Here is a 57,671-nt window from a genome sequence, read left to right as displayed (position 1 = left end):
GGTGGCGGGACATGACCTTTGGCGGCAGCGTTTGAGCGACTACGTCCCGCCCCGCGCACTGCACCTGCAGCAGCCGTTGCCGGTGGTCGGGCTGACGGCGCGGGCGCTGGTGGACGTGGCTCCGGCGCGGCGCATCGCAGGATTGCAGACGATGGTGGTGGCAGTCCTGTGCCTGGGCTTTGGCGCATTGCTGTGGGTTCTGGCACTGCGGCGGCGGGCCCTGACGGCGGCCAACGCGGCGCTGGAGGGGCGCGTTCGGGCTCGCACGGCGGAACTGGAGGCAGCCAATGGCGCGCTGCGCCAAGAGGTCATGGAGCGCGAGGAGGCGGAAGCCGCGCTGCGGCGGGCGCAGGTGGATCTTGTGCAGGCGGGAAAGCTGTCAGCGCTGGGGCAAATGTCAGCGGGGATCAGCCATGAACTGAACCAGCCGCTCATGGCGATCCGGCAATTCGCGGAGAATGGCGGCGCCTTTATCGAACGCGGACGGCCGGACAGGGCTGGGGAAAACCTCGCCCGGATCGCGGCACTTGCCACGCGGGCGGCGCGTATCATCCGCAACCTGCGCGCGTTTGCAAATGGCGAGAGCGAACCCATGGGGCGGGTGGATCTGGGCGCGGTGCTGGAGCAGGCGGTGGAACTGACCGAGGTCCGGCTGGCGGCGGAGGGCGTGGCGCTGGACTGCGCGACCGTGACGGGGGTCGCGGTGCGCGGCGGAGAGGTCCGGCTGGGGCAGGTTTTCGTCAACCTGATCAACAATGCGGCGGACGCCATGGCGGAGCACCCCGAGAAGCGCATCGCCATCACGGTCGAGGCGGGCGCGCGCGTGGTGGTCCGGGTGCGCGATACCGGACCGGGGATCTCCGATCCGGAAAAGGTCTTTGAACCGTTCTATTCCACCAAGGAGGTGGGCGGGGGCATGGGACTGGGGCTGTCGATCTCCTACGGTCTGGTGCAGAGCTTTGGCGGCAATATCCGGGGCGCGAACGTGTCGGGCGGCGCGGAATTCGCAGTAGAGCTGGAGCGCTGGTCCGAAGAGGTGGCGGCGTGAGACGGTCGTCTATAGGGCCACGCTGTGGTTGGGGCCGGGCCTTGCCCGGACGCGTCTTTGCTCGTCGACGGGGCTCAGGGGGACACCTAATGAATGTATGGGGCTTCGGCCTCTGCTGTCGGCTCACCGCAGCGCTGATTTAAAAACGAGGAAGCAGGGGCCTTGGCACCGTGATCGAGAGGCTGACATGACGCGGCGGGTTTTGCTGGTGGACGATGATGCGGCGGTGCGCGAGGCGCTGGGGCAGACGCTTGAACTGCACGCCTTCGAGCCGGTGACGGCGGGTTCCTTTGTGCAGGCGAAGGACCTGATCGGTCCGGAGTTCGAGGGGGTCATCGTTTCGGATATCCGGATGCCGGGACGCGACGGGTTCCATCTTCTGGATTACGCGCGGCGCCGGGATGCGGAGCTGCCGGTGATCCTGCTGACCGGAGAGGGTGACGTGCCAATGGCGGTGCGGGCCATGTCGCAAGGGGCCTTCGGGTTTCTGGAAAAACCCTGCGGCCAGGCGGAACTGACGGCGGTGCTCGAACGGGCGCTGACGGCGCGGCGGATGGTGCTGGAGAACCGCGCCTTCAGAGCGATGATGGAGGCGCAGGCGCGTGCGGGCGATCCGGCGGCACGGCTGATCTTTGGCCGCTCGCAGCAGGCGGAGGGGCTTCGCGCGCAGGTGCGCGTGGCAGGGCGCGCAGGTACCGAGGCACTGGTGATGGGGCCACCGGGCAGCGGGATTTCCAAGGTCGCGGAGGTGATACACCTGTGTTCCGCAGGGTCCAAGGGGCCGTTCGTGAAGCGCGCCGCAGACGGGCTGACGCGGCAGGCGCTGGACGAGGCATGGGCGATGGCACAGGGCGGGGCGCTGTTCCTCGATGAGGTGGGCGTGCTGCCGGTGGACACGCAGGTGGCACTCTCGGATGCGCTGGAACGCGGTGGCGCGCGCCTGATCGCGGGCACGACGCAGGATCTGGGGCAGGCCGTTGCGGCGGGCCGGCTTTCGGCCGATCTGTTCTACCGGCTGGAGGTGTGTCAGGCACGCATCCCTTCGCTGGCGCAGCGCCCGGAGGATATCCCCGAGCTGTTCGGGCACTACGTGGCACAGGCGGCAGAGCAGGCGGGCATCAGGGCGCCCGAGGTGACACCTGAGCACGCTGCCGGGCTGATGGCGCAGGACTGGCCAGGCAACACGCGGTCGCTGATGTCGGCCGCGATGCGCTTTGTCCTCGGGATGCCCGAAGCGCTGTCTCAAACACGCGACCTTGGCCTGTCGGAGCAAATGGCGCAGGTGGAGCGGTCCCTGCTTGCCGCGGCTCTCGGGCGGCATAACGGGCGCGCGGCAGAAGCGGCCAAGGCACTGAAACTGCCCCGCAAGACAATGTACGACAAACTCGCTCGATACGGGTTGAGGCCGGAGGCGTTCAGGCGGACCAGAGGCGGCAGGCCTTCGGTGGAGCGGACGAATCGTGGCTGAGAATTGTGCGGATTTCCGCACTGTTTCCGCAAGCACACGTGCGAAATCCCGCACAGAACCGGAAGCAAGACACGGATCGCCTACCGTCAATCTATGCTAATTTGTTGTAAACACATGAAACTATCCCGTCATCCTAAATGCCGCAACCACAGCCTTGCGCTGTTTTCCGCTCACGGCACAGTTTCGGCCATCCGGTGCCCTGAGGAGGGGCGCCGCGGACGAATGACTTCCCGGGAGGATACCAATGAAGAAACTTCTCATGACCGCCGCTGCGGCAGCTATTGTCGCGACCGGTGCCACCACCGCGCAGGCGCAGTGCGACGAAGGTGAAATGGTCATCAAGTTCAGCCATGTCACCAACACCGACCGCCACCCGAAGGGCATCGCGGCAACCCTTCTGGCCGAGCGCGTCAACGAAGAGATGAACGGCAAGGCCTGCATGGAGGTCTATCCGAACTCCACGCTTTATGATGATGACAAGGTGCTGGAAGCGATGCTCCAGGGCGATGTGCAACTGGCCGCGCCTTCGCTGTCGAAGTTCGAGCAGTTCACCAAGGGTTTCCGCATCTTCGATCTGCCCTTCATGTTCAAGAACATCGACGCCGTCGATGCCTTCCAGAACTCCGAAACCGGGCAGGCGATGAAGGAATCCATGGTGCGCCGCGGCCTGCTGGGTCTCGCGTTCTGGCATAACGGCGTGACACAGATCTCGGCCAACAAGCCGCTGATTTCTCCCGATGACGCCAAGGGCCTGAAGTTCCGCGTTCAGCCTTCCGAGGTGCTCAAGGCGAACATGGAATCGCTGGGTGCAAGCCCGCAGCCGATGGCCTTTTCCGAAGTCTATGGCGCGCTGCAGACCGGCGTGGTGGATGGGCAGGAAAACACCTGGTCGAACATCTACGGCCAGAAGTTCTTTGAGGTCCAGGACGGCATCACCGAGACCAACCACGGCGTGATCGACTACCTCCTGGTGACAAATGTCGACTGGTGGGAAGGTCTGGATGAGGACGTGCGCAACCAGCTTTCGACCATCATCAACGAGGTGACCGAGGCGCGCAACTCCGAGTCCTTCAAGGTCAACGAGGAAGCCAAGCAGGCGATCATCGACGCCGGTGGCGAAGTACGCCAGCTTAGCGCGGAACAGCGTCAGGCCTGGGTCGACGCGATGAAGCCGGTCTGGGAAACCTTCCTCGACGATGTCGGTCAGGAGAACATCGACGCAGCGCAGGAATTCAACGCGCTGAACTGATGCCTGCGTGACTGGGGTTCCGGCGGCGGCGCGTGTCGCCGCTGGATTTTCGGGGGCTTCGCCCCCCATTGCTTTGTGAAAGCACCACCCCCGGGGTATTTTCGTCAACTTGAAGGCCGGAGAGCCGAGCGTGACGGAAAGACGGGGAATTTTCCATCACACCGGAGGGGGACATGACCGTTCAAACCGTCTCGGATTCCATGCTCGGCAAGTTCGTCAATGAGCTGGAAGAGAGCTTCATCGCCCTGATCCTCGGGCTGATGACGATCATCACATTCATCAACGTGATCCTGCGTTACGGCTTCAATACGGGGCTGATCTGGGGCCTGGAGGTCACCTCCTTCCTCTTTGCATGGCTGGTTTTGTTCGGCGTGAGTTACGCGGTGAAGACCACCGCGAACCTTGGCGTCGACGCATTGACCAACCTGCTGTCGCCCGGCGCACGGCGCGCCTGCGCGCTGTTTGCGGGGGCAGTCTGCATCGTTTATGGCGCGCTGCTGCTGAAGGGCGCATGGGACTACTGGGCGAACTTCGCCAATCTGCCGCAGACAACAGGCCGCTGGTTTCCCACCGGATTCGAGGAGATGAAGCGCACGTCCTACCGTGGCTGGTACGAGATGGTCGACACGCCCATGCCGGACTGGATGCGCTTCATGGAGCCGGTGATGAACGACGGCGAGCACTACGAAAAGATCCCGCGTTTCCTGCCGTATTTCATCCTGCCCTTCGGGGCGGCGCTGCTGCTGGTGCGCTTCGTGCAGGCCACCGTTCGCGTATGGAGAGGGCGGTCCGAGAGTCTGATCGTCTCCCACGAAGCCGAAGACGCGGTCGAAGACGTCGCGCATCTGAACAGGGACTGAAGGCATGGACGTCGTACTTCTATTCGTGATGATCATCGGGCTGATGCTGGTCGGGGTGCCGATCGCAGTGTCGCTGGGGATTTCGTCCATCATCTACCTGCTGGTGCTGTCGGATACCTCGCTGGCCTCCGTGGCGCAGACCTTCTATGGCGGCATGGCCTCGCATTACACGCTGCTGGCGATCCCCTTCTTCATCCTCGCGTCGAGCTTCATGTCGACGGGGGGGGTGGCGGCCCGGATTATCCGGTTTGCCATTGCCTGCGTCGGGCATTTGCCGGGCGGGCTGGCCATCGCGGGGGTCTTTGCCTGCATGTTGTTCGCGGCGTTGTCGGGGTCCTCGCCTGCCACGGTTGTGGCGATCGGCTCCATCGTGATCGCGGGCATGCGGCAGGTGGGCTATTCCAAGGACTTCGCAGCCGGGGTCATCGCAAACGCGGGCACGCTGGGCATTCTGATCCCGCCGTCCATCGTGATGGTGGTCTATGCTTCCGCCACGGACGTGTCGGTGGGTCGGATGTTCATGGCGGGCGTCATTCCGGGCCTCATGGCCGGCCTGATGCTGATGACGACGATTTATATCATCGCCCGTGTCCGCGACTTGCCCAAGGGCGAATGGAAGGGCTGGGGCGAGGTATTTGAGTCCGCCGGTGACGCGATCTGGGGGTTGGGGCTGATCGCAATCATCCTCGGCGGCATATACGGCGGTGTCTTCACGCCCACCGAGGCCGCCGCAGTGGCTGCGATCTATGCCTTCCTGATCGCGAACTTCGTCTACCGGGACATGGGGCCGCTACGCCGCGCGGACGGGCATCATCTGGCGCTCTGGGAAAAGCCCGTCGCGCTGGTGACGTCCTTCTTCCACCGCGACACGAAAATGACGCTTCTGGAGGCAGGCAAACTGACGGTGACGCTGATGTTCATCATCGCCAACGCGCTGATCCTGAAGCACGTCCTGACCGACGAACAGGTGCCGCAGAAGATCGCGGCAGCGATGCTGGACGCGGGCTTCGGGCCGGTAATGTTCCTCGTGATCGTCAACGTGATTCTGCTGATCGGCGGCCAGTTCATGGAACCGTCGGGCCTGCTTGTGATCGTCGCGCCACTGGTCTTTCCGATTGCGCTGCAGCTGGGGATCGATCCGATCCACCTCGGTATCATCATGGTGGTCAATATGGAGATCGGGATGATCACGCCGCCAGTGGGTCTGAATCTCTTCGTGACCTCGGGCGTGGCGGGGATGCCAATGATGCGGGTGGTTCGGGCAGCCCTGCCGTTCCTGGGCGTACTCTTCATCTTCCTGATCCTGGTGACCTACGTTCCGATCCTGTCGACGGTGCTGCCGGACCGGGTGATGGGGCCCCAGATCAACTGTTCGGGTGTGCCGCCTTCGAACCCGCTCGAGGCCGCATTCTGCGCCGCCCGGGCGGAGTGATGTCCCACGCTGGGACATAAAGGGAATCGTTGAATATCAATGGCTTGAAGGGGGCGTGTTTGCGCCCCCTTTACTTGTTGAGGGGGCAATGCGGGATTGGACGCGAGCGCCAACAGCGCCTTGACACGCGAACGGTGGTGGGTTGGAAACAGTGCCGACGCCCTGCCGTAAATGGCAAGTTGATGCGCAATCGGTCCACAACGGACCTTCACCAGGAAGGCCGATCCTGCTCGCAACTTCCCCGAAGCAGCCTTTTTATGGCACCATGCAGCATCGTCCAGCGGAACGACGTCCGCAGTGCGGACCTTCCCGCGTTCGCTGCACGAGGCGCATGTGGCCGGTCGCGTGACGGCTAGGCGCAGAAGGGACCGTTTCCGGACGATCGCGTCGGCGACCATGACGCCCGCCACCACATGCAGGTGGCAACTTTCTTCCGCATAATCCCGTCGCACATAGTAACGTGAACCTCCGATTTCGGAAGCGTGCTGACCTGCTTCCCTTGGAGTCCGCGTTCTTCAGCTCGCCCTGTTCAGGGTCTGGTCCTCTGCTGACCGTTGGTGCCACTCCCAAGGGGTGAGCCCGTCGAGGCTCGTGTGGGGGCGATGGTGCTCGTAATCGTCACGCCAGGCCGCAATCAACGCCCGGGCGTGGCGCAGGTTGGCGAAGAGGTGTTCGTTGAGGCACTCGTCACGGAGGCGTCCATTCAAGCTCTCGACGAAGCCGTTCTGCATGGGCTTTCCTGGAGCGATGTAGTGCCACTCGACCTTTCGGTCTTCCTGCCAGCGCAGGATGGCATTCGACGTCGGTTCCGGGCCGTTGTCCGCTGTCCGGCAGGGCATCGCGCAGCGATGTCCCGAGAGGGGCTGACGACCATGCAGGGATAACCACGCACGCGGGCGATGTTACCGAGCTCAGCCAAGCGCGGCAAAATCAGCGCCTTCGACCGACTTCTTCAACACAACCGGCCTTCCGCTTCGCGTGCCGCGACCGGGAAGCAGTCTTTTGCCGCGCTGATGTCTGGGGCAGGTAATCCGCCTGGCGGGATGGGGAAAGGGCGGCCCGGGGTGGGGCCGCCCTTGGTGATTGGTCGGGGGAGAAAATCGGGTCAGCCGTTGGCTTCGCGGATCTTTTCGGCGGCGTCCTTGTTGTAGGACACGCCGTTCTGGTCGAAGAGCTGGTCGAGTTCGCCGGACAGGGTCATTTCGGTAATGATGTCGCAGCCGCCGACGAATTCGCCTTTGACGTACAGCTGCGGGATGGTCGGCCACTCGGAGTAATCCTTGATCCCCTGGCGGATTTCCTCGTCGCTCAGCACGTTCACATCGGCGTAGTCGACGCCCATGTAATTCAGCACGCCCGCGACGCGCTGGGAAAAGCCGCACTGCGGCATCTGCTTGGTGCCCTTCATGTAGAGCACGACGTCGTTGGATTTCACGATTTCGTCGATGCGGGTCTTTGCGTCGGTCATGTCAGTCTCCGGGTTCGGGGGCGGGGCCCCTTTTGGGCTTTGGGCGCGCGCGGTGCGGGCCGGTCGGGTCGGGCGCCGGGGGCTTCGGCGCGTCAGTCGTCAGGGTCGGATCCGTGCGGACCTGTCTGGGCCCCGGTTTGCTTCGGGTCAGCCCGGGGTCAGTCGGGCGCCTTGGTGGTCAGCGCCAACGCGTGAAGTTCGGCGGTGGAGCCGTCCATCTTCCCCTTCAGCGCGGCATAGACGGCGCGTTGTTGCTGGACACGGTTGAGACCGCGAAAGCTTTCGTCGATGACCATGGCGGACATGTGCACGCCATCGTCGCCCGCCACGGAGATCGTGGCATCTGGGAAGGACTGGCGCAGGAGGTCTTCGAGTTCCTGGGCATGGATCGGCATGGGCGTGGTCCCTGTGTCGGTGTGTTTGACTGCTTTTGTAAGAATTAATGCCCCGGAGGCCGGGGTGCAAGGTGGCGGAGGGCCTGTGGCGCCGCTTGACGGCTGATGGTTCCGTGGCTGGCCTGCAGAAGCGGATGCGTGATTCGCGCGGCATGCGAGAGGCACCGTCCCTCGCGCCCATGGCGGTATTTTCGGACCGGAGACGCAGGGGCGCGAATCCGGGGCGGCTGTGTTCCAGTTTCTGTTTCAGGCGTCTCAGGCGGCGAGGTCGATCCAGACGGGGACATGGTCGGAGGGTTTCGTCATGGCGCGGACGTCCTTTTCGATCCAGCAGTCCTGCAGCAGGTCGGCCGCTTGAGGCGACAGCAGGAAGTGGTCGATGCGGATGCCGTTGTTCCGCTCCCAGCTGTTGGCCTGATAGTCCCAGAACGAGTAGTGACCGGGGCCTTGGGTGCAGGCGCGGAAGGCTTCGGTGAAGCCTTCATTCAGGACGCGGCGGAAGGCGGCCCGGGTTTGCGGGAGGTAGAGGGCGTCGCCCTCCCAGGCTTTGGGGTTGGCCGCGTCCTCGGCCTGCGGAATCACGTTGTAGTCGCCCGCCATGAGCGCGGGCATTTCCTCCGCCAGCAGCGCCTTTGCGCGGGTATGCAGGCGCTCCATCCAGGCGAGTTTGTAGTCGTACTTCGGGCCAGGCGCGGGGTTGCCATTGGGCAGGTAGAGGCCGCAGAGGCGGACGGCGGTGTGATCGCCGATCACCGTCGCCTCGATCCAGCGGGCCTGTTCGTCGCTGTCATCACCCGGCAGGCCGCGCGACACGTCCTCCAGCGGCAGTTTCGAGAGGATGGCGACGCCGTTGAAGCCCTTCTGGCCATGGGTCTCGACCCTGTAGCCGCGATCCTCGAAGGGCTCGCTCGGGAAAGCCTCGTCCACCGACTTGATCTCCTGGCAGAGGACCACATCGGGCTGGGCGCTGTCGAGCCAGGACAGGAGGGTTTCGATGCGCGCCTTGACGCCATTGATATTGAAGGTGGCGATCTTCATGCGGGTCTCCTGTCTGTCGCGCGGTCAGGGAGACCGCGTTTCGCCGCAGGGGTCAAGGGGCGTTCGGGAGCAGTTACCGGAGCGGCGCTCAGATCGAAAAAGAGGTGCCGCAGCCGCAAGACGAGGTGGCGTTCGGGTTCTCGATGGTGAAGCGCGCGCCGATGAGTTCGTCGGCGAAGTCGATGGTGGCGCCCGCGAGGAAGGGCAGGGAGACCGGGTCGACCACGACCTTTTCCGGCCCGTCCGCAATAACGAGATCGTCGGTGGCGGGATCGTCGAGCCGGATGTCGTACTGGAAGCCCGAGCAGCCGCCGCCCTCGACGGCCACGCGCAGGGCCTTGCCCTGTTCGCTGGCGCCGATTTCGGACAGGCGTTCGAAGGCGCGGGGGGTGACGGTGGGCGGCAGGTTCATGGTGGCTCTCCTTGTCCGACCCTTTATCTAGGAAATTGCGGGCGCCGCGGCAAGCGGGGGGCGGTGGCTTGGTTGTTTTGTTCAGGCTTCGCCGGTATGGAACGCGCGACGAAACGGCTATTTTATCCAGAGGGGGCGAGCAATGAGCGCGCCATATGCATGCGATCCGGAGCAGTCGCGCGGACGGCTCCATCCGGAGGAAGAGAGCGCGCACCGCTCCTGCTACCAGAGGGACCGCGACAGGATCATCCATTCCAGCGCCTTCCGGCGGCTGAAACACAAGACGCAGGTCTTTGTGGAGCATGAGGGCGATTTCTACCGTACCCGGCTGACCCATTCCATCGAGGTGGCGCAGGTGGCGCGGACGATTTCCGGCGCGCTGGGGCTGAACGGCGATCTGGCGGAGGCGGTGGCTCTGGCGCATGATCTTGGGCATACGCCCTTTGGCCACACCGGGGAGGATGCGCTGGACGCGCTGATGGCGCCTTTTGGCGGCTTTGATCACAACGCGCAGACGCTGCGGATCGTCACCACGCTGGAGCGGCATTACGCGGAATTCGACGGGCTGAACCTGACGTGGGACACGCTGGAGGGCATCGCGAAGCATAACGGCCCCCTCGTGGCGCCACTTGGGGACGATACCGCCACGACGGGCGTGATTCCCTATGCGCTGTCGGAATACAACAAGGTTCACGACCTTGAGTTGCACACCCATGCCAGCGCAGAAGCGCAGGCAGCAGCGCTTTCGGATGATATTGCCTACAATAACCATGACTTGCACGATGGTCTTCGTGCGGGCCTCTTCACCGAAGGGGAGATCGCGCCCCTGCCGATCATCGGAGAGGCCTATGCGCAGGTCGACCGGCTTTACCCCGATACCGACCCATACCGGCGGCGGCACGAGGCGCTCCGGCGGGTCTTTGGCGTCATGGTGGCGGATCTGCTAGAGACTTCCGGCGCAATCCTGCGCGACAGCGGCGCGGCCACGGCGCAGGACGTGCGGGAGCTGGGCTATCCGGTGATCCGCTTTTCCGACGACATGTTCGGCAGGCTCAAGGAGATCCGGCAGTTCCTGTTCACGCGGATGTACCGAGCGGAGAAGGTGATGGCGGTGCGCGCGCGGGTCACGGAGGCGCTGGAAGAGCTGTTTCCGATCTATCTGAACGATCCCTCGCTTCTGCCGCAACGCTGGCAGGGTGACGTGGCCCGCGCCGAGGGCAAGGCCGCGCTGGCGCGGCTGGTGGCGGATTACATCGCGGGCATGACGGATCGCTACGCGCTGCAGGCGCACGCGCGGCTGACCGGGCGCGACGTTCTGGCGGGGCTGGAGGATGCCGGCTTGTATCAGCGATGATTTAACAATGGGTTACGCATCAAAGATGATGTGTTTCCTTAAGGATTTGTGTCGGGGTGCAGCGAATGGTGGCTCAGTCGCGGTACGGACAGGATCGCGAAGAGGCGGAAGTGTGAACCGGCGGGATTGCGCAAAACGCGCGCGTCGGCTTCACTTCCGCGCAAACGCCTTAAGTCAGGCGAAACGGCATGGAGAGCGGAGATGGCGGTAGCGGAAACCACGGCAGGGGTACTGGACCCCGTGCTGGCCTTTGCGCTCGTGGGGGCGCTTGGCGTGGGCGGGCAGTGGCTGGCGTGGCGGATGCGGTTGCCCGCGATCGTGCTGATGCTGGCGGCGGGCCTGATCGTGGGGCCGGTTCTGGGTCTGCTGGACCCGGCGGCGCAGTTCGGCGACATGCTGTCGCCCATGATCGCCATCGCCGTGGCGATCATCCTGTTTGAAGGTGGCCTGACTCTCGACCTGCATTCGTTGCGGGACGCGGCGGCCGGGGTGCGTCGGCTGGTTGTCATCGGCGCACCGCTGGGCTGGTTCGCTTCGGCCTGCGCGCTGCATTTCGTGGCAGGGCTGTCGTGGCCGTCCTCGGCGGTGTTCGGCGGCATCATGATCGTCACCGGCCCGACCGTGATCGCGCCGCTCCTGCGCCAGGCCAAGCTGGCGCGACGCCCGGCGGCGCTGCTGCAATGGGAGGCCATCGTGAACGATCCCGTGGGCGCGCTGGCGGCGGTGCTGGCCTTCGAGGTGGTTGTCGTGCTGGAAACGGCGACCGGCGCGGGCCATGCGGTCTGGACGCTGGTCCTGGGCATCACGGCGGCCTCGGTGCTGGGATTGGCGGCGGGCTGGGGGTTGGCCAAGGCCTTTACCCGTGCCTGGGTTCCAGAGTACATGAAGGTTCCCGTGTTATTCGTTGTTTTGCTTGCAGTATTCGCTTTGGCGGATTCTGTTTTGCACGAAAGCGGGCTGCTGGCCGTGACCTTGATGGGGCTTTGGATCGCCAATGCCAACCTGCCGAGTTTCACCGAACTTTACCGGTTCAAGGAACATGCGACGGTGCTGCTGGTGTCGGGCGTGTTCATCCTGCTGGCGGCGGGCATGTCGTTCGAGCGCCTGATGGTGCTGGACTGGCGGGCGTTGGCCTTTGTCGTGGTGGTGATCGCCGTGGCGCGGCCATTGCCGGTGCTGATCGCGCTGGCCTTTACCAACGTGCCGATGAAAGAGCGCCTGCTGGTCGCCCTGACCGGCCCGCGCGGCGTGGTTCTGGTGGCGGTCGCGGGGCTGTTCGGGGAGCGGCTGGCGGGTCTGGGAATTTCCGACGGCGAGAAGATCGCGCCGCTGGCCTTTGTACTGGTGGTGGCGACGGTGGTGCTGCACGGTTTCACCCTGACGCCCTTTGCCCGCGCGCTGGGTCTGTCGGCCGGGGAGAAACCCGGCGTGCTGATCGTGGGAGCCTCCGGCTGGTCCGTGGCGCTGGCCAAGGGGTTCGAGAAGATGGGCCTGCCGGTGATCATCGCGGATACCAACCACGGGCGGCTGCGGCAGGCGCGCGAGGCCGGGGTGCCGGTGTTTTCCGGCGATATCCTGTCGGAAGTGGCGGAGGAACGCGTGGAGTTGATGGCCTTCGAGAAGATCATCGCCGCCTCCGGGAACGACGCCTACAATACTCTGGTGGCCACCGACCTCGGGCCGGAGTTCGGGCGCGACAACGTCTACCAGCTGAAGCGGGTAAAGCAGACGGCCACGCGCCACGCGCTGCCCGCGACGCTGGGCGGGCGGGCGCTGGCGCTGGAGCAGACCTTCATGGAAGCCAACGCGCAGATCGCGGGCGAGGCGGAGTTCCGGGTTTCGACACTGTCCGAAGAATGGACGCTGAAGGACTGGCGGGCCATGTTGAGCGACGCTGTGGCGCTGGCGGAACTGACGCCGGGCGGGCGATTGCGCATCCTTGGTCCGAAGGATGAGGTGAACGGCAAGCCGGGGGCGAAGATCCTGTCGATCGGCGCGGTCCGCCCGGAACGCAAGGGTGGCGAGGAGGCGAAGGAAGCCAAGGAGGCGAAGGCCAGGGTTTCCGGCGAGGGGAGCGCGGCACCGGTCTGAACGCGCTGACCGGAGCGGACAGGTGAAAGCCAGTACAGGCCAGAGCAGATCGTAGCCGGTCCCAGGTTAGCCCCAAGCTGGCCCACGACTGGCCCACGACTGGCCCGAGGCTGGCCCGAGGCCGGTTGAATCCGCGCGCGGGCGTGGTAGAGGAGGCGGCAATTCAGGAGTCTGACCGATGAACCTCTTTGCCGATATTCGTGCCGTTGTCCTCGATGCCATTGCCGCGCTGACCCGCGAGGGCGTGCTGCCCGAGGGGCTGAACACGGATGCCGTGACCACCGAGCCGCCGCGCGATCCGCTGCACGGCGACATGGCTACCAACGCCGCGATGGTGCTGGCGAAGCCCGCGGGAAAGAAACCGCGCGACATCGCGGAGGCTCTGGCGGCAAAGCTGGTGGCGGACAGTCGCGTGGCGAGCGCCGAAGTTGCCGGTCCGGGATTCCTGAACCTGCGGCTGGAGGTGTCGGTCTGGCAGAGCGTGCCGGGCGCCATCCTCAAGGCGGGCACCGCCTACGGGCGGTCGGACATGGGGACGGGGTCCAAGGTAAACGTCGAATACGTGTCCGCGAACCCGACGGGACCGATGCACGTGGGCCACGCGCGCGGCGCCATCGTGGGCGATGCCATGGCTTCGCTGCTGGCCTACGCGGGCTACGATGTAACCCGCGAATATTACATCAACGACGGCGGCGCGCAGGTCGACGTTCTGGCACGGTCGGTGTTCAACCGCTACCTTGAGGCGCACGACCTGACGGTGGACTGGCCCGAAGGGTCCTATCCTGGCGATTACCTCGTGCCGGTGGGCGAGGCGCTGAAGGCCAAGGTCGGCGATATCTGGCTGGAGGCCGAGGAAGACGTCTGGCTGGAGCCGGTGCGCGAGTTCGCCATCGCCGCCATGATGGACCTGATCCGCGACGACCTCGCGGCGCTAAACGTGCACATGGACGTGTTCTTTTCGGAGAAATCGCTCTATGGCACGGGAAAGATCGAGGCCGCCATCGACAGCCTGAAAGCCATGGGGCTGGTCTATCGGGGTATTCTGCCCAAGCCCAAGGGCAAGGCGGACGAGGACTGGGAGGAGCGCGAGCAGTGGCTCTTCAAGTCCACCGAATTCGGCGATGACGAAGACCGCCCGGTGATGAAGGCGGACGGGTCCTGGGCCTATTTCGCCCCCGACATCGCGTATCACTACGACAAGGTGCAGCGCGGGTTCGACCTGCTGATCAACATCTTTGGCGCCGATCACGGCGGTTACGTGAAGCGGCTGAAGGCGGTGGTGAAGGCGCTGTCGAACGACCGCGTGCCCTTGGACATCAAGCTGATCCAGCTGGTGAAGCTGTTCAAGAACGGCGCGCCCTTCAAGATGTCGAAGCGCGCGGGCACCTTCATCACGCTGCGCGATCTGGTCGACGAGGTCGGGGCCGATGTGGCGCGGTTCCACATGCTGACGCGGAAATCCGATGCGGCGCTGGACTTCGATTTCGACAAGGTGGTCGAGCAGTCGAAGGAAAACCCGGTGTTCTACGTGCAATACGCACATGCGCGGATCTCGTCCGCGATGCGGAAGGCGCGGGAGGCGGGGTTCGACATTTCCGACGCCGCTCTGGCGGGTGTGGATCTGTCCGGGGTTGTCCATGCCTCTGAATTGTCGCTGGTGGGCAAGCTGGCGGAATGGCCGCGTCTGGTGGAGATCGCCGCACGTACGCACGAACCACACCGCATCGCCACCTACCTGAGCGAGCTGGCGGCCATGCTGCACGGGCTGTGGAATGCGGGGAAGGAGCACCCCGAACTGCGTTTCCTGCAAGACACAGAGGCCGCGACGCAGCCAAAAATCGCGCTTGCCCATGCCACGGCAGTTGTGATTTCCGCAGGCCTTGGTATTCTTGGCGTGACACCGGTGGAAGAGATGCGCTGACAAGGCGCGCCTGCCGGGTCTTCGATGCGCGCGCAGCCTGACTGGCGGGAACCGGTTTCCGGGCCGGTTCAAGTTTCCGGCGGCGCCACAGGAACGACGAGCAGACCATCCCGAGGGCAATGCACCCGAGGGAGGAAGACGAGGCAGACATGGCGGATTACACCCTTGGGGGGCACTATGCCCCCGAGTCCCACCGCGTGGGCAAACCCGTTTCGATGGTGAACCTTGCGGGCGCCGCAGCCTCGCTGGCGCTGATCGTGGGCGTTGGAGTCTGGGGCTACGGCGTCATGGCGCGCGACGTGAGCGGTGTGCCGGTGGTGCAGGCGGTGGCGGGACCGATGCGGATCGCCCCGGCCGATCCGGGCGGCACGCTGGCTGACCATCAGGGGCTGGCGGTGAACACCGTGGCGGGCACCGGGCTTGCCGAAGGACCGGCGCAGCAACTGCTGCTGGCCCCGGTTCCGGCCGGGCTCGCGGCGGAAGACGTGGCACCGGAGGCCATGGTGCGCGTCGACGTGGAGGCGGAGGCCGCCGCAGCCGCTGCCGCCGAAGAACGCGCCAAGCAGCACGGGCTGGACCTGTTCCCCGAGGAGGCCGAAGATCCCATTCAGGCGCTGGCGGCACAGATCACCGCCGGAACCGACCCCCTGACGCCGCTGAGCGATATAGAGGATGTGACATCTTCCGGATCCGATCTGGACGAAGACGATTTCGCGTCCGCTGCCCCGCATGTGGTGCATGCCGGTCCGGGACTGGCGCGGTCCTTGCGGCCACGCATCCGGCCCGGCGGTTTGCAGGTTGCGAGCGTAGGCCCGGTGGACGCGGCTGTGATCGCCGCCGCCGCGGAGACGCCCACGCGCGAGATCAACCCGGACACGCTGCCTGCGGGCACGAGGCTGGTGCAGATCGGCGCCTTTGACAGCACCGAAACCGCGCGGTCGGAATGGGCCCGGCTGGAGGGCCGCTTTGGCGAATTCCTCGATGGCAAGGGCCGCGTGATCCAAAAGGCGCAGTCCGGCGGGCGGACCTTTTACCGGCTGCGGGCCGAGGGGTTCACCGATCTCGCGGATGCGCGGCGATTCTGCGCGGCCTTCGTGGCCGAGAAGGTGGACTGCATCCCGGTGGTCTCGAAGTGAGCCGGTTCGGCGCGGCCATCCTTGGGTGCGCGGGGGAGAGGCTGACGGCAGAGGAAAAGTCGCTGTATGCAGAGATGAAGCCGTTCGGGTTCATCCTGTTTGCGCGCAATCTCGCGGATGCGGACCAGATCCGCGCGCTGTGTGACGAATTGCGCTCGGCGGCAGGATTCGAAGCGCCGGTTTTCATCGATCAGGAAGGCGGGCGGGTGCAAAGGCTGCGGCCGCCGCTGGCGCGGGACTTCGCGCCGCCGCTGGCAGAGGCCGATACGGGCGCGCGGGCGTTCTGGCTGCGGGCGCGGATCATTGCGCATGAGTTGCGCGGCCTCGGGATCGACGGCAACTGCATTCCGACGCTGGATGTGGCACGCGATCAGACGCACGCCATCCTGCGCAACCGCTGCTATGGCACGGATGTGGCGACGGTGGTGGCCAATGGCCGCGCCGTGGCGGAGGGGCTGCTGGCGGGCGGCGTGCTGCCGGTGATGAAGCACATGCCGGGGCATGGGCTGGGGACGCTCGACAGTCACAAGGATCTGCCGCGCGTGGCTGCGGAGCCGGAGGCGCTGCGCGCGGTGGATTTCGCGCCCTTCGCAGCGCTCTCGGACCTGCCGCTGGCGATGACGGCGCACCTTGTGTTCGAGGCGATCGACCCGCGCCCGGCCACGGTGTCGGAACGCATGGTGCGGCTGATCCGCGAGGAGATCGGTTTCGGTGGGCTGCTGATGACCGACGACATCAGCATGGAGGCGCTTTCGGGCACCGTGGCGGACCGGGGCCGCGCGGCGCTGGCGGCGGGCTGTGATGTTGTGCTGCACTGCAATGGCGACCTGCCCGAAATGCGCGCGCTGGCGGAGGTCTGCCGTACAATGGAGCCTGCGGCGCAGACCCGCGCAGAGGCGGCGCTGGCGGCGCGGCGGACCCCCGATGCGGTTGACATCGACGCGCTGAACGCAGAATTTGACGCCTTGATCGCCTGACAGGCTGTATCCGGGACCGCTTTTCATGGCCGATGACGAACCAGAACTGCCGCTTTCCGTGGCCGACCGTGTCGCGGCAGAGGCGCTGGTGGTCGACGTCGAGGGTTTCGAGGGGCCACTGGACCTGCTGCTGAACATGGCGCGCACGCAGAAGGTGGACCTGCGGCAGATCAGCGTGCTGGAACTGGCGCGCCAGTACCTGAGCTTTGTCGAAAAGGCGAAAGCGCTGCGGATCGAGCTGGCCGCCGATTACCTCGTGATGGCGGCCTGGCTGGCGTTCCTGAAGTCGCGCCTGCTGCTGCCGCCCGACCCGACAGAAGAAGGCCCGTCTGGCGAGGATCTGGCGGCGCACCTGGCGTTTCAGCTGGAGCGGTTGCAGGCCATGCGGGAGGCCGCCGCGCGGCTGATGGCGCGGGATCGCCTGGGCAAGGATTTCTTCGCCCGCGGCATCCCCGAAGGAATGGAGCGCGTGCGCAAGGTGGTCTACACCGCAACGCTTCTGGACCTCATGCAGGGGTACGCGCGCATCCGGACGAAGGACGAATTCCGCCCCTTCGTCATGGACCGCGACAAGGTATTTACCATGGAACAGGCACTGGAGCGGATGCGCGGCATGATCGGCTTTGCCGGGTCGTGGACGGATATCTCTTCGTACATGCCGGAGGGCTGGACAGAGGATCCGGTGATGTGGCGGTCGGCCACGGCGGCGACCTTTGCTGCCTCGCTGCAACTGGCCAAGGAGGGGCGGCTGGAAATGCGGCAGGCGGCGACCTTTGCCCCCATCGAACTGCGCCAGAAGAAGGACGCGGGGCAGGGCGCTGGACAGACCTCGGGAGGGGTCCTGAGGGTGGCGCCCGAAGCCCCCCGGAGAGAGGGACAGGACTGATGCAGGAACCCGAGGAACCGGCGGAACAGACGCAGGTTGCGGATTCGCCCGGACCGCGCGACCGGCGCCCGATGGACAGCCTCTTTGCTGCGCCGCCCATGGTGGAACAGGAACGCATGGTCGAGGCCATCCTTTTTGCCAGTGCGGAGCCGGTAACGATAAAGGAACTGGGCGAGCGGATGCCGCATGGATGCGACCCGGCCGAGGCGCTGGCGCATTTGCGCAAGCGCTACGAGGGACGCGGGGTGCAGGTGGTACGTGTGGGTGACGCCTGGGCCTTTCGCACCGCGGGCGATCTTGGCTACCTCATGCAACGCGAGACGGTGGAGGTGCGCAAACTCAGCCGCGCCGCCGTGGAGACACTGGCGATCATCGCCTACCATCAGCCGGTGACCCGCGCCGAGATCGAGGAAATCCGCGGCGTCGCCGTGTCGCGCGGCACGGTGGATCAGCTGATCGAAATGGATTGGATCCGCTTCGGGCGGCGGCGGATGACGCCCGGACGGCCGGTGACTTTTGTGGTGACGCAGAATTTCCTCGACCACTTCGGGCTGGAATCGGCCCGTGACCTGCCGGGGCTGGCCGAACTGCGGGCGGCCGGACTGCTGGACAACCGCCCCTCGCCCATCGGGGGGCCGAACGAGGAGGACGATGCCGACGCACTGGAAGCCGGCGAGGGTCAATCGGAACTGTTCGAGGATTGACGACAGATTTTCGGCGCGGGGCAATTGTCGGACGCGTCATTGCCGAGAGGTCGGAAGGGGGCTCTGCCCCCACCGCTCCTGCGGAGCGAGGCGCCGAAGGCATTTGTTACCAGGCAGGAACATGGGCGGCGGCGAAACTGGGGATGCGCACGGCATGCGGATGCGAAAAGGCCCCGCGCGGGGCGGGGCCTTTGTGGATTTGGTCAGGGAGCCTTAACGCACCACGTAGACGATGCGGCGAGTCTCGGGATTGATGACAACCGGTTCATCGTTGACGTAAACGTAGGCATACTCGCTGTCCGGAACCGTATAGGTTTCCACGCCGTCCGGAATGCCGGCACCGACGACGACTTCGCCGTTCAGGTAGACAGGTTCGACCGGGTTCTGCGTGATGTAGGTCACGGTTTCCTCTGTCGGCGCAGCGGCGGCGCCAGCGCCCGCACCCAGGATCGCGCCTGCGGCGATAGCGGCCGGGCCACCGACAAGAAGCGAGGCGGCGGCAGCACCAAAGGTCGCACCGGCGGCGGCATCAGCCCCGTTGTTGTCCTCTTCCTTGACGACCTTCACCTCCATCTGTTCGGCGTTCTGGTAGATCACCTTCGGTTCCGGCATGGTGGTATTGAGCAGGTAAGGGCTGTAGGCCCAGCCTTCGTTGCCCTCGAAGCTGACCTTGCACCAGTCGGTGGTGGTGCAGCTGTCGACCGTCACGGCGGCGTCCTGCGGCATCACGGCGACAATGTCGGCCTTCGGACCCGGGCCGGAGCGCAGGTTCAGTTCCGTGGTCGTCTGGGCCTCCAGTGCCATCAGCGGCGCGGCGGAAACGGCAGTGAGCGCGGTCGCGAGTGTGAGCTTCTTCAGCATGTGGTGTCCTTCCATCTTCCTGTGAGCGGCGCGGGTGGCGCCGTCTCGATGGGTGTACAACGGAGCAGAGCCGTAAGCCGTTCCTTTGCAAAGGAAAAAACTCGTGCCGCGGTGGCGTGAGAACGCTTGTGTGTTGGTGTTTCCGGCGGGGAATTGCCGGTTCCGAGGGGGGCAGTGGCGGCAGGCACCGGTTGGTTCGCGTCAGGCACGAAAGTGTTTCGAAAGTTTCAGCCCCTGGCCCTGGTAGTTGGAGGCGATGCCCTGACCGTAAAGCTGTTTGGGGACCTCGGACATGCGTTCATAGACGAGGCGCCCGACGGTCTGGCCGTGTTCCAGCACAAAGGGGGCCTCGTGGCAGCGCACTTCCAGCACGCCGCGCGCGCCCGCGCCGCCCGCCGCCACATGGCCAAAGCCGGGATCGAAGAAACCCGCGTAATGCACCCGGAACTCGCCCACCATGGCAAGGTAGGGGGCCATCTCGGCCGCGTAGGCGGGCGGGATGTGGACCGCCTCGCGGCTGACGAGGATGTAGAATGCGCCCGGGTCGAGGATCAGCCTCCGTTTGTCGGTCCGCAGCGGTTCCCAGTAGTCGGCGGGGTCGTAAAAGCCGATGCGGTCGAGGTCGATCACGCCGGTATGCGGTTTCGCCCGGTAGCCGACGATGCCCTGCGCGCCGGTTTCGAGGTCGACGGAAAAGCCCAGCCCCTGATCGATCACCGCCGCCCCGCCGTTGACGAGGCTGACCGCGTCGTGCAGGCGGCGCAGTTCGGCGTCGGACAGAACGGCCTGCCCGTGGCGGAAGCGGATCTGGTTCAGTCGCATCCCCGGCTTCACGAGGACGGAAAAGCTGCGCGGACAGATTTCGGCATAAAGCGGGCCGGTGTAGCCTGGCGCGATGCGGTCGAACTCCGTCCCGCCGTCAGTGATCACGCGGGTGAGCAGGTCGAGCCGCCCGGTGGAGCTTTTGGCGTTGGCGATGGCGGTGATGTCGGCGGGCAGGGTGAGCCGTTCCATCAGCGGTACGAGGTAGACACAGCCCTTTTCCAGCACGGCGCCCGGGGTGAGGTCGACCCGGTGCATCTCGAATTCTGCAAGGCGGTCGGCGATAGTGCGGCCCGCGCCCGCGAGGAAGGAGGCCCGCACGCGGTAGGCGGTGGTGCCAAGGCGGAGGTCGAGGCTGGCGGGCTGCACCTGGCCTTCGGCAAAGGCCATGTCGGCGACGAGCGCGCCGGAGGCAATCAGGGCTTCGATCTGCTGGCTGGCCAATACGCCGGTCATGGGGTCCTCCTTGGGGTCGGACCCTTATTAACGGCCAGCCGGCCAGAGGGAAGGGGCAAAGCGCCCCACATGCCAAAGGGACCCCTCATGATGCCGGATTGGCGGAGGGATCCCTTTGAAATGGCGGGGTATTTTGGTCGGGCTAGCAGGACTCGAACCTGCGACCTTCCGTCCCCCAGACGGACGCGCTACCAGGCTGCGCCATAGCCCGACTTGTTGGGCGTTCTTACTCTATCTGGCGGCGCGCGCAACCCCTTTTGGCTGGAAAATCGCGTGCTTTCCGCCGGGTGCACCGGGTGGGCGCCAGGGTCAGAACGGGTCGCCGGTCAGCCGCTGCAGGCGGGCGCGCAGGGCCGGGAACTGGCGGGCGATGGCCTCCGCGGCCTCGGGCGAGAGCGCGGGGACGCGGGCGGCGTAACCCAGAAGGCCGGGGGCGACTTCGTCCGGGCCCGCGTCCTCCGGTCGGCCGAAGTCCTGCAGGCTCAGGCCCCGCGCGCCGGGCGGCGACGCTTTGGGCGGCCTGTTGCTGGCCGGAGTTGGCGCCGGTTCCGGGATCGGGTCGAGGTCGGCCATAAGCGGCGCCCCGGAGGCCAGAGCCGCGATATCCTCGGACGCGGAATCGTAGGCAAGGGCCTGGGCATCTTCGTCGCCTGCCCCTTCGGGGAGGCTATCGGAATCGGGTACTTCGCCAGCGGGTGCTTCGGCCTCGTGATCGGCCTCGGCGAAGGGTTCGGTGTCAAAGGCCGCTGCGGGATCTTCGGAGATAAGCCTGTCGCTCGGGGTTTCGGCGGAGGGATCGGGTAGGGGGGCCTCGCTCCAAGCCGCGTCGGACTGGTCCGGCTGAGGTCCGTCGGTAGCTGTGGGGTCCCCCCACAATTCTCCGGCGACCTCCGGCAGGGGATCCGTATCCATGATCGCCGCGGGGCCTTCGGAGAGGGAAGCGTCGCGCCATTCCTCGTCCGGAGTTTCCGGCAGGGGTGCGTCCTTGAAGTCAGCTACGGGTTCCTTTGCCCGTGCCTCTTCGGAGGTTTCCGCCTGGGTGTCGTCGTCGGAAACTGGCGCAGGTGGTTCCTCGGCTCCGATCGCGGCCTCAACCGGCGCGGGCGCGTCGGGTTCCGTGTCGATGTCGGGAAGGGGCGGAAGGTCTGGCTGGGCCTCCGGCCATTCGGTTTCGGTTGCTTCCGGCAGCATGTCGAGCGGCTCGAGCCCTGCGACGTCCAGGTTTTCGGGGTTCGCGCCCGGATCGGACAGGCTTTGCTCTACCGGATCCAATTCGGGAAGGTCCGGCTCGGCAAGGGCGTCGAGGGGCTCGCGTTCGGTTGCGTCCGGTGTTGCGTCCGGTGTTGCGTCTGGGGTCGAGAGTGCGGGCGCGAGATCCTCGGCGAGATCGAAGGCAAAGCCGCCCTGTTCCGTGTCCTCCACCTCGGGCGATTCGGTCTGTGACCCTTCGTCGGGATCGATCGGCGGAAGGGGTGCGAGCGGTGGCGCCTCCGTCGGCGCGGGCTGCAGGTCGGGTATGGGCGCATCTTGGATGTGGTCGGGCGAACCAATTTCCGAAGACTCGCTGACGAAATCACCAAGGGCGTCGGGGGCGGCCTCTTCGGGGAAAACATCCGCCTCCGGTTCGGGTGTCTCTTCTGCCTCCGCGACATCAGCCACGCCTTGCGGCTCTTCTGGCTCCTCCGGCACGGAGGCGCGGGGCCCATCTGGTTCGGGGGCAGGATCAGGGTCGGGGGCAACGTCTGGGTGCGCGCCCTTCGGAGGAGCGCGGAATGCGATGACCTCGCCGGGGGTGCTGTCCACCTCTGTAAAGGGCGCATCCTCGATCAACTCCCCCTCTTCGGGGCCATCGACGGAAGGCGACAACGTGGCGACATAGCGCACGCCCTGTTCGCGCAGGACTTTCTGCACGCCCTTGATGGTCAGCCCATCTTCATGGAGCAACTTCTTGATACCGCCCAACAATTCCATGTCGGCAGGGCGGTAGTAGCGGCGCCCGCCTGCACGTTTCACCGGCTTCACCTGGGTGAACTTACTCTCCCAGAAGCGCAGCACATGCGCGGGTGTCTCCAGCCATTCCGAGACTTCGGAGATGGTGCGGAAGGCGTCGGGCGATTTGGACATGCCTTACCGGGTCAGCTTTTGTTGCCCGCGGCAACGCGGTCTTTCATCAGGTGCGACGGGCGGAAGGTCAGCACGCGGCGCGGCTGGATCGGCACCTCTTCGCCGGTCTTCGGATTGCGGCCCACCCGCGCGGCTTTCTCCCGGACGGAGAAGGTCCCGAAGGACGAAATCTTTACCTGTTCACCTTCAACCAGCGCATCGGACATGTGCTGGAGCACAGCCTCCACCAACTCGGCGCTTTCATTGCGTGACAGTCCGACCTCGCGGAAAACCGCTTCGCTCAAGTCCATACGCGTCAGGGTTTTGTCCCCCATAGCCTTTTCCCTCCCGGCAGCCTGGCGGCAGCTTATGCGCGTGCCAATTCCCAAGTCAATATCAATGGGTTGGATCGAGGACCTTAACAAAGGGTGACGCTGCGCCTGCATTCTGAACATGCGATGGCCGATCCGGCTGTGCTATGGAAAGGCATATCAGAAACGCATGTTTTTGGCGCCGCTCCTCGGCCCTACCAGCGGATGACCACCGCTCCCCATGCGAGGCCGCCACCGATGGCTTCGGTTACCACCACGTCGCCCCGTTTGATCTGGCCGCGGGCCTTGCCGACGGACAGCGCAAGCGGGATCGAGGCAGCAGAGGTATTCCCGTGGTCCTGCACCGTGGTGACGACGTTGTCCATCGACAGGCCGAGTTTCTTTGCGGTGCCCGCGATGATGCGGATATTGGCCTGATGCGGCACGATCCAGTCGAGTTGTTCGGCGGTCATGCCGATCTTCGCCATGGCGGACGTGGCGGTGGAGGCGAGTTTTTCCACCGCGTGGCGAAAGACTTCCTTGCCCTCCATCCTCAGGTACCCGGACTGCCCGGTGGAGGTGCCGCCGTCGACATAGAGGATGTCGCGGAAGCGGCCGTCGGAATGCAGGTCGGTCGACAGGATACCGCGGTCGGCATTGGTGCCGTCGCCCTCCGACGCTTCGAGGATCAGCGCGCCCGCGCCGTCACCGAACAATACGCAGGTCCCACGGTCGGTCCAGTCCATGATCCGCGAGAAGGTTTCGGCACCGATGACCATGACGCGTTTCGCCTGGCCGGAGATGATCAGCGCGTTGGCATTGGCCAGCGCATAGATGAAGCCGGCGCAGACCGCCTGCACGTCAAAGGCGAAGCCGCCGGTCATCCCCAGTTCCGCCTGCACCATGGTTGCGGCGGAGGGGAAGGTCAGGTCGGCGGTCGAGGTTGCCAGCACGATCGCGTCGAGGTCGTCTGCGACAATGCCCGCATCCGCCAGCGCGGCGCGCGCGGCCCGGGTGGCGAGGTCGGATGTCGTCTGCCCGGGGGCGGCGAAATGGCGGCGCTCGATGCCGGAGCGGGAGCGGATCCAGTCGTCGGAAGTCTCCAGGCGGATGGTCTCGGGCGCGACGCCCTGCAGGCCTTCGGCGAATTCCGCGTTCTCGATGATGCGTTCGGGGAGGTAGTGGCCAACTCCGATAACGGTGGCGCGTGGTGTCATGTGTTCAAGCGTCCTTCTGCCCGGCGGCATCCTGCTGCGACGCGGCGGCAGACGCAACACCCTGAGCGTCCGTTTTTTGGGCGTCCGGTTTCTGGAAGTCGGTTTTTTGGGCGCCAGACTGAGTGCCAGATTGAGTGACGGAGGTTTCTTGCGTGTCCGGGTTGTCCAGGCTGCTGGCCACCCGCGCGGCAAGCCGTTCGCCGAATCCAGACTGTGCCAGCTGGAAGGCGAGCTTTACCGCCGCCGATACGCCGGTGGCATCCGCCGAGCCATGCGATTTCACCACGATGCCGTTCAGCCCGAGAAAGACGCCGCCGTTCACCCGGCGCGGGTCGATACGCTTTTTCAGGCGGGTGAGCGAGGTCAGCGCCAGCACCGACGCGATACGGGAGAGCGGCGAATAGGCGAAGGCCTCCTTCAGGAGATCGCCGATCAGCGAGGCGGTGCCCTCGCCGGTCTTCAGCGCGACGTTGCCGGTAAATCCGTCGGTGACGATCACGTCGCAGCGCTTGCCGGGGATATCGCCGCCTTCGACGAAGCCGATGAAATCGTAGTTCGATTGTCCGGCATGGGCGCGGATCAGATCGTGCGCTTCTTTCAGCTCGGCGCGGCCTTTGTGTTCCTCTGTGCCGACGTTCAGCAGGCCGACGCGGGGCCGTTCGAGATGCAGGCCGTTACGCGCATAGGACGCGCCCATCAGCGCGTATTGCAGAAGGTCGCGGGCATCGGCGCGGATATCGGCACCGACGTCGAGCATGACGTTGAAGCCCTGCGGATTGCGGGAAGGCCAGAGAATCGCAATGGCGGGGCGGTTGACGCCCGGCAGCTTGCGCAGGCGTATCATCGACAGCGCCATCAGCGCGCCGGTGTTGCCGCAGGACACAGCCACAGTGGCCGCGCCCTCGCGCACGGATTCCAGCGCTGACCACATCGACGTGCCCTTGCCGTTGCGCATCACCTGGGACGGCTTGTCCTCCATAGACACCACGCCCGGAGCGTCGTGCAGGGTAACACGGCCATCGAGTTCGCGACGCTTCTCCACCATGGGACGAAGCTCGGCTTCGGGGCCATGCAGGAGAAAGGCGATCTCGGGGTTCTTCTCGGCAGAATCGGCAATGCCGGCAACCACGGTCGCCGGCCCACGGTCGCCGCCCATGGCGTCGACCGAAATCACCACGCGGGACGCGGCCATGTCCTTTTGGTCCTTCCGGGAGGTCATGCCGCGGAGCCCCGCACGTCAGCGATTATGCTGCGTCTTCGTCCAGATCGACGTCGTTGGCCTGAGCCACGACTTCACGCTCTGCGTAGTGGCCGCAGGACGGGCACACGTGGTGCGGGCGCTTCAGCTCACCGCAGTTGCCACACTCGTTCGGGTTCGCCGCGGTCAGTGCGTCGTGGGCGCGACGGTTGTTGCGGCGCGACTTCGAAACCTTGTTCTGTTGGACAGCCATGTCTCAACCTTTCTCGAATTGCAGGGTGAAGCCTGCCTGTGTTTCTTTTGGCGGGGTCCGGCGGGCGTCTGTCGACGGTCCCGACACCGGCGTTCCGGCCCATGTTCATGAGCGCGCGAACATACGCAGCACGTGCCGAATGGCAAGTGGAATCTCAGCTTTCCCCGTCGCCCTTCTCCATTTTTTCCTTCAGCGCCGCAAGCCCTGCGAACGGACGGACGTCGTCATCGGTCATCGGCGCCACGCCGTCGGCGGCGAATTGCGCATCATCCAGCGCCACGCCTTCCTTGCGGGGATAGGCGGGCAGGGCGAGCGCCAGTTCCTCGTGCATCAGCGTCTGAAGGTCAATCACCTCACCCAGCGGTTCGAGGCTGTCGTCCTCGGGCACCTCGATCTCGGAGCCTTCCTCCGGTTCGGCCAGCTGGCTGGCGGGGACGTAGCGGCGAATGATGGGCGCATCGATGCGGGTGGTTACCGGCTCGAGCGTGACGATGCAGGACTGCACCACGGTGGCACCGAGCTTTGCGGTCAGTTCCCAGGCGTTGCGGCCACGCGGCACGATCCGGCCCTCGAAACGCAGTTTCTTGACCGCTTCGATATCGAGACCGGCCGCGAGGTCGGCCCGGGCTTGGGCGTCTGGCTCCAGCAGAAAGGGCGTCTCGCCGCTCTGCCGGAGGGCAGAGACGCGCAGGCGGGTCTCGGCTGTGGGGCGCGGGGCGTCGTGCTGGGGCATGTTGGCAGGGTTTCCTGATCTTGCTTGCGTGGGTAAACTTCTCTAAGCGGGATACGAGCCAGAGCTCGCCAAGACAAGAGGGGCCGGAAAATGCGCACCATCGGGACAGTACTAAAAGTAGGTGTGGTTGCGGTCGCACTGATGGGTGTGACGGGCTGCGCGGCGAAGTACCGTACGCATGGCTACCTCCCGCCCGAAGAGGACCTGCAGCAGATCACACCCGGCGTGGACAGCCGCGCCACGGTAGAGGACGTGATCGGCGTGCCCAACGCCACCGGCGTGCTGGACAATTCCGGCTATTACTACATCGAGTCGGAAGTGCGCAGTTTCGCATGGCAGCGGCCGAAGGTCACCGACCGTCACATCGTGGCGATCACCTTCGACGAGGCGGGCGTGGTCGACAATATCGTGACCTACGGGCTGGAGGATGGCCGCGTCGTGCCGCTGACGCGCCGCGTGACGAAGACCTCCGACGGCGATATCGGCTTTGTCCGCAAGCTCTTCGGCAATATCGGCGGCATCAACCTTGGTGACGTGCTGGGCAGCACCTGACGCGTCTCGTACGGGCGGTGTCATGAGACCTTTGGACAGCGATGGCGTCCCGGCGGGGCGCTATGCCGTGCGGCTGGCCTGCGGCGAGGCCGACATGGCTCGGGCGCAGGCGTTGCGCGGTACGGTGTTTGGGCGGGGTGACGCGGATAGCGATGCGTTCGACCCGGAGTTTGCCCACGTACTGGTCGAAGAGCGGGCCAGCGGAGCGCTTGTTTGCTGCTACCGGATGAAGGTGACGCTGCCGGAGCGCCTTCGCCACGGTTATGCCGCCCGGTACTACGATCTCTCCGCGCTGGAGAGCTACGGCCGCCCCATGCTGGAAATGGGGCGGTTCTGCCTGCATCCCGACTGGCACGATCCCGATATCCTGCGTCTGGCGTGGGCGGTGATGACCGTGGTTGTCGATGCGCGGGGAATCGGGTTGCTCTTTGGGTGTTCCAGCTTCGCCGGCACCGATCCGGCAGCTTATGCCGGGGCCTTCGCGCTGCTTGCGACACGGGCACGCGCGCCCATGCGCTGGCGACCGGGGGAATGCGCGGCGGAGGTCTTTCGGTTTGGCACGCTGCAGGGCGCGCCGGTGCCCGAACTGGCGCAGGTGCCGCCCCTGCTGAGAACCTATCTCGCCATGGGCGGGTGGGTCAGCGATCATGCGGTGATCGACCGCGAGATGGGGACGCTGCACGTCCTGACCGGCGTCGAGGTCGCGACGATTCCACAGTCGCGGCAAAGGCTGCTGCGCGCGGCAGCTGCGCGGCTGCCGGATCGCGCGGCGCTGGTGCCGGAAAAGGACGGCTGACCCGGAAGACGCCCGGAAGAAGCCCGGAAGAACCCAGAAAGAAGACCGGCGGCATCCTTGCGGCAGGTGTCATTTCCCCGATTGACGCTGTCCGGGGGATCGCATAGATCAGGGTTCCAAGCGGCGGGTATGATGTAATGGTAGCCTGTCAGCTTCCCAAGCTGAACGCGCGGGTTCGATTCCCGCTACCCGCTCCAACTTGAACCGAAGCGTCGAGACTGCCGTAATTGAATTATATATAGCGTCTGTTGCTCGGCGGAAAACTATATAGATGACATCCTTTAACGGCAAAATATCCGGATCTTTCTCGACGCCTCTGGGGTGATAAACGGGACAAATCCAAGAAGATCCGCTCCTCGCAGACGCAGCCATCTTCCTTGGCATGGTCGAGAAATGAGGCGATGGCTCGTGGCCTTGGCGGCACGCCAGGCCACCGGGAAAGGCTTCGGTTTTATGAATTCGAAGAGCGGTCGCGCGCGTTCAGCATGTAGCTGACCTTCTGGACGACCTGACCCTGAACACCTTCGAGGACACGCTCGACGCAAACGGGATCAGCCCGGATCAGGTCATCAAGGTGGCGGCATGATCGAAATCGACATCAGCCTGCGCAGCGGCCTTTACGCAATGGCTTCCGAATGCTCGGAGATCTGGTTCGAGGGCGACATACTCGCTCGCCACAGCCCGAACGTCTTGCAGGTGCTCGCCACTCGATCCGACCTTGCCGAGGCAGGCCTGCGCGAGCGGGTGATCTCCTTGATGGGCAACACACCTGGCCTGGCCGACCCGATCCAGGACGCCGCGGCCACGACCAGCGTCTTCTGGCGGCGGCTCAGCGTGCTGAAGTCAGGCACCGTCCAGTCGAGTCGAACCAGACGTGATAGGCTCTCGACGAAGCCGGTCGTCTGTCGCAGCGCCATGCCAAACAGGACTTTCAACGTCAGGCACGTCTGGATGGCGGCATCACTGTAGATCTGCTGGCGGCCACGCCTGCCTCTCGGCACGGCACCCCAGCTCATCTCGGGGTCGAACCAACCTCTCGGGACATTCCTTCGGAATGCCCTGCCGGTCAGGGGATCGTCAGCGAGCCCCGGCGCATGAGCGCCTCGTTAGAGGCTGGCCAGTTCCTGGTCTTGTAGGCCGGTGGTGTTGGTCTGCTCATGCATCCCAGCTACCATGCTGGATTCACGAGATGAATCCCTCAAGGGGTTTGTGCAACAGAGCCGCGTGCACCCGCGGACACTCGGCCGCGTCACCGGGGCAAGTCCTATGAAGATGTCGGGAGTGTCAGCCCTCGTCCTTTTCCATCAGCTCCAGCCATTCCTCCTCCGAGGCGGAGAGCTTCTGCTGCCGCTCTACGAGCGCCTCCGTCGCCTTCTGGAACTTCAGCGGCTCCTTCGAGAACAGATCGGGTGCCGCGAGGAACTCCTCCAGCTTGGCGATCTCCGCGTTCAGCCGGTCGATTTCGGCGGGCAGGGCATCGAGTCGGTGCTTTTCGGTGAACGATAGCGCATCGGCCTTCTGCGGAGGCGTACCGGCGGGCTTCGCTGTGCCGCCAGTTCTATCCGAGGTTTTGCCAGAGTCTTTTCCAGAGTCTTTCTTGGATCTGGACGAGGGCTTTGTGCCGCCCTCGGCCTCGGCCTTCTGCGACCGGTAGTCCGACCAGCCCCCGGCATAGACCACGGCGCGCCCGCCGCCTTCCATCGCTACGGTGGTCGTCGCCACCCGGTCGAGAAAGTCACGGTCGTGGGAGATCAGCAGCACCGTACCGTCGTAGTCGTCGAGCAGTTCCTGAAGCAGGTCGAGCGTTTCCACGTCGAGGTCGTTGGTCGGTTCGTCCAGCACCAGAAGGTTCGATTCCCGCGCCATGATGCGGGCCAGGAGCAGCCGGGCTTTTTCCCCGCCCGATAAGGCGCGCACGGGAGCGCGGGCCTGCCGTTCGTCGAACAGGAACTCCTTCAGGTAGCCCACGACATGCTTTGGCTGGCCGCGTACCATGACCTGATCGGAGTGGCCGGATACGCGCATGTCCTTGTCGTTGGTCAGCGCGTCCCAGAGGGTCGCGTCGGGGTCGAGCTGCGCGCGCGTCTGATCGAAGATGGCGGGCACGAGGTTGGTGCCCAGCTTTACGCTGCCCTCGTCGGGGGCGATTTCCCCCATCAGGATTCGGATCAGGGTCGTCTTGCCGACGCCGTTGGGTCCGACAAAGGCGACGCGGTCGCCACGCTGCACCAACAGGTCCAGCCCCTTCACGATGGGCTTGTCCGCAAAGGCATGCGACAAGCCCTGCGCGTCGATGACCTTCTTGCCGGACTTCGGGCCGGAAGCCAGCTCCATCGCGGCAGCACCCTGCCGCCGGATCTGGCCCGCGCGTTCGGACCGCAGGTCCTGCAGGCGTCGCACCCGGCCCTGATTGCGCTTGCGGCGGGCGGAGATGCCCTCGACCGCCCAGCGGCCCTCGGACTTGATCTTGCGGTCCAGCTTGTGCCGGGCCATGTCCTCGTCTTCCCAGATCTTGTCGCGCCAGGCCTCGAAGCCCCTGAAGCCGATCTCCTGTCGCCGCACGGCGCCCCGGTCGATCCAGAGCGTGGCGCGGGTCAGTTCCTCCAGGAAACGGCGGTCGTGCGAAATGAGCACAAAAGCGGTGCGGGTGGATTTGAGTTCATCCTCGAGCCACTGGATTGCCTCGATATCGAGGTGGTTGGTTGGCTCGTCCAGCAGCATCAGGTCGGGGTCGGCGGCCATCAGTTTCGCCAGCGCGGCGCGGCGGCGTTCGCCACCAGACGCCGTGGCCACGGGACGCGCCGGATCGAATTTCAGACCTTCGGCGGCGCGTTCGACGCGGTACATCTCGGCCTCCGCCAGCCCGGCGGCGGCAAAATCGCCCAGCGTTTCATAGCCCGAAAGGTCGGGGTCCTGCTCCATATAGCCCACGGAGGTGCCGGTGGGCACGATGCGGTCGCCCCGGTCGGGTTCCACGAGGCCCGCCATGACCTTCATCAGGGTCGATTTGCCAGAGCCGTTGCGTCCAACCAGCGCCACCCGGTCGCCGGGCTGGACGTTGAGCGAAAGCGCGTCAAAGACGGGCTCACCCCCAAAGGTGAGTGAGATATCGGAGAGTTGGAGAAGAGGTGCTGCCATGACTGCCAGCTATGGGGCGGCGCGCGCGGCGTCAAGCGGTGTCGACGCCGCGCGCATCTGTCAGGGTGTCATTCGGGCCGATCAGCGGCGGCGGCGCCGACGGCCGCCACCGTCCTCGCCCTGGGTGTTGAAGGACACCGCCGGCAGGGTGACGTGGGTCAGGAGGTTGGGGAACGGGTCGGAGGCATGCGGGATCGCGTTGGCGGCGACGAAATGCTCCTGAAAGCGCGGCTCGATGGCGGTTTCGACCTTGGTGATCTCTTTTACCGTGGCCTCGATCTCGCGCCGGGCTGTCAGCGAGCAGAGCGCGATGCGGGCGCCGTGGCCAGCGGCGTTGCCCGCGCTGGTGACTTTTTCCAGCGGTACGTCCGGGATCATCCCCAGCACCATGGCGTGCAGCGGCGAGATATGCGCGCCGAAGGCCCCGGCGAGCGTCACCCGTGCCACCGTATCGACGCCGCGGGTGTCCATCAGCAGCCGCGCCCCGGCATAAAGCGCTGATTTCGCCAGCTGGATGGCGCGGATGTCGCCTTGGGTCACGGTGATGCGCGATCCCCCTTTGGCGCTTGCGTCGAGAATGACGTATTCATGCGTGCGGCCCATGGGAACGCAGCGCGGTGTGCCGGTCTGTTCGGCGGACCCGATCAGGCCGGAGGGATCGAGCAGCCCCGCAAGGCGCATTTCCGCCACTGCCTCGATGATACCGGAGCCGCAGATGCCGGTGACGCCGGTGGCCGCCGTGCGTTCGGCAAAGCCGGGCGCGTCGGACCAGAGGTCGCAGCCGATGACGCGGAAGCGGGGCTCCTTCGTCTCGGGGTCTATGCGGATGGCCTCGATGGCGCCGGGGGCGGCGCGCTGGCCGCTGCTGATCTGCGCGCCTTCGAAGGCGGGTCCGGTGGGCGAGGAGCAGGCTAGCGTGCGGGTGGTGTCGCCGAGCAGGATCTCGGCGTTGGTGCCGACGTCAACGATCAGCGTGAGCTCTTCGGCGCGGCCCGGCTGTTCCGACAGCGCCACGGCGGCGGCGTCGGCGCCCACGTGACCCGCGATGCAGGGCAGCACGTAGACCTGCGCGCAGGCGGGCAGGGCAGAGAGCCCCAGATCCCGCGCATCGAGGTTCAGCGCGTCCGAGGTCGCCAGCGCAAAGGGCGCCTGTCCCAGTTCCACCGGGTCGATGCCCAGCAGGAGGTGGTGCATCACCGGGTTGCAGACGAACACCGTCTCCAGCACCAGGGACGGGTCCACGCCGCTCTCCTTGCAAATATCGAGCGCCAGCGCGTCGATGGCTTCGCGCACGGCGCGGGTCATCTCCACCTCGCCGCCGGGGTTCATCATGGCGTAGGAGACGCGGGACATTAGGTCCTCGCCGAAACGGATTTGCGGGTTCATGATGCCCGCCGATGCCTTTACCGCGCCGGTGTCGAGGTCGGTCAGATGCGCCGCGATGGTGGTGGAACCGAGGTCGATGGCCAGCCCGAAAAGCCCGCTTTCGTGCAGCCCGGGCCAGAGCGCGACGATTTGCGGCACGGCCTCGGCGGCGGGCTTGTGCAGGGCGACGGTGACTTTCCAGTCACCTTTGCGGAGGACTTTCTGGAGGCCGGGCAGAAGCGCGGGAGCAAGGCTGACCTGCGGGATGTCCCATTGGTCGCGCAGGGCGTTGCCAAGCCGCTGCAGGTCCCCGGTGGGATCGAGCATGTCGGGTTCCGCGACCTCGACATAGTAAAGACGGGTCGCCGGGTCCATGGTGATGGGGCGGTCGGATGCCGCCTTGCGCACCACCTGCCGGTGCACCTGGCTTTCGGGCGGCACGTCGATCACCACATCGGATTGCACGCAGGCCTGACAGCCTAGCCGCCGCCCCGGTTTCAGCCCCCGGATACGGTCATAGCGGTCCTCCACGGCGTTGCGATCGCCTACGGCATCTGCCGCCACCGTCACCCCGTGTTTGGGAAAATCGCCATAGGCGGGCTGAACCTGACATTTGGAACAGATGCCGCGCCCGCCGCACACGGAATCGAGATCGACGCCAAGCTGGCGTGCCGCCGTCAGCACAGGCGTGCCCACGGGAAAACGGCCGCGTTTGCCGGAGGGGGTGAAAATGACGAGGGGGTCTTGCGACATTACGGGGCTCCTGCGGATTCGCCGGGACCATAGCGCCTGAGACGGGGAGGAAAAGGCGGCTTCGCGGCAGGATACGGATGATTAGCGGCGTGCGGACAGGGAAGGTGTGGGCGGCACGGTAGGCATGGGGCGCAGGAAAGGCGTGACAGGCCGGAGCGGCGACCGTCGGAGGGCCGCGAGGTATGGAAAGGGCGCCGTACTCCCCGGCACGGCGCCCCTTCATGCAATCGATGCGATCAGTCTGGACGACAGCGCGCGATCAAGGCTTGATGTAGGTGTAGCCCATCTGTTGCAGCCGCGACAGTTCCGCCACGCCGGAGGGAACGATGTCGTCTTCCCACACGTCGTAGAGGTCATCGGAATAGTTGATGTTGCGGCCCTTAAGGGTGTTGTTGCAAACCTCGAAGGCGACCTTCTGGCTTTTCAGAGACCCGATGGAAGTCTGCAGTGTCTGATCTTCCTTGGCGTGCGCCACGAGGTCGACGCCGCTTCCGTGCATCACGACCTTGATCTCGACGTTCTCGGCGCCCACGGCGTTGATGTGGTTCTGGATGTTGCGCATAGCACCCTTGTATGCCTTGTCGCCCTCGCCGCCCGGATAGTTGATGTGGTAGACGACTTTCTGCTTGCCGTAGCGCTCCGTGTCCTGGGCATCGGCCGGTGGCACGAAAGCCAGTATGCCCAAGGCCAGTACCAGCAGTGTCTTGATAAGCTTCATTTTGTCCTCCCTTACGCGGGAGCGTCTGCGCTCCCCGCGCCACGATGGCGGGCGAGTCCTCCCGCTATCATGATCATCTTTGAATACATGCATTAGTCAAGAATCAATTGGCGCGATTCCTGCAATCCCGGGGTCACCCCTGCTCCAGCCAGCGCAGGATCTCGCCCCGGTTTCCGTCCAGATCAGGGGCCGGTCCGCGCGTTGTCGGGTCGGGCGCGTCGGTCATCTTGATGGGGTTTCCGGCGGCCTTGTAGGCTTGCCGTCCGTTCTTGTCGAGAACGTCAACCACCATGTTCCGGGCAAGGATCTGAGGATCGCGCAGCACCTGGTCGATGGTCTGGATCGGCCCCGTGGGGATGCCTGCGGCGGTCAGCTTTGCGATCCAGTGCGCGCAGGTGTGTTCCAGCGTGACCGCTTCGATCAGGCGCTTCAGCAGGCGCGTGTTTTCGCAACGTGCGGGGTTGGTGGCAAAGCGCGGATCGTCCGACAACGGCAGGTCGAGGCAGATACAGAGCTTTTCAAAGAGCTTGTCGTTGCCGGCGGCGATGACGAACAGCCCGTCCGAGGCGTGGAAGGTTTCGAACGGCGTGATCGAGGGGTGCCGCGCGCCGGTCGGGCCGGGGGCCTTGCCGGTGACGGTGGTCAGCGCCACCGCGTGTTCCAGCGTGGCGAGGATCGAGTCGAGCATGGCCACGTCGATCTTGCGCCCCTTGCCGGTGCGATCGCGGTCCAGCAGGGCGGCAAGGATGCCCTGTGTCAGGTACATGCCCGCGATGATGTCGCCGATGGAGGCACCCACGCGCACCGGCTCGCGGTCCTTCTCGCCGGTTATCGACATCACCCCGCCGCGTGCCTGTACCACCATGTCGTAGGCAGGGCGCTTCGCGTCCGGGCCGCTGTGGCCAAAGCCCGAAACCGCCCCGTAGATCAGCCGGGGATAGGCCGCGTGCAAGTCTTCCCAGCCGTATCCCAGTCGTTCCATCACGCCGGGACGGAAGTTCTCGACCACCACGTCGGCGCGCGCCAGAAGCCGGTCAAAGATCGCCCGGTCGCCGTCTTCCTTCAGGTTCAGGGCGATGGATTTCTTGCCGTGGTTGATGGCGGCGAAATAGGCGCTCTTGCCGTCCTTGAAGGGCGGGAAGGCGCGGGTGTCGTCGCCGCCTCTCGGAGGCTCGACCTTGATGACATGGGCGCCCATGTCCGAAAGCGTCATGGTGCAGAAAGGCCCGGCCAGGACATGGGTCAGGTCAAGGATGGTATAGCCTTTCAGGGGCGCGGTCATGGCGATGACTCCTTTGGCCGTATTCGGTTTGCTGCTCTGTGCCCAGAAGACCGCGACAGGCGCGTGACGGCAAGCGCATTCGCCCGCCGCGGGCGTGTTAGGGCAAAACGTGGCCGGGGCGGCGCAGCGCAGGAAGGTAGCCGGCCAGCGCGTCGCGTGCGACCGCTCTTGCCGTGGGGGGAGTTTGGGGCTTTCCATTCCCTCTCATGCATGAGAAAGGGACGTGCCAACCGATCCCATTGCACAGGAGACCCCTCCATGGAGATTCGCGAGGCCCTGACCTTCGACGATGTTCTGCTCGTTCCCGCCGCGTCCGCGGTACTGCCGTCCACGGCGGACACGCGCACGCGGGTGACGAAGTCGATCAGCCTGAACATTCCGCTCCTGTCTTCGGCGATGGATACCGTTACCGAAAGCCGCATGGCCATCACCATGGCGCAGGCGGGCGGCATGGGTGTCATCCACAAGAACCTGAACGTCGAGGAACAGGCCCGCGAAGTGCGCCGGGTGAAGCGTTTCGAAAGCGGCATCGTCTACAACCCGGTCACCCTGACAGCGGATCAGACGCTGGCCGACGCCAAGGCGCTGATCGAGCGCTATGGCTTTTCCGGCTTCCCGGTTGTCGATGAAAATCGCCGTGTGGTTGGCATCGTGACCAACCGCGACATGCGGTTCGCGCAGCGTGACGACACGCCGGTCCGGGTCATGATGACGACGGAGAACCTCGCGATTCTGACTGAACCCGCCGACCGCGACGAGGCGATCAGCCTGATGCGCGCGCGCCGGATCGAGAAACTGCTGGTGACGGACCGCAATGGCAAACTGACGGGTCTGCTGACCCTGAAGGATACCGAAAAGGCCGTGCTGAACCCCACCGCCTGCAAGGACGCGCTGGGGCGCCTGCGTGTGGCGGCGGCGACCGGCGTGGGCGATGCGGGACACGAACGCTCCGCCGCGCTGGTTGAGGCAGGCGTCGATATCCTCGTGGTCGATACCGCGCACGGCCATTCGCGCGGTGTTCTGGAGGCGGTGACGCGGGCCAAGTCGCTGTCCAATGAGGTGCAGGTGATCGCGGGCAATGTGGCCACCGGGGATGCCACGCGCGCGCTGATCGACGCGGGCGCTGACGCGGTGAAGGTGGGAATCGGCCCAGGTTCGATCTGCACCACGCGCATGGTCGCGGGTGTGGGCGTGCCGCAGCTGACTGCCATCATGGATTGTGCGACGGCAGCCGGCGACGTGCCCGTGATCGCCGACGGCGGGATCAAGTTCTCCGGCGACTTCGCCAAGGCCATCGCGGCGGGTGCCTCCTGCGCCATGGTGGGGTCGATGATCGCGGGCACGGACGAGAGCCCCGGCGAAGTCATCCTGTATCAGGGCCGGTCGTTCAAGTCCTACCGCGGGATGGGATCGCTGGGCGCCATGGCGCGCGGATCGGCCGACCGCTATTTCCAGAAGGATGCGGCATCGGACAAGCTGGTGCCCGAGGGCATCGAGGGGCAGGTTCCCTACAAGGGGCCGGCGGGGGTGGTCATTCACCAGCTGGTTGGCGGCCTGCGCGCGGCTATGGGTTATACCGGCAATCCGACCGTGGAGGACATGCGCCGCAACTGCACCTTCGTGAAGATCACCGGTGCGGGCCTGAAGGAAAGCCACGTGCACGACGTGCAGATCACCCGCGAAAGCCCGAATTACCGGATCGGCTGATGCAGGGGCTGGATCGCTTTCAATCCGGCGCGGTGGAGGTGATCTGCCTGACCGACGGCGACACGGTGTTTGCGCCGGAGGTCTTTGCGGGCCTGCCCGCGGAGACGCGCGCGGCGCGCCTCACGGCGGCAGGGCTCGATGTCACTGCCTCGCAGTTCAACGCCTATGTGTTGCGCCACGCGGGCGGCATCGACCTTGTTGATACTGGCTGCGGCTCGCTGATGGGAGAAAAGGCCGGACGCATGGCGGCGCTGCTGGCGGCGTTGGACATCGCCCCCGATGACGTCTCGCGCGTAATCTACACGCACCTGCATGGTGACCATGTCGGCGGCAGTCTCTCCGACGGTGCCCTTGTCTATCCCGACGCGGAGGTGCTGCTGCACCGGGCGGAAGCAGTGCATTGGCAGGGCAGTGACGGCATGGGCGCGCGGATGCTGGCCCAAAGCCAGCGGATTACACTGCTGGAGGACGGCGCCGACCTTGGTCACGGCATGACGCTCTGGCACTTGCCGGGGCACACGCCCGGTCACTGCGGTCTGCGCATGGGGCCGCTGGCGCTTGTGGCTGACATCGTCCATTCGGAGGCGCTGCAATTGCCTGACCCCGCACTATCGTCCAGCTACGACAGCGATCCGGCTTTGGCCGCGCAGACCCGCCGCGCCGCGCTGGAGACCGTCGCCCGCGAGGATTTGATCTGGTCCGGGTCGCACATGCTTGGCCCGCAGAAGTTCGCGCGGCTGGAGCAGGCGGGCGAAGGGTTTCGGAGGATCGCCCCGTGACCCCCGCCGCCCGCGTGCAGACCGCCATCGAAATTCTCGACCGAATCCGGGCCGGAGAGGCGGCTGAGAAGGCATTGACATCATGGGCGCGCCGGGCGCGTTTCGCCGGGGCCAAGGACCGCGCGGCGATCCGCGACCACGTCTTTGACGCGCTGCGGCAGTGGCGGTCGGCGGCGGCGCTTGGCGGCGGAGAAAACGGACGCGCGCGGATGCTGGGCCTCTTGCGCCTGCAGGGCGCGGACGTGGAGGCCTTGTTTGCCGGACAGGGCCACGGTCCCGCCGCATTGGGCGATGCCGAACGCGCCACCGGACGGCTGCCGGAGGGGGCCGAGGCCTGGGACCTGCCGGACTGGCTGGCAGACAGGTTTGCCGCAGACCTCGGATCGGGGGCGGAGGCAACGGCGCTGGCGCTCAGAACCCGCGCGCCGGTCTTTGTCCGGGCGAATCTGCTGAAGACGACGCGCGACGCCGCCCGCACAGCGCTGGAGGAGGACGGGGTGATTGCCCGGCCTCATCCGCTCTCGGAAACCGCACTGGAAGTGATCAAGGGCGCGCGCGGTTTGACCCGCACCCGCGCCTTTGATCAGGGGTTGGTGGAAATGCAGGATGCCGCCAGTCAGGCGGTGAGCGACCTGGTGCCGCTAAGCGGGGCGCAGCGCGTTCTGGATTACTGTGCCGGGGGCGGGGGCAAGACGCTGGCGCTGGCTGCCCGCGCGCCCTCCGCCAAGTTCGAAGCGCATGACGTCGATTTCGCGCGCATGGCCGATCTGCCGGAGCGCGCCCGCCGCGCCGGTGCGCAGGTGGAGCGGGTAGAGGCACCGACCGGGCTGTATGACGTAGTGATGGCGGATGCGCCGTGCTCGGGCAGTGGCGCGTGGCGGCGCGCACCCGAAGGCAAGTGGCGCCTCACGCCGGACAGGCTGGACGCGCTGACCGCGATCCAGCGCGAGATCCTCGACACCTGCGCCGCCTTGGTGGCCCCCGGCGGGTGGCTGGCCTATGCCACCTGTTCAGTTCTGAGGGCGGAGAACGAGGCGCAGATCGAGCGGTTTCTCGCGGCGCACCGGACCTGGAAACAGGGCCCCTCGCGGCGCTTTCTGCCGGAGGATGGCGGCGACGGTTTCTATCTTGCCTGTCTGCAGAGGGGGGCTGCCTGAACGCGAATTCCTTTGATGCATTCAAACGTTGGCCCTAACCTGCCGGAGCGAGGTCGTTAAAGGTGAATGGGTTAACGGGACTTTAATCATCCCGCATTGGAATGGGCCTGAACGAATCGGGAGGTCGTATTGCGGAGGGTTGCGCCATCGAAACTGACGTAAGGCGGGAACTGGGGGTCATGCCGATCATCGGATCCTTCCTCCTCATTGTGCTGGCGGGGGCGTGTCTGTGGCTTTCGCGCAGCGCCCCGACGCAACAGGTTCAGATGGCGGCGCTTGCCGCCACCGGAACGCTTGCCGCCGTGGCCTTGATCTGGGTCGGGGTAGATTGGCTACGGGTCTACGGACAGCGGCGCGGGCTGAGCCGGCTCGCCTGTTTCATCGAGGCTGAGCCGGCTTTCTGTTTTGTCTGCGACAACGCCGGCCGGGTCCTGCGGGCCAATGCCTCCGCCCGCGCGCGGTTCCAGCCGGCACACGGCACGGCGCTGGCGGATGTGCTGCGCGACATCTTTGCCAGCACCGAAGGTATTCTGTTCCGCCTCATGCAGAAAGCGCAGAGTACGGGCGCTGCGGTGGAGGACGTGACAAGCCACGCCGATGGCTATCGAGTCTTTGTGCAGCCGTTTCCCGGCGGCATGGTCCTGTGGCGGTTCGAAACGGCGGCACAGCGCGGTGCGGTCGGGCTGCGCGGCGACATGCCAGTCATGTCGCTGGGACGCAACGGGTCCATCCTCTTCATGAACACGGCCGCGCGCGGGCTGGTGGGGGCGCGGGTCAAGCGGCTGGAGGATGTCTTTGCCGACCTTCCGCTGCGTCCCGGCGGGGTTCATCATCTGCGCGGCGTGGATGGCGCCCGGCAGGTGCTGGTCCAGACCAGCGACACCGGCGCGGGCCGGATGGAAGTGGTGCTTTCGCCCATGGCGGACAAGGTCGAGGAACGGGATGGCGCGGGCAGCTTCGACAGCCTTCCGGTGCCGCTTCTCAAGGTTTCCGTCGATGGCTCGATTCTGCGTGCAAACCCGGAAGCGCGGCGGATGTTGAACCTCGACTCGGGTCCCCCGGGCCATATCGCGGAACACATGGAGGGACTCGGCCGCGCCATCAAGGACTGGCTGCTGGAGGCCGCCGACGGGCGCGGGCTGCACCGATCAGAGTTCCTGAGGCTGACCGGAGCGGAGCGGGAGGTCTTTGTTCAGGTGACGCTGAACCGCGTGCTGGACGGTGGCGAAAAGCAGCTGATCGCAGTGCTGAATGACGCCACAGAGCTGAAGACGCTGGAGGCCCAATTCGTTCAGAGCCAGAAAATGCAGGCCATCGGCCAGCTGGCGGGGGGCGTGGCGCATGATTTCAACAACCTGCTGACAGCGATTTCCGGCCATTGCGATCTTCTGCTGCTGCGCCACGATCAGGGCGACCCGGATTATGGCGACCTCGTCCAGATCAACCAGAATGCCAACCGCGCCGCCGCTCTGGTGGGGCAGTTGCTGGCGTTTTCGCGCAAGCAGACGATGCAGCCGGAGATACTGGACCTGCGTGACACGCTCTCGGATCTCGCGCACCTGCTGAACCGGCTGGTGGGGGAACGCGTGCGCCTCACTCTGCGCCATGACCCGGTGCTGCCGCCGGTGCGCGGCGACCGGCGGCAGTTGGAACAGGTGATGATGAACCTCGTCGTCAACGCGCGCGACGCCATGCCCGAGGGCGGGGAAATCGTGGTGGAGACGGAACGCCGGGTGCTGCGCGCGCCGCTGCGCCGCGACCGCGCGGTGGTGGCGCCGGGGTCCTATGTCTCTGTCCGCGTGATCGACGAGGGTATCGGCATCCCGCCGGACAAGCTCCAGAAGGTGTTCGAGCCGTTTTTCACCACGAAACGCACGGGCGAGGGAACGGGCCTTGGCCTGTCGACCGTCTACGGCATCGTGAAGCAGACCGGCGGCTTCATCTTTGTCGATTCCGTGGTCGGGCAGGGGACGTGTTTCACCCTGCTGCTGCCCGCGCACCAGATTGATGAGACGAAGACGCCGGCAGCCCCGGTGCTGGCCGAGAGAGCGCAGAAGTTGCCGCAGAAGGGATCGGGCGTCGTTCTGCTGGTCGAGGATGAGGCGCCGGTGCGCGCCTTTGCCGCCCGCGCGCTGCGGCTGCGCGGTTACACGGTGATCGAGGCGGAGACCGCCGAGGACGCGTTGAAGACGCTCGATGACGAGGCGTTGGCGGTGGATATCTTTGTCACCGATGTGGTGATGCCGGGCATGGACGGGCCGACATGGGTGCGCAAGGCGCGCGAGCGGCGGCCCGATACACGGGTTGTCTTTGTCTCCGGTTATGCCGAGGATGCCTTTGGTGAAGGATCAGAAGCGATCCCGAACTCGGTTTTCCTGCCGAAGCCTTTCTCGCTTTCCGAGCTGACCGAAACCGTGCAGGAGCAGCTGAGCTAGGGGCTTCCGCGGTAACCAAGTGTAAGGGCTTGCGTCCGAAGACCTCTGCGACCGAGGATGGTTCGTCCGGAAGATATTGTTCCCGGCGGTCACTCCGCGCTGTTCCAGATGGCAAAATCAGCCGCGCATGTCTGGCGCAGAAGCGCCTCCGTCTCTGGGGACAGGTCGATTTCGCGCCGGGGAGAGACGTTTTCCCGTGGCAGATCGATGGCAAAGCCCAGCCGCGTCTCCAGGAAACCGATCAGCCCGGACTGGTTCTCGTATTTGAACAGGTGCTTCACCGCGACCCCGTTCGGGCGGGGCTCAACGAACTTTGACTGGGCACCGACATTGGCGAAGGGTGGGCGGTCCTTTGCGCAATAGGCGCGCACGAAGTCGTCAAAACCCATGCCCCGCGTGGAGGTCGGCCGCCCCTCCAGGAAGCCGCGCTGCCGGTAGCGATACCACGATCCCAACCACGAGACCGGCTCACGGATCACCGCCAGAAGTTCCATGTCCTGGCCGCCCACCTTGTCAAACATCGGACGAAAGAAGCGGTTGTAGCGGTAGACGGGCGCGTGTTTCAGTTCCGGCGGGTCGTTCACTACCATTGACGCCCTTGGCCCCAGCGCCGTTTCCCAGGCGGAGGTGCCGGTCTTGGGCACGGCCAGCATCACGAGGCGCTGTTTCCAGAATACCAGCATTTCGTTCAAGCCCCTCTAATTCCTCAACCTTCCTTTAACCATCCGGTGCCATGCTGGGGAAGGGTAAGATTTGACTTGAAATGTTCTCATTTTGTGCTCATTGTTCTGGGAACAAGAGGCGAACAAAGCAGCGATTGCCGCGCTCCGGCGCGTGTGTGATAAGGAGCCAATTCCAATGGCAACGGCAGATCTTCTGAGCATGGACAACAAGCGGAACGCGGACAAGCAGAAGGCGCTGGACAGCGCTCTGGCCCAGATCGAACGGCAGTTCGGCAAGGGCTCGATCATGAAGCTCGGCGGTGAGAACGCGCTGAAGGATATCGAGTCCACATCGACCGGATCGCTGGGGCTGGATATCGCTCTGGGGATCGGTGGCCTGCCCAAAGGCCGGATCATCGAGATCTACGGGCCGGAATCCTCGGGCAAGACCACCCTGACGCTGCACGTGGTCGCCGAGGAACAGAAAAAAGGCGGCGTCTGTGCCTTCGTTGACGCGGAGCACGCGCTTGACCCGCAATACGCGAGAAAGCTGGGCGTCGATCTCGACGAGTTGCTGATTTCGCAGCCGGACACCGGAGAACAGGCATTGGAGATCACCGACACGCTGGTGCGCTCCGGTGCGGTCAACCTCGTGGTGGTTGACTCGGTTGCGGCCCTGACGCCCAAGAGCGAACTCGAAGGCGACATGGGGGATTCCAGCGTCGGCGTGCACGCCCGCCTGATGAGTCAGGCCATGCGCAAACTGACGGCCTCGATTTCCAAGTCGAACTGTATGGTGATCTTCATCAACCAGATCCGCATGAAGATCGGCGTGATGTTCGGCTCGCCGGAGACGACCACGGGCGGCAACGCGCTGAAGTTCTACTCATCCGTACGTCTCGACATCCGTCGCATCGGCGCGATCAAGGACCGTGACGAAGTCGTGGGCAACCAGACCCGCGTCAAGGTGGTGAAGAACAAGGTGGCCCCGCCCTTCAAGCAGGTCGAGTTCGACATCATGTACGGCGAGGGAATTTCCAAGACGGGCGAGCTTCTCGACCTCGGGGTTAAGGCCGGCGTGGTCGACAAGTCCGGCGCCTGGTACAGCTACGGCGACGAGCGTATCGGCCAGGGCCGCGAGAACGCCAAGAATTACCTCAAGGAGAATACAGGCGTCGCCACGGAGATCGAGGACAAGATCCGCGCGGCGCACGGGCTGGATTTTCACATGCCGGAGAATGACCCGGACATCGTCGAGGACGATTGACCCCCCGCTCCATGATCAAGTGGCAAGGGCACCCGGTGGGGTGCCCTTTCTGTTTGAGCAGCTCCGCTGCGATGGGGGCGCTGCCCCCGCCCGCCTTAGGCGGGCGGCCCCGGAGGATTTGAGCCGAGAAGAAACCGGGCGTTCGCTATGTCCGGTGGAACGGTGAAGCGCGACGCAAGGACCGGTGGACTTGGCGCCGGGGCAGCGGTAGAGGTTCCCGAAACACGATGAACAGGGGCGAGACGCCATGGCCAGCCTGAACGATATCCGTTCGACCTTTCTGAACTATTTCGAGCGCCAGGGGCACCAGGTCGTGCCTTCGAGCCCGTTGGTGCCACGCAACGATCCGACGCTGATGTTCGTCAATTCCGGCATGGTGCAGTTCAAGAACTGCTTCACCGGCGTCGAAAAACGCGATTACGTCCGTGCCACCACGGCACAGAAATGTGTGCGTGCCGGGGGCAAACATAACGATCTGGACAACGTGGGCTATACCGCGCGTCACCACACATTTTTCGAAATGCTGGGAAATTTCTCCTTCGGCGACTATTTCAAGGAACAGGCCATTCCCTTTGCCTGGGAACTGATCACCAAGGATTTCGGCATCGACCCCAAGCGTCTTCTGACGACCGTCTATCATACTGATGACGAGGCCTTCGAGATCTGGAAAAAGGTCGGCGTGCCCGAGGACCGGATTATCCGCATCGCGACATCTGACAACTTCTGGCAGATGGGACCGACCGGACCCTGTGGCCCGTGCACGGAGATCTTCTACGATCACGGCGACCATATCTGGGGCGGCCCGCCCGGATCGCCCGATGAGGATGGCGACCGCTTTATCGAGATCTGGAACGTGGTCTTCATGCAGAACGAACAGTTCGAGGACGGTTCCATGAAGGCGCTCGACATGCAGTCGATCGACACCGGCATGGGGCTTGAGCGGATCGGCGCGCTGTTGCAGGGCAAGCACGACAACTACGACACCGACCTGATGCGCAGTCTGATCGAGGCCTCTGCGCACGCGACCTCTGCCGATCCGGACGGGCCGGGCAAGATGCACCACCGGGTGATCGCGGACCACCTGCGCTCGACTTCGTTCCTGATCGCGGACGGAGTCATGCCGTCGAACGACGGGCGCGGTTACGTGTTGCGCCGGATCATGCGCCGCGCCATGCGCCACGCCCATCTTCTGGGCGCGCAGGACCCGCTGATGCACCGGCTGGTGCCCGCGCTGGTGCGGCAGATGGGCGAGGCCTATCCGGAATTGCAGCGTGGTCAGGCGATGATCGAGGAGACCCTGCTGAACGAGGAGACCCGTTTCAAGCAGACGCTCGACCGCGGTCTGAAACTGCTCGACGACGAATTGTCCGATTTGGGCGAGGGTGCCCAGTTGCCGGGCGCGACGGCGTTCAAGCTGTACGATACCTTTGGTTTTCCGCTCGATCTGACGCAAGACGCCCTGCGCGAAAAGGGGCGCGAGGTGGATACCGCCGGCTTTGATGCGGCCATGGCGGAGCAGAAGGCGCGCGCCCGCGCGGCCTGGAGCGGCTCGGGCGAGGCAGCTGACAACGCCGTCTGGTTCGACATCGCGGAAAAGCACGGTGCGACCGACTTCCTCGGCTACGACACTGAAAAAGCCGAAGGCCAGGTCTTGGCCCTGGTGAGGGACGGCGCCGTGGTTCAGGAACTGAAGGATGGCGAAAAGGGCTGGGTCGTCCTGAACCAGACTCCGTTTTATGGCGAGAGCGGCGGTCAGGTCGGCGACACCGGCATCCTGCGCCGGCTTGAGAACGAGCGCGAGAGCGCTACGGTTTCCGATACCCAGAAGATGGCGGGCGGCAAGGTCTACGCCCACCACGTGACAGTCGACCGCGGTACGGTCAAGAAGGGCGATGCCATGGCGCTGGAAGTCGATCACGGTCGCCGTACGGCGATCCGGGCGCATCACTCCGCCACGCACCTGTTGCACGAGGCCCTCCGCGACGCGCTTGGCGACCACGTCGCGCAACGCGGGTCGCTCAACGCGCCCGACCGGTTGCGCTTCGACTTCAGCCACAACAAGGCGCTGACGGCGGAGGAGATGGCGAAGGTCACCGCCGAGGTCAACGCCTATATCCGGCAGAACACGCCGGTCACGACGCGCATCATGACGCCGGACGATGCGCGGGCCATCGGGGCGCAGGCGCTGTTCGGGGAAAAATACGGCGACGAGGTGCGCGTCGTCTCCATGGGGGCGAAGTCCGGCTCGGGCAAAGGTTCCGACGGCGCGACCTACTCGCTGGAACTCTGCGGTGGTACGCATGTGCGGCAGACCGGCGATATTGGCGCCTTTGTCTGCCTTGGTGACACTGCGTCGTCCTCCGGCGTGCGCCGGATCGAGGCGCTGACAGGGCAGGTGGCGCTCGATTACCTGGCGGAGCAAGAGATGCTGCTGGCCCAGGTTTCGGGCGAGTTGAAGGCCCCCGCCGCCGAAGTACCCGCCCGCGTGCGGGCCTTGATGGACGAACGCCGGAAGCTTGAGAACGAAGTCGCGAGCCTGCGCCGCGAGCTGGCGATGGCCGGCGGTGGCAAGGGCGCCGCCCCCGAGGCAGAAGACGTCGGAGGCGTAAAATTCTTTGCCCAGCTTTTGTCCGGCGTCACCGGCAAGGATCTGCCGCCGCTTATCGACGAGCACAAGACGCGCATGGGTTCTGGCGCGGTTCTGCTGATTGCCGACACCGGTGGAAAGGCGGCCGTGGCGGCGGGCGTGACCGACGATCTGAAGGATAGGGTTTCGGCCGTGGACCTGGTGAAGGCGGCGGTGCCGGAACTGGGGGGCAAGGGGGGCGGCGGCCGTCCCGACATGGCGCAGGGCGGCGGGGCATCGACCGAGAATGCCGAAGCCGCCATTGCTGCCGCGCGCGCGGTTCTTGGGGGCTGACTCCAAGCCACCGGGCCTTCTGGGCTTGACCCGCGCTCAGGCAGGCGAACAAATGACCGGCGCCGGACCCTGTTCGACGCCTTTTCATCACCCGCAGGAGGAAACATGCCCGCACTCTGGATCGCACACGTCACCGTCACCGACGCCGAAGCCTACGGCAAATATGCTGAACTCGCGGGTCCGGCGATCGCCGCGCATGGCGGGCATTTCATCGCGCGGGCAGGGCGCTTCGTGCAACTCGAAGGGAAGGAACGCCCGCGTAATGTCGTCGCGCGCTTCCCTTCGGTCGATGCAGCGGTGGAGTGCTACCACTCCGAAGCTTACCAGGCTGCGCTGGATTTTGCCCGCGGCGCTTCCGAGCGCGAGTTGATGGTGGTCGAAACCTCCGAATGAATTTCTGCCCCCGCGGAATCTCACCGACTGGCGATCGCGGGCACTGGCTGATGTGGTACGAGGGCGCGGGGGAGACGGATCGGGATGTGCTGTCAAAGGCGTTCGGCGCGTTTTCGCGCGCCAAACGCCCGATATCAGCGGCAGCCTGCCATCGGCGGAAAACGGCCTTTGAGCCGATTTGCGAACTGGGCTGATTCGGAAAATACCCCGCGAAATCCAGAGTTATCCACAGCAGGTTTTTCACTAGATGGAATAGTTCTCGTTTCCGAAATGGGAAGTCAGTACGCAAACTCCCGGAAGCGTTGCAAAAATATGGCACTCAGGCCACATAATCCCGATTTTCCGCGTGAATCCGGCGGGCTGCCCGCATTTATGACGAGCAAGTAAGGAATTCCTGTCGCGTCACCTGAATTTGTTTGGCTAAGGTTCTCTCACCTACAATTTTTTCTTGGGAGAACGATCATGAAAAAAGTTATCGCAGGTGCAGCAATTCTCGCAGCTCTGGCAGCCCCGGCTTTTGCCTGGGAGGGCCAGGTCGTAGCCTGCTACGACAAGGTCTGGGTGCCGGCCAAATACAATACCTCGAAGACACTGATCATGGCGGCACATACCGAATGGGAGCATGCGGCGAACGGTCAGATGGTGCAGATGCACTACCCGGCGGTCTACAAGGAGAACAAGACCCTCGCGACGCCCGGCCACTATGTCGCCGTAAAGACCGCGTGCCGGTAATTATCCTCTGAAGGGTCGGAAATCACCCTTCGACAAATAGATTTGAAGGGCGCGGGGGCTGCCAACCCGCGCCCTTCTCCTGTTTGGGGCCCGTAATTTTTGGTGCAGGTGCTCCAACATGGACGTGGATTCGGTATATCACCGGTGTTGCCGCGCTGTAGGCACCCCGAAAATTCATTCATGTGCGATGTGGATAACTTGCCAAGCCCCGGCAAATCCTCAAAACTCTGCTTCGGGGTTGATATGTCGGGGTAAGAATGCACGTCAAACGAAGGATCCTGCGGGTCGTGTGGCTGGCTTGCGCGTTGGCCGTCGGGGTTGCCGCGCAGCCTCTGGGCGCCCAGGTAGACGATGGTGATCCAGAAGATGGGGTTCCGGGACCGCGCTGCTATCGCAAGACGAAGGTCGAGGCGGTTTACGAGACCTCGCAGCGGCTCGTGCGGAAGGCGCGGCTTGTGCATGAAGAGACCGACAAGGGCCAGATTACCATGACCCATTACCCGGCGATCTACATCGAGGAAAAGACATTGGTGTCACCCTCCTACATCCTGTTGCAGGAGGTACGCTGCACGAAACGGGTTCTGCGCCGGGCCGAGCCGCTCCCGATGGAAAACTGTTTGCCCGCGCGCGGCTGCATCGAACTCGATCCGCCACCGCAGCCATAAGAGTCGCTGGCCGATCATATCGTCAATCGCAGCATGGAGCGCGGGAAGTCGAACACGATCTCGGCTTCTTCTTGGTCCAAAATACTCTGGGGGAAAATACGCTGGGGGAGGCCGAAGGCCGCAGGGCGAGGCCCCCACCAAATCGGATATGCGCGCCCGGTACGGGCGCGCCGGTCGGCCCGGTGTAGCCGGGCCGATACCTTTTACGGCTTTTTCGACATCCGCTTGCGTTCGTGCGGGTCGAGATAGCGCTTGCGCAGGCGGATTGCACCAGGTGTCACCTCCACCAGCTCGTCGTCGTTGACGTAGGCGATGGCCTCCTCCAGCGAAAGCGTGATGGGCGTCGTCAGGCGCACGGCCTCGTCCGTGCCGGACGCGCGGACGTTGGTCAGCTTCTTGCCCTTCAGCGGGTTCACCTCGAGGTCGTTGTCGCGCGAATGCTCGCCGATGATCATCCCTTGGTAAACAGGGGCTTGCGCGCCGATCATCATCTTGCCGCGATCCTCGAGGTTCCACAGCGCGTAGGCCACCGCCTCGCCGTTTTCCATGGAGATCAGAACACCCTGACGCCGCCCCGGGATCGGGCCCTTGTGCGGGACCCAGCCATGGAACACGCGGTTCAGTACGCCGGTGCCGCGCGTGTCGGTCAGGAACTCGCCGTGGTAGCCGATCAGGCCGCGTGACGGCACATGCGCGATGATGCGCGTCTTGCCCGCACCCGCCGGGCGCATTTCGACCAACTCGCCCTTGCGGGTCCCGGTGATCTTCTCGATCACGGCACCGGAGTACTCGTCGTCCACGTCAATGGTGGCTTCTTCGACGGGCTCAAGCAGGACGCCGTCCTCTTCCTTCATGATGACCTGCGGACGCGAGATCGACAGTTCGAACCCTTCGCGGCGCATGTTCTCGATCAGGACGCCCATCTGCAGTTCGCCACGGCCCGACACCTCGAAGGCCTCGCCGCCGGGGGTGTCCTTGATGCGGATGGCGACGTTGGTCTCGGCTTCCTTGTACAGCCGATCGCGGATGACGCGGGACTGCACTTTCTTGCCGTCCCGACCGGCCAGCGGGCTGTCATTGATGCCGAAGGTCACGGTGATGGTTGGCGGGTCGATGGGTTGCGCTTCGAGCGGCTCGTCCACCGCCAGAGCACAGAGCGTGTCGGCCACAGTGGTCTTGGTCATGCCCGCAATGGATACGATGTCACCGGCGAAGGCCTCGTCGATGTCCTGCATCTGGAGACCGCGGAAGGCCTGGATCTTCGTGACGCGGAACTGTTCGATCTTCTGGCCGATGCGGCTGATCGATTGGATCGTCTGACCGACCTTCACGTGGCCGGATTCAATGCGACCCGTCAGAAGGCGGCCCACGAAAGGGTCGGCTCCCAGCGTCACGGCGAGCATGCGGAAGTCGTCGTCCACCTTCTTCACTTGTTTCGGGGCGGGCACGTGGTCCACGATCAGCCGGAACAGTGCGTCGAGGTTCTTGCGCGGGCCGTCGAGCTCGGTGTCACACCAGCCGGAGCGGCCGGAGGCGTAAAGATGGGGAAAGTCGAGCTGATCCTCGTCCGCATCGAGCGCCGAGAACAGGTCAAAGACTTCGTCCAGCGCGCGGTCCGGCTCCGCGTCGGGCTTGTCGACCTTGTTCAGGACGACGATGGGGCGCAGGCCGAGAGCCAGCGCCTTGGAGGTCACGAACTTCGTCTGCGGCATCGGGCCTTCGGCGGCGTCCACCAGCAGCACCACACCGTCGACCATTGACAGGATGCGCTCCACCTCCGCGCCAAAGTCGGCGTGGCCGGGGGTGTCCACGATGTTGATGCGCGTGCCTTTCCACTCGACCGAGGTCGCCTTAGCGAGGATGGTGATCCCGCGCTCGCGCTCGAGGTCGTTGGAATCCATCGCCCGTTCGGCGACGGCCTGATTGGCGCGGAAGGCGCCCGATTGCTTGAGCAGTTCGTCGACGAGGGTCGTTTTGCCGTGGTCGACGTGCGCGATGATCGCGACGTTGCGCAATTCCATATGAGATTTCCTTTGTCCGGAGTTGGCGTCCGCGTAGCGTCACACGCGGCAAAACACCAGTGGCAAACCGTCGCAAATACGCCTGTTGTGCAATTGCCACGCAGTGATGCAATCGCAGCAAAGCGTGAAACCGGCACGTTATTGCCATTCCCTGGTGGGTGATGCGCGCCCTTTGGCGCATGACGCCGGGGGAGGCGCGTCAGCGGGAACCGAAAGGCGCGAAAGCTGGTTGCATGGCCAGAAGGGATCGCCACATGGGGTCCTGGAACGCACGGGATCGCCCTCGCCGCCGAAACGGTCGGGAGAGCATGAGCAGAAAAAGCCCGGGCGTGGAACGAGAAAGGAAAGAGACATGAAAACGCGCATTCTCGCACTGACCGCCGCAACCGCTGCAGCGCTTGGCACCACCGCCCTGGCAGGCAGCCTCGAGGTGACCACCGTCGAGCCGACCCCGGCCACCCCGGTCGAGATCACCCCGGTCGCCCCGAAAAACGAGTGGACCGGCGCCTACACCGGTCTGTCCTATGGCAGCAACCGCGCCGAAAACGGCGGCACCGACAACACCGAGGCGGCCTACGGCCTGTTCGGCGGCTACGACTACCAGTGGAACAACGGTCTCGTGACCGGTGCCGAAATCGAGTACCAGGGCAACGACAGCCAGAGCGTCAACGGCATCGACGTCGATGACGTGACCCGTGCCAAGGCAAAGCTGGGCTACGGTATGGGCCGCACCATGGTCTACACCACCGCCGGTATGTCCAAGGTGAACACCTCGCTGGGCGAAGCCTCCGCTCCGGTCTACGGCATCGGTGCAGAGTACAAGGTTACCGAGCGCTTTGGCGTCGGCGCCGAGTACCTGAGCGAGGACTTCGAAGACCTCGGCTCCACCACCACCGACCTGAACTCGGACACGCTGAACCTGCGCGGCACGCTGCGCTTCTGATCCTGTCCCGGATTGATAGAACAAGGACCCCGGAGCATCCTCTCCGGGGTCTTTTTGTATTTGCTTTGACGGCGCTGTTCAGTGCGGCGAACTTGCAGAGAAGAGGTGAATGACCAGGATGCCGCCGAGGATCATCCCCATGCCGAGGATGGCGGGCAGGTCAAGCCTCTGGCCAAAGATGACGCGTCCGATGACGGCGATCATAACGATCCCCAGCCCGGACCACATGGCATAAGCCACACCCACCGGCAGGTCCCGCAGCACGAGTCCCAGCAGGTAGAAGGCGGTGCCGTAGGCCACAACCACCAACGCAGAGGGCAGGGGCCGGGTGAACTGCTGGCTGGCCTGCAGGGCCGTGGTGCCGATGGTTTCCGCAACCACGGCGAGGATCAGGACGAGATAGGACATGCGGTCTCCTCGGCGCATAGGCGTGGTTTCCTCCGGTGCCGGCTTTCGCCACGCTTGCGGCGCGAAGGGGGGGCGGCTAACACCACCAGAGGTCGCCGGGCGGAACCGCACCGGCTGGTATCGTTCCGGAGAAGTCCTAGTGTCCACGCAGATCCTCGGCAAGGTGAGCATCTTCACCGATGTGCCCATCCTCGAACAGATCGCGCGGGACATGCTGGACGGCATCGCGGACGAGGCGCTCTGTGCCACGCCGGTGGATGTCGTGCTGGGCGTGCATCGCTACAGCCAACTGCCGCGCCACCGTGGAAGGCCGCTGATCGGCATCCAGACGGAGCATTTCCTTGATGCTACCGGCGCCCGTACCGACGAGACGTTGAAGCCGCGCTACCTCGCCAGCTATCTGCGGCAGTGCGATCTGCTGGTGGACCTCAGTCCCTACAACCGACCCTACTACCCGTGGGCCACGCGGCTGTTGGCGGGGCAGAAGTTGATTTTCGGCCCATATCTGTTTCCGTCACGGTCGGTTGCATTTGACCCCGGCAGAACGGACGAACTCTTGTTTGTCGGAGCACTGAACGATTGGCGACGAAAGGTGCTTGGATCGCCGGGCGTGCCGCCGGTCCGCGTGGAGACCGACCTTTATGGCGGGGCGCTGTCGGAGCGCATCCGGCAGGCTGCCGCGATGGTCAATCTGCATCGCAGGCCCGGTGTCTACTCCGAAGTGCCGCGTCTGCTGTCGGCGGTGCTGGCCGGCAAGGCGGTGGTCAGCGAACCGCTCGCACCGCCCTTCGTTGCGGGGCGCCACTATGTGCCACTGGGCGCCGCGCAGGCCGCCGATTTCCGCGCCGCCTTTGAAGCCATGCGAGACGAGATCGCGGCGCGCTACAGCTTCGAAGAGTTACTGCGCCGCGTCCGGCCCGGAGGACCGAATGCCCGCCGGGGAGATCGGTCATGAGCCGTCATCCCGTCACGGTAACCGAAACGGGAGACGTCCGCTTCCTCACCACTCATCCGACGCTGGCACTGGTTGCGCGGACACTGTGTCAAAGCCTTGGCCCCGGTACGGAGCGGTTCGGTCCGACCGACATCTGGCTTGGCGCGCATCGAACCCGCAAGGTTGCGCGCACGCCCGGTCGGCGCCTGATCATCGTTCAGACGGAGCAGATTCTTGACGCCGAAGGCAACAGGATCGAAACCAAGGTCAGCCGGGGACGTATCGCGCGGATGGCGCTCGGGGCGGATCTGTTCGTCGAGTGGAATCCCCAGAACCGGCCGCACTACGGGCTGCTGCCACATCTGCTGCCACGGCGTTTCCTGTTTGGTCCCTATGTATTCCCCTCCGTGCCGCCGCCACGCAAGCCGGGCAATGGGCTGGTATTCATCGGGGCGATGACGCCGCGGCGACGATCCGTTCTGAAAACGCTGCCGGAGCCGCGACGCCCGAGCGATCGCGCATCGGGGGAGGAGATCGACAGGCTCGTTTCCGAGGGCGCGGCCATGCTGAATATCCATTCTCTGCCCGGCACCTACACGGAGGTGCCGCGGCTGCTCATGGCCTGCCTTGCGGGCAAGCCGCTCGTCTCCGAACCACTGGGGGCGCCGTTCGATAACGCTGGAGCCTACCTGACGTTGGATGTGGCGCGCGCGGAGGGAGGGTTGGACGCAGCCGCCCTGGACGCGGGTCACGCTGGCCTGTCAGCGCTGGCCCGGCGTTACCCGGTTACAGAAATGCTGCGGTGCGCCCACCGGCATCGCTGAGCATGGGGCGTGTGGCGGGCGATCGCTCGGGCCGCGCCGGAATGCCGTGAAAATTGCGTCTATTTTGCGGGCAGACTTAAGGAAACCGAAGGGTCTGAAAATCTATGCTGCGCTGAATTCCGCAACCACTTCACAACCCCGGAGCACAATCCATGCGTTTCTCCCTCCTGACTGCCGGCTTCTGTCTCGCTTCTTCGATGGCCTTCGCGGCGGAACCCGACTCCGCGATGCAAAGCTTTCTTGATACGCAGATCATGCCATGGGTTGAAACGCCCATGCTGATCGATGCGATCACCGCGCAGAATGCCAACACTGCCGGCTATGACGCCGCCCAGATCGACGCGCTGGACCAGCAGTGGCGCGCAGAAGTCGGCGCCGGCGCTTCCGACCTCGTGGATGGCGTTCTGATGAATTCCGCCGCCGAATTCCTGCGGCAACAGGTCGAAAAGTCCGACGGCACGATGACGGAAATCTTTCTGATGGACGCCCACGGCCTGAACGTCGCCGCCTCGCAACCGACATCCGATTACTGGCAGGGGGACGAGGACAAGTTCCAGAAGACCTACGATGTCGGGGCCCACGCGGTACATTTCTCGGAGATCGAGTTCGATGAGTCGAGCCAGACGTACCAGGCGCAGATTTCCCTGACGCTGACCGATCCGGCAACCGGTGCGCCCATCGGTGCCATGACCGTCGGTATCAACGCCGAATCTCTCATGTGATCGAACGGGCCGTCCCCTAAGACCGGGGGCGATCCGCTCCGGGCCATTTAACGGCCATCCACGGGACAGGAATACCAGTCCAGTACGAACGCCCAAGCGGGCGCCACGTCGGAAGAAGTCCGCCTCGCGGCGCAGCCACGCTTTTCGCATCGAGCCTGACGCTCGTGTGTATCCGCCGTGACGCGGCACCGTGGACCGGAATGATACATGGCGCCCGCCTACCTCACTGAAATGGAGTCCGGAACACGGCTGTGCTTCCGCAATCGGGCGCGATCACGCGCTAACCCAACCTGGAAAGACACCATGTCGAGAACTTTGGCTGACTCTGTTGCTCCGCGCGTTTCGCGGCTGAATTCCATCTTCGTGCGCTGCGCGGGCCTCATGACCCTGACGACGGTGGTCGTGGCTGCCGTGCTGTCCTTCGGGTCACTTAAGTTAATGAACGGGATGGCGGACGAGGGTGTCAACCTTCAGGTGAAGCGCGCCATGACCAGCGGGACAGAAGCAATCGCAAAGCCGCTGCGCTTCAACGTCACAGCCAAGGTAGAAGAAGAACTGCATAAATCGCTCCAGGCACTCGGCATCGCCGGACGCGGTGCTGTGGTGACCAATGCCGCCGGCGAGGTGGTCGGCGAAGAGGACGTGGAGGGGATGGATCGCCAGAGACTGGTCGACCTCGCGGCGCAGGTGCAGGCCTCCGGTGAGGGGATGATGGAGGCCGGTGGCCGTTTCCAGGCCGAACCGATCCTCGGCGGGCCGGAGGGGCCGGTTCTGGGCGTGCTTTCGATGGAGGCGAGTTTCGAAGCTCAACGCGCTGTAGTCTGGTCCAATGCCTTGTTGATCTTTGCACTGGCGGGGGCGACCTTTGTCGTGATGATCGGCGTGACGCTTGTCCTGCTGGCCCGGATGATGGGTCGTCCGCTGGAGCGGATGTCACAAGCTGTGGCCAAGGTGGCGGATGGCGATTACGATGCGCGGTCCGGTCTAGATGGGCGCAAGGACGAGATTGGCGGCATTGCCCGAAACCTTGAGACTCTCGTCGCGACCCTGCGCGAGGGCCGCGCCGCCGATGCACAGCGCGCGGAACATCAGGCCCAGCAAGCCACCGTGGTACGCGAACTGTCGGAAGCGCTCAACGTCCTCGTCGAAGGCGTGCTGCACCGTCAGATCGAAGCGCCTTTCCCAGCGGAGTACGAGGCGCTGCGGACCAACTACAACCGCGCGGTCTCGCATCTTCGAGATGTCATGCTGGAGGTCATGCACGGAGGGGACAACATCCTTGGCAGCGCGAACCAGATCGCCGCCGCGACTTCCGACCTCGCGCATCGTACAGAAACGCAGGCTGCCACACTGGAAGAATCCGCCGCCGCCATGGAGGAAATGCTGGCAGCCGTCAAATCCGCTGCTAAGAACGCCAGCGAAGCGAACGCGACGATGGCCCATACCCGCCAGATCGCGGAGAAGAACGGCGAGGTGATGAAATCCGCCGTGACCGCTATGGATGAGATCGAAAAGAGTTCGGACCAGATTTCCGAAATCACCTCCGTTATCGACGATATCGCTTTCCAGACCAATCTTCTGGCCTTGAACGCCGGGGTGGAAGCCGCGCGCGCCGGAGAGTCGGGCAAGGGCTTCGCCGTGGTCGCCTCCGAAGTGCGTCAGCTGGCGCAGCGTAGCGCGGAGGCGGCGCAACAGATCAAGGATCTGATACAGGGTTCTGGCGAGCAGGTGAAGGACGGCGTTCGGTTGGTGGAGGCAGCTGGCTCGGCACTGGAGGATGTTTTGACGAAGGTGGCCGATGTGTCGCGCATGGTGGAACACATCGCCTCCAGCGCCAACGATCAGGCCCAGGGGTTGAATGAAATCAACGAGGGCATTGCCAACCTCGACCGCGTGACGCAGCAGAACGCCGCCATGGTGGAGGAGTCGACCGCCGCCGCGCAGCTACTGCACGAAGAAGCGGAGGGCATGAATCGGCTGGTATCGCAGTTCTCGACCAATCCCGGAGGGTCGGAGGAGGCGGAGAAGACGGAGAAGGCCGCCTGATCGATGGAGGCTGACGAGCGCAAGAACCCCGGTATCAGAGACCCATGGCAGAAACCCGGACTCGGCAAGCGCAGAGCAGGCTTAGACAAAGAGCGCGGAGTGAGCGTCCCACGTAAATTCTGTCGGTACCGACCAGGAAGACCTGTCCCGAGGCATTGGCGCCGTGGGACAGGACCGGTGCGAGGGCTGATCAGTGGCCGAGGATCTGGCTGAGGAAAAGCTTTGTGCGGTCGGACTGCGGGTTATTGAAGAAGGCCTCCGGCTCGTTCTGCTCGACGATCTGGCCGCGGTCCATGAAGATCACGCGGTTCGCCACCTGGCGGGCAAAGCCCATCTCATGCGTAACGCAAAGCATGGTCATCCCCTCTTCAGCCAGCTCAATCATTGTGTCGAGCACTTCCTTGATCATCTCCGGATCGAGCGCCGAAGTCGGTTCGTCGAACAGCATCACGCGGGGTTTCATGCAGAGAGATCGCGCAATCGCCACGCGCTGTTGCTGGCCACCCGACAGCTGGCCGGGGTACTTGTTGGCCTGATCCGGGATCTTCACCTTCTCGAGGTAGTGCATGGCCGTTTCGACGGCCTCTTTTTTTGGCACCTTACGGACCCAGATGGGGGCAAGGGTGCAGTTTTCCAGAATTGTCAGGTGCGGGAAGAGGTTGAAGTGCTGGAAGCACATGCCGACCTCGGACCGGATCTTGTCGATGTTTTTCAGGTCAGACGTCAGCCGGGTTCCATCCACCACGATGGTGCCGTCCTGATGTTCCTCCAGCGCGTTGATGCAGCGGATCATCGTCGACTTGCCGGAACCCGAAGGCCCGCAAATCACGATGCGCTCGCCGCGGTACACCGTCAAATTGATGTCGCGCAGGACGTGAAAGCTCCCGTACCACTTGTTCATCTGGCTGATCTCGATGGCCTTCTCGTCGGAGATGGTCATGTTCGGAGGGGTCGTGTCGGTCATTTGCATGTTATCTCATCCTCTTTGTCTCGCATTCGCCGCGTCCGTCGGACACCGGCGCCAATGGCTTTAGTGATGCGAGCGGTCGAGTTTCCTTTCCATGTGGACGGAGTAGCGCGACATGCCGAAGCAGAAGATCCAGTAGATCAGCGCAATGGTCAGGTAGCCGGTGTAGGCGGTGGTGGGGGTGGCCCACTCCGGGTCCTTCAGGGTGGCCATGAGGATGCCCAGAAGGTCGAAGATCGATATGATCAGAACCAGCGTGGTGTCCTTGAACAGGCCGATGAAGGTGTTGACGATGCCGGGGATCACGGTGGTCAGGGCCTGCGGCATGATGATCAGCCGCATCTGTTGCCAGTAGGACAGGCCCAGCGACATACCGCCTTCGTACTGGCCCTTGGGCATGGCTTGCAGGCCACCCCGGATGACCTCGGCCATGTAGGCGGAGGCAAAGAGCATCACGCCGATCATGGCGCGAAGCAGTTTGTTGAAGTCGACGCCGGGCTCGAGGAAATAAGGCAGCATGGCCGAGGCGAAGAACAGTACCGAGATCAGCGGAATGCCCCGGACCACCTCGATGAAGATGATCGAGGACCACTTGATGATCGGGGCGCTCGACCGGCGGCCGAGCGCCAGCAGCATCCCCATCGGAAGGGAGACGACGATCCCGGCGATGGCCACCACCAGCGTGACGGTCAGGCCGCCCCATTTGTTGGTTTCCACCACCTCGGTGCCAAGTGCGAGGTCAATCGCCATGGTCACCAGCGGCAGAACCGCGAATATGGCTACAACGATCACGCCCATCAGCAGGACCGGCGCAAAGGCGGAGCCCACGTCGCCCAGGCGCCCGGCGTCGGCCAGCCACCACCCTGCAAAGAGGACCGCCGCGACGATCGCCGGAAACCACACGCCGGAGAAGATGTGGCCGAGGTCTCCATTGTCTTCAACCGGCATCCCGTTCAGCAGGACGTAGGCCAGCACGGGGTAGCCGAACAGCATGAAGGCCGCGACCTTACCGCGATGGGACGGGCCGAAGATCAGCCAGCCGATCCCGGCCGCCAGCACGGCGAAGCAAACGTTCACGCGCCAGACATCCTC

The 57,671-nt window shown here is 64.8% G+C and carries 49 protein-coding genes, 2 tRNA genes and 2 pseudogenes (2 of these 53 only partly in view); 29 read left to right on the top strand and 24 right to left on the bottom strand.

What is annotated here, in order from left to right; translation table 11 throughout:
- The 5 genes from J5474_RS10865 to J5474_RS10845 form a co-directional block, all read left to right on the top strand.
- Positions 1-1,048, top strand: partial view of a sensor histidine kinase gene (locus J5474_RS10865; RefSeq protein WP_209360927.1) — the 3' portion only. It extends 683 nt beyond the left edge of the window; 1,048 of the gene's 1,731 nt are visible here — the last part of the coding sequence; its start codon lies off the left edge, out of view; the stop codon is at positions 1,046-1,048.
- A 187-nt stretch (positions 1,049-1,235) separates the two neighbouring features.
- Positions 1,236-2,516: a sigma-54-dependent transcriptional regulator gene (locus tag J5474_RS10860; protein WP_209360926.1), complete on the top strand. Its 1,281-nt coding sequence runs from the start codon at positions 1,236-1,238 to the stop codon at positions 2,514-2,516.
- Positions 2,517-2,760: 244 nt separating this feature from the next.
- Positions 2,761-3,765 carry a DctP family TRAP transporter solute-binding subunit gene (locus J5474_RS10855; protein WP_209360925.1) on the top strand — a complete coding sequence of 335 codons (1,005 nt, stop codon included), beginning with the start codon at positions 2,761-2,763 and terminating at the stop codon, positions 3,763-3,765.
- Positions 3,766-3,938: 173 nt separating this feature from the next.
- A complete protein-coding gene (locus J5474_RS10850) occupies positions 3,939-4,625 on the top strand; it encodes a TRAP transporter small permease (protein ID WP_209360924.1) in 687 nt (228 codons plus the stop codon).
- Between the two features lie 4 nt (positions 4,626-4,629).
- Positions 4,630-6,057 (top strand): TRAP transporter large permease, encoded by a 1,428-nt coding sequence (locus J5474_RS10845; RefSeq protein ID WP_209360923.1) that lies wholly within the window; start codon positions 4,630-4,632, stop codon positions 6,055-6,057.
- A gap of 515 nt (positions 6,058-6,572) precedes the next feature.
- On the opposite strand, the pseudogene J5474_RS10840 reads toward J5474_RS10845, so the two are convergent.
- From J5474_RS10840 to J5474_RS10820, 5 genes and pseudogenes are all read right to left on the bottom strand, one after another.
- Positions 6,573-6,881 (bottom strand): annotated as a pseudogene (locus J5474_RS10840) (integrase core domain-containing protein); the annotation flags it as partial.
- 281 nt (positions 6,882-7,162) lie between these two features.
- Positions 7,163-7,525 (bottom strand): Grx4 family monothiol glutaredoxin, encoded by a 363-nt coding sequence (gene grxD, locus J5474_RS10835; protein WP_209360922.1) that lies wholly within the window; start codon positions 7,523-7,525, stop codon positions 7,163-7,165.
- 158 nt (positions 7,526-7,683) lie between these two features.
- Positions 7,684-7,920 carry a BolA/IbaG family iron-sulfur metabolism protein gene (locus J5474_RS10830; protein ID WP_209360921.1) on the bottom strand — a complete coding sequence of 79 codons (237 nt, stop codon included), beginning with the start codon at positions 7,918-7,920 and terminating at the stop codon, positions 7,684-7,686.
- Positions 7,921-8,175: 255 nt separating this feature from the next.
- Positions 8,176-8,958, bottom strand: a complete 783-nt coding sequence (gene xth / locus J5474_RS10825; RefSeq protein ID WP_209360920.1) for an exodeoxyribonuclease III — start codon at positions 8,956-8,958, stop codon at positions 8,176-8,178.
- A gap of 88 nt (positions 8,959-9,046) precedes the next feature.
- The gene (locus J5474_RS10820) at positions 9,047-9,370 is read right to left on the bottom strand and encodes a HesB/IscA family protein (RefSeq protein ID WP_209360919.1); all 324 of its coding nucleotides are present in this window, start codon (positions 9,368-9,370) and stop codon (positions 9,047-9,049) included.
- 142 nt (positions 9,371-9,512) lie between these two features.
- Between J5474_RS10820 and J5474_RS10815 the strand changes: the two genes are divergently transcribed.
- The 7 genes from J5474_RS10815 (at position 9,513) to scpB (ending at position 18,439) form a co-directional block, all read left to right on the top strand.
- Positions 9,513-10,724: a deoxyguanosinetriphosphate triphosphohydrolase gene (locus J5474_RS10815; protein WP_209360918.1), complete on the top strand. Its 1,212-nt coding sequence runs from the start codon at positions 9,513-9,515 to the stop codon at positions 10,722-10,724.
- 201 nt (positions 10,725-10,925) lie between these two features.
- A complete protein-coding gene (locus tag J5474_RS10810; protein WP_209360917.1) occupies positions 10,926-12,815 on the top strand; it encodes a cation:proton antiporter in 1,890 nt (629 codons plus the stop codon).
- Between the two features lie 178 nt (positions 12,816-12,993).
- Positions 12,994-14,736 (top strand): arginine--tRNA ligase, encoded by a 1,743-nt coding sequence (argS, locus tag J5474_RS10805; RefSeq protein WP_209360916.1) that lies wholly within the window; start codon positions 12,994-12,996, stop codon positions 14,734-14,736.
- 149 nt (positions 14,737-14,885) lie between these two features.
- On the top strand, positions 14,886-15,872 hold the full coding sequence (locus tag J5474_RS22785; RefSeq protein WP_245216388.1) for an SPOR domain-containing protein: 987 nt from the start codon (positions 14,886-14,888) through the stop codon (positions 15,870-15,872).
- Positions 15,869-16,849: a glycoside hydrolase family 3 N-terminal domain-containing protein gene (locus J5474_RS10800; protein WP_342454022.1), complete on the top strand. Its 981-nt coding sequence runs from the start codon at positions 15,869-15,871 to the stop codon at positions 16,847-16,849. Before J5474_RS22785 ends, J5474_RS10800 begins: the two co-directional genes overlap by 4 nt.
- Positions 16,850-16,874: 25 nt before the next feature.
- Positions 16,875-17,735, top strand: a complete 861-nt coding sequence (locus J5474_RS10795; protein WP_209360914.1) for a segregation and condensation protein A — start codon at positions 16,875-16,877, stop codon at positions 17,733-17,735.
- Between the two features lie 71 nt (positions 17,736-17,806).
- Complete coding sequence (scpB, locus tag J5474_RS10790; RefSeq protein ID WP_245216397.1) at positions 17,807-18,439, top strand: SMC-Scp complex subunit ScpB; 633 nt, start codon at positions 17,807-17,809, stop codon at positions 18,437-18,439.
- A 213-nt stretch (positions 18,440-18,652) separates the two neighbouring features.
- Here the strand turns inward: scpB and J5474_RS10785 are convergent, their stop codons facing one another.
- From J5474_RS10785 to J5474_RS10745, 9 genes are all read right to left on the bottom strand, one after another.
- The gene (locus tag J5474_RS10785; protein WP_209360912.1) at positions 18,653-19,300 is read right to left on the bottom strand and encodes a DUF1236 domain-containing protein; all 648 of its coding nucleotides are present in this window, start codon (positions 19,298-19,300) and stop codon (positions 18,653-18,655) included.
- Between the two features lie 201 nt (positions 19,301-19,501).
- Positions 19,502-20,578 carry a 2'-deoxycytidine 5'-triphosphate deaminase gene (locus J5474_RS10780; protein ID WP_209360911.1) on the bottom strand — a complete coding sequence of 359 codons (1,077 nt, stop codon included), beginning with the start codon at positions 20,576-20,578 and terminating at the stop codon, positions 19,502-19,504.
- Between the two features lie 134 nt (positions 20,579-20,712).
- A tRNA-Pro gene (locus J5474_RS10775) sits at positions 20,713-20,789 on the bottom strand.
- Between the two features lie 98 nt (positions 20,790-20,887).
- Positions 20,888-22,702 carry a MerR family transcriptional regulator gene (locus tag J5474_RS22780; protein ID WP_245216387.1) on the bottom strand — a complete coding sequence of 605 codons (1,815 nt, stop codon included), beginning with the start codon at positions 22,700-22,702 and terminating at the stop codon, positions 20,888-20,890.
- Between the two features lie 11 nt (positions 22,703-22,713).
- Positions 22,714-23,016 (bottom strand): integration host factor subunit alpha, encoded by a 303-nt coding sequence (gene ihfA, locus J5474_RS10765; RefSeq protein ID WP_209360910.1) that lies wholly within the window; start codon positions 23,014-23,016, stop codon positions 22,714-22,716.
- Positions 23,017-23,207: 191 nt separating this feature from the next.
- Positions 23,208-24,209, bottom strand: coding sequence for a beta-ketoacyl-ACP synthase III (locus J5474_RS10760; RefSeq protein ID WP_209360909.1), 1,002 nt, complete (start codon positions 24,207-24,209; stop codon positions 23,208-23,210).
- Between the two features lie 4 nt (positions 24,210-24,213).
- Positions 24,214-25,428: a phosphate acyltransferase PlsX gene (gene plsX, locus J5474_RS10755; protein ID WP_209360908.1), complete on the bottom strand. Its 1,215-nt coding sequence runs from the start codon at positions 25,426-25,428 to the stop codon at positions 24,214-24,216.
- Between the two features lie 25 nt (positions 25,429-25,453).
- Positions 25,454-25,660 (bottom strand): 50S ribosomal protein L32, encoded by a 207-nt coding sequence (gene rpmF, locus J5474_RS10750; RefSeq protein ID WP_209360907.1) that lies wholly within the window; start codon positions 25,658-25,660, stop codon positions 25,454-25,456.
- A gap of 154 nt (positions 25,661-25,814) precedes the next feature.
- Positions 25,815-26,393, bottom strand: coding sequence for a YceD family protein (locus J5474_RS10745; protein WP_209360906.1), 579 nt, complete (start codon positions 26,391-26,393; stop codon positions 25,815-25,817).
- A gap of 123 nt (positions 26,394-26,516) precedes the next feature.
- On the opposite strand from J5474_RS10745, the gene J5474_RS10740 reads away from it, so the two are divergent.
- From J5474_RS10740 to J5474_RS10730, 3 genes are all read left to right on the top strand, one after another.
- On the top strand, positions 26,517-26,945 hold the full coding sequence (locus tag J5474_RS10740) for an outer membrane protein assembly factor BamE (protein ID WP_425342881.1): 429 nt from the start codon (positions 26,517-26,519) through the stop codon (positions 26,943-26,945).
- 22 nt (positions 26,946-26,967) lie between these two features.
- Entirely contained in the window at positions 26,968-27,741 is a 774-nt protein-coding gene (locus J5474_RS10735; protein WP_209360904.1) for a GNAT family N-acetyltransferase, read from the top strand.
- A gap of 123 nt (positions 27,742-27,864) precedes the next feature.
- Positions 27,865-27,938: transfer RNA gene (locus J5474_RS10730), tRNA-Gly, on the top strand.
- 606 nt (positions 27,939-28,544) lie between these two features.
- Here the strand turns inward: J5474_RS10730 and J5474_RS10725 are convergent.
- From J5474_RS10725 to J5474_RS10705, 5 genes and pseudogenes are all read right to left on the bottom strand, one after another.
- A pseudogene (locus J5474_RS10725) lies at positions 28,545-28,900 on the bottom strand (transposase); the annotation flags it as partial.
- Between the two features lie 125 nt (positions 28,901-29,025).
- Positions 29,026-30,879, bottom strand: a complete 1,854-nt coding sequence (locus J5474_RS10720) for an ABC-F family ATP-binding cassette domain-containing protein (protein WP_209360903.1) — start codon at positions 30,877-30,879, stop codon at positions 29,026-29,028.
- Positions 30,880-30,960: 81 nt separating this feature from the next.
- Entirely contained in the window at positions 30,961-32,997 is a 2,037-nt protein-coding gene (locus J5474_RS10715; protein ID WP_209360902.1) for an ASKHA domain-containing protein, read from the bottom strand.
- Positions 32,998-33,256: 259 nt separating this feature from the next.
- Entirely contained in the window at positions 33,257-33,715 is a 459-nt protein-coding gene (locus J5474_RS10710) for a DsrE family protein (RefSeq protein WP_209360901.1), read from the bottom strand.
- Positions 33,716-33,848: 133 nt separating this feature from the next.
- On the bottom strand, positions 33,849-34,997 hold the full coding sequence (locus J5474_RS10705) for a CaiB/BaiF CoA transferase family protein (RefSeq protein ID WP_209360900.1): 1,149 nt from the start codon (positions 34,995-34,997) through the stop codon (positions 33,849-33,851).
- A 258-nt stretch (positions 34,998-35,255) separates the two neighbouring features.
- On the opposite strand from J5474_RS10705, the gene guaB reads away from it, so the two are divergent.
- The 4 genes from guaB to J5474_RS10685 all read left to right on the top strand — a co-directional run bounded on the left by guaB (position 35,256) and on the right by J5474_RS10685 (position 41,075).
- The gene (guaB, locus tag J5474_RS10700; RefSeq protein WP_209360899.1) at positions 35,256-36,704 is read left to right on the top strand and encodes an IMP dehydrogenase; all 1,449 of its coding nucleotides are present in this window, start codon (positions 35,256-35,258) and stop codon (positions 36,702-36,704) included.
- On the top strand, positions 36,704-37,483 hold the full coding sequence (locus J5474_RS10695) for an MBL fold metallo-hydrolase (protein ID WP_209360898.1): 780 nt from the start codon (positions 36,704-36,706) through the stop codon (positions 37,481-37,483). Before guaB ends, J5474_RS10695 begins: the two co-directional genes overlap by 1 nt.
- Entirely contained in the window at positions 37,480-38,640 is a 1,161-nt protein-coding gene (locus J5474_RS10690) for an RsmB/NOP family class I SAM-dependent RNA methyltransferase (protein WP_209360897.1), read from the top strand. Before J5474_RS10695 ends, J5474_RS10690 begins: the two co-directional genes overlap by 4 nt.
- 179 nt (positions 38,641-38,819) lie before the next feature.
- The gene (locus J5474_RS10685; protein WP_209360896.1) at positions 38,820-41,075 is read left to right on the top strand and encodes a hybrid sensor histidine kinase/response regulator; all 2,256 of its coding nucleotides are present in this window, start codon (positions 38,820-38,822) and stop codon (positions 41,073-41,075) included.
- Between the two features lie 89 nt (positions 41,076-41,164).
- Here the strand turns inward: J5474_RS10685 and J5474_RS10680 are convergent, their stop codons facing one another.
- Positions 41,165-41,758, bottom strand: a complete 594-nt coding sequence (locus J5474_RS10680; protein WP_209361023.1) for a gamma-glutamyl kinase — start codon at positions 41,756-41,758, stop codon at positions 41,165-41,167.
- 175 nt (positions 41,759-41,933) lie between these two features.
- Between J5474_RS10680 and recA the strand changes: the two genes are divergently transcribed.
- From recA to J5474_RS10655, 5 genes are all read left to right on the top strand, one after another.
- Positions 41,934-43,004: a recombinase RecA gene (gene recA / locus J5474_RS10675; RefSeq protein ID WP_209360895.1), complete on the top strand. Its 1,071-nt coding sequence runs from the start codon at positions 41,934-41,936 to the stop codon at positions 43,002-43,004.
- A 247-nt stretch (positions 43,005-43,251) separates the two neighbouring features.
- The gene (gene alaS / locus J5474_RS10670) at positions 43,252-45,924 is read left to right on the top strand and encodes an alanine--tRNA ligase (RefSeq protein WP_209360894.1); all 2,673 of its coding nucleotides are present in this window, start codon (positions 43,252-43,254) and stop codon (positions 45,922-45,924) included.
- Positions 45,925-46,029: 105 nt separating this feature from the next.
- The gene (locus J5474_RS10665; protein ID WP_209360893.1) at positions 46,030-46,317 is read left to right on the top strand and encodes a DUF1330 domain-containing protein; all 288 of its coding nucleotides are present in this window, start codon (positions 46,030-46,032) and stop codon (positions 46,315-46,317) included.
- 462 nt (positions 46,318-46,779) lie between these two features.
- Positions 46,780-47,049, top strand: a complete 270-nt coding sequence (locus J5474_RS10660; protein WP_209360892.1) for a hypothetical protein — start codon at positions 46,780-46,782, stop codon at positions 47,047-47,049.
- Positions 47,050-47,306: 257 nt separating this feature from the next.
- The gene (locus tag J5474_RS10655; protein ID WP_209360891.1) at positions 47,307-47,714 is read left to right on the top strand and encodes a hypothetical protein; all 408 of its coding nucleotides are present in this window, start codon (positions 47,307-47,309) and stop codon (positions 47,712-47,714) included.
- Positions 47,715-47,917: 203 nt separating this feature from the next.
- Here the strand turns inward: J5474_RS10655 and typA are convergent, their stop codons facing one another.
- Positions 47,918-49,735 (bottom strand): translational GTPase TypA, encoded by a 1,818-nt coding sequence (gene typA, locus J5474_RS10650; protein ID WP_209360890.1) that lies wholly within the window; start codon positions 49,733-49,735, stop codon positions 47,918-47,920.
- Positions 49,736-50,087: 352 nt separating this feature from the next.
- Between typA and J5474_RS10645 the strand changes: the two genes are divergently transcribed.
- Complete coding sequence (locus tag J5474_RS10645) at positions 50,088-50,678, top strand: outer membrane protein (protein WP_209360889.1); 591 nt, start codon at positions 50,088-50,090, stop codon at positions 50,676-50,678.
- A gap of 78 nt (positions 50,679-50,756) precedes the next feature.
- On the opposite strand, the gene J5474_RS10640 is transcribed toward J5474_RS10645, so the two are convergent.
- Positions 50,757-51,086: a DMT family transporter gene (locus tag J5474_RS10640; RefSeq protein WP_209360888.1), complete on the bottom strand. Its 330-nt coding sequence runs from the start codon at positions 51,084-51,086 to the stop codon at positions 50,757-50,759.
- A 139-nt stretch (positions 51,087-51,225) separates the two neighbouring features.
- Between J5474_RS10640 and J5474_RS10635 the strand changes: the two genes are divergently transcribed.
- The 4 genes from J5474_RS10635 (at position 51,226) to J5474_RS10620 (ending at position 55,612) form a co-directional block, all read left to right on the top strand.
- Entirely contained in the window at positions 51,226-52,041 is an 816-nt protein-coding gene (locus J5474_RS10635) for a hypothetical protein (RefSeq protein ID WP_209360887.1), read from the top strand.
- Positions 52,038-52,844, top strand: coding sequence for a hypothetical protein (locus tag J5474_RS10630; protein ID WP_209360886.1), 807 nt, complete (start codon positions 52,038-52,040; stop codon positions 52,842-52,844). Before J5474_RS10635 ends, J5474_RS10630 begins: the two co-directional genes overlap by 4 nt.
- A gap of 152 nt (positions 52,845-52,996) precedes the next feature.
- A complete protein-coding gene (locus tag J5474_RS10625; RefSeq protein WP_209360885.1) occupies positions 52,997-53,566 on the top strand; it encodes a hypothetical protein in 570 nt (189 codons plus the stop codon).
- A gap of 381 nt (positions 53,567-53,947) precedes the next feature.
- On the top strand, positions 53,948-55,612 hold the full coding sequence (locus J5474_RS10620) for a methyl-accepting chemotaxis protein (protein WP_209360884.1): 1,665 nt from the start codon (positions 53,948-53,950) through the stop codon (positions 55,610-55,612).
- Between the two features lie 190 nt (positions 55,613-55,802).
- Here J5474_RS10620 and J5474_RS10615 read toward each other — a convergent pair whose 3' ends face one another.
- Positions 55,803-56,582, bottom strand: a complete 780-nt coding sequence (locus J5474_RS10615; protein WP_280842512.1) for an amino acid ABC transporter ATP-binding protein — start codon at positions 56,580-56,582, stop codon at positions 55,803-55,805.
- A 60-nt stretch (positions 56,583-56,642) separates the two neighbouring features.
- Positions 56,643-57,671, bottom strand: the 3' portion of a protein-coding gene (locus J5474_RS10610; RefSeq protein ID WP_209360883.1) for an amino acid ABC transporter permease. It continues 378 nt past the right edge of the window; 1,029 of the gene's 1,407 nt are visible here — the last part of the coding sequence; its start codon lies off the right edge, out of view; it ends in the stop codon at positions 56,643-56,645.

It is taken from the genome of Sagittula salina (assembly GCF_017813235.1).
GTDB lineage: Bacteria > Pseudomonadota > Alphaproteobacteria > Rhodobacterales > Rhodobacteraceae > Sagittula > Sagittula salina.
The sequence above is the reverse complement of the archived record's forward strand: the minus strand, read 5'-3'. Positions and strand labels throughout refer to the sequence as shown.

Coding starts and splice junctions, on each gene's coding strand:
- J5474_RS10860 (WP_209360926.1), top strand. CDS start 1,236: ATGACGCGGCGGGTTTTGCTGGTGGACGATGATGCGGCGGTGCGCGAG.
- J5474_RS10855 (WP_209360925.1), top strand. CDS start 2,761: ATGAAGAAACTTCTCATGACCGCCGCTGCGGCAGCTATTGTCGCGACC.
- J5474_RS10850 (WP_209360924.1), top strand. CDS start 3,939: ATGACCGTTCAAACCGTCTCGGATTCCATGCTCGGCAAGTTCGTCAAT.
- J5474_RS10845 (WP_209360923.1), top strand. CDS start 4,630: ATGGACGTCGTACTTCTATTCGTGATGATCATCGGGCTGATGCTGGTC.
- grxD (WP_209360922.1), bottom strand. CDS start 7,525: ATGACCGACGCAAAGACCCGCATCGACGAAATCGTGAAATCCAACGAC.
- J5474_RS10830 (WP_209360921.1), bottom strand. CDS start 7,920: ATGCCGATCCATGCCCAGGAACTCGAAGACCTCCTGCGCCAGTCCTTC.
- xth (WP_209360920.1), bottom strand. CDS start 8,958: ATGAAGATCGCCACCTTCAATATCAATGGCGTCAAGGCGCGCATCGAA.
- J5474_RS10820 (WP_209360919.1), bottom strand. CDS start 9,370: ATGAACCTGCCGCCCACCGTCACCCCCCGCGCCTTCGAACGCCTGTCC.
- J5474_RS10815 (WP_209360918.1), top strand. CDS start 9,513: ATGAGCGCGCCATATGCATGCGATCCGGAGCAGTCGCGCGGACGGCTC.
- J5474_RS10810 (WP_209360917.1), top strand. CDS start 10,926: ATGGCGGTAGCGGAAACCACGGCAGGGGTACTGGACCCCGTGCTGGCC.
- argS (WP_209360916.1), top strand. CDS start 12,994: ATGAACCTCTTTGCCGATATTCGTGCCGTTGTCCTCGATGCCATTGCC.
- J5474_RS22785 (WP_245216388.1), top strand. CDS start 14,886: ATGGCGGATTACACCCTTGGGGGGCACTATGCCCCCGAGTCCCACCGC.
- J5474_RS10795 (WP_209360914.1), top strand. CDS start 16,875: ATGGCCGATGACGAACCAGAACTGCCGCTTTCCGTGGCCGACCGTGTC.
- scpB (WP_245216397.1), top strand. CDS start 17,807: ATGGACAGCCTCTTTGCTGCGCCGCCCATGGTGGAACAGGAACGCATG.
- J5474_RS10785 (WP_209360912.1), bottom strand. CDS start 19,300: ATGCTGAAGAAGCTCACACTCGCGACCGCGCTCACTGCCGTTTCCGCC.
- J5474_RS10780 (WP_209360911.1), bottom strand. CDS start 20,578: ATGACCGGCGTATTGGCCAGCCAGCAGATCGAAGCCCTGATTGCCTCC.
- J5474_RS22780 (WP_245216387.1), bottom strand. CDS start 22,702: ATGTCCAAATCGCCCGACGCCTTCCGCACCATCTCCGAAGTCTCGGAA.
- ihfA (WP_209360910.1), bottom strand. CDS start 23,016: ATGGGGGACAAAACCCTGACGCGTATGGACTTGAGCGAAGCGGTTTTC.
- J5474_RS10760 (WP_209360909.1), bottom strand. CDS start 24,209: ATGACACCACGCGCCACCGTTATCGGAGTTGGCCACTACCTCCCCGAA.
- plsX (WP_209360908.1), bottom strand. CDS start 25,428: ATGACCTCCCGGAAGGACCAAAAGGACATGGCCGCGTCCCGCGTGGTG.
- rpmF (WP_209360907.1), bottom strand. CDS start 25,660: ATGGCTGTCCAACAGAACAAGGTTTCGAAGTCGCGCCGCAACAACCGT.
- J5474_RS10745 (WP_209360906.1), bottom strand. CDS start 26,393: ATGCCCCAGCACGACGCCCCGCGCCCCACAGCCGAGACCCGCCTGCGC.
- J5474_RS10735 (WP_209360904.1), top strand. CDS start 26,968: ATGAGACCTTTGGACAGCGATGGCGTCCCGGCGGGGCGCTATGCCGTG.
- J5474_RS10720 (WP_209360903.1), bottom strand. CDS start 30,879: ATGGCAGCACCTCTTCTCCAACTCTCCGATATCTCACTCACCTTTGGG.
- J5474_RS10715 (WP_209360902.1), bottom strand. CDS start 32,997: ATGTCGCAAGACCCCCTCGTCATTTTCACCCCCTCCGGCAAACGCGGC.
- J5474_RS10710 (WP_209360901.1), bottom strand. CDS start 33,715: ATGAAGCTTATCAAGACACTGCTGGTACTGGCCTTGGGCATACTGGCT.
- J5474_RS10705 (WP_209360900.1), bottom strand. CDS start 34,997: ATGACCGCGCCCCTGAAAGGCTATACCATCCTTGACCTGACCCATGTC.
- guaB (WP_209360899.1), top strand. CDS start 35,256: ATGGAGATTCGCGAGGCCCTGACCTTCGACGATGTTCTGCTCGTTCCC.
- J5474_RS10695 (WP_209360898.1), top strand. CDS start 36,704: ATGCAGGGGCTGGATCGCTTTCAATCCGGCGCGGTGGAGGTGATCTGC.
- J5474_RS10685 (WP_209360896.1), top strand. CDS start 38,820: ATGCCGATCATCGGATCCTTCCTCCTCATTGTGCTGGCGGGGGCGTGT.
- J5474_RS10680 (WP_209361023.1), bottom strand. CDS start 41,758: ATGCTGGTATTCTGGAAACAGCGCCTCGTGATGCTGGCCGTGCCCAAG.
- recA (WP_209360895.1), top strand. CDS start 41,934: ATGGCAACGGCAGATCTTCTGAGCATGGACAACAAGCGGAACGCGGAC.
- alaS (WP_209360894.1), top strand. CDS start 43,252: ATGGCCAGCCTGAACGATATCCGTTCGACCTTTCTGAACTATTTCGAG.
- J5474_RS10665 (WP_209360893.1), top strand. CDS start 46,030: ATGCCCGCACTCTGGATCGCACACGTCACCGTCACCGACGCCGAAGCC.
- J5474_RS10660 (WP_209360892.1), top strand. CDS start 46,780: ATGAAAAAAGTTATCGCAGGTGCAGCAATTCTCGCAGCTCTGGCAGCC.
- J5474_RS10655 (WP_209360891.1), top strand. CDS start 47,307: ATGCACGTCAAACGAAGGATCCTGCGGGTCGTGTGGCTGGCTTGCGCG.
- typA (WP_209360890.1), bottom strand. CDS start 49,735: ATGGAATTGCGCAACGTCGCGATCATCGCGCACGTCGACCACGGCAAA.
- J5474_RS10645 (WP_209360889.1), top strand. CDS start 50,088: ATGAAAACGCGCATTCTCGCACTGACCGCCGCAACCGCTGCAGCGCTT.
- J5474_RS10640 (WP_209360888.1), bottom strand. CDS start 51,086: ATGTCCTATCTCGTCCTGATCCTCGCCGTGGTTGCGGAAACCATCGGC.
- J5474_RS10630 (WP_209360886.1), top strand. CDS start 52,038: ATGAGCCGTCATCCCGTCACGGTAACCGAAACGGGAGACGTCCGCTTC.
- J5474_RS10625 (WP_209360885.1), top strand. CDS start 52,997: ATGCGTTTCTCCCTCCTGACTGCCGGCTTCTGTCTCGCTTCTTCGATG.
- J5474_RS10620 (WP_209360884.1), top strand. CDS start 53,948: ATGACCCTGACGACGGTGGTCGTGGCTGCCGTGCTGTCCTTCGGGTCA.
- J5474_RS10615 (WP_280842512.1), bottom strand. CDS start 56,582: ATGCAAATGACCGACACGACCCCTCCGAACATGACCATCTCCGACGAG.